Origin of the sequence: Nocardiopsis tropica, assembly GCF_042660575.1 — a bacterium.
Classification (GTDB): domain Bacteria; phylum Actinomycetota; class Actinomycetes; order Streptosporangiales; family Streptosporangiaceae; genus Nocardiopsis; species Nocardiopsis tropica.
In genome coordinates, this window is the sequence record NZ_JBHSUF010000003.1 from 1 (window position 1) to 54,904 (window position 54,904).

Annotated in this window: 57 protein-coding genes, 1 pseudogene and 1 riboswitch (1 of these 59 cut by a window edge); of the genes and pseudogenes, 18 read left to right on the forward strand and 40 right to left on the reverse strand. The window is 73.4% G+C overall.

Translation table 11 applies throughout. From position 1 onward, the window contains the following. Together ACFQBR_RS05530 and ACFQBR_RS05535 are read right to left on the reverse strand one after the other, a co-directional pair. A partial coding sequence (locus ACFQBR_RS05530; protein ID WP_378552274.1) for a DUF6297 family protein occupies positions 1–967 on the reverse strand: 967 nt, incomplete at its 3' end. Further along, the gene (locus ACFQBR_RS05535) at positions 964–1,581 is read right to left on the reverse strand and encodes an ABC transporter ATP-binding protein (RefSeq protein WP_344178297.1); all 618 of its coding nucleotides are present in this window, start codon (positions 1,579–1,581) and stop codon (positions 964–966) included. The genes ACFQBR_RS05530 and ACFQBR_RS05535, both read right to left, overlap by 4 nt. A 196-nt stretch (positions 1,582–1,777) precedes the next feature. Here ACFQBR_RS05535 and ACFQBR_RS05540 point away from each other — a divergent pair, with 196 nt between their 5' ends. Beyond that, on the forward strand, positions 1,778–2,836 hold the full coding sequence (locus tag ACFQBR_RS05540) for a hypothetical protein (protein ID WP_344178299.1): 1,059 nt from the start codon (positions 1,778–1,780) through the stop codon (positions 2,834–2,836). Positions 2,837–2,949: 113 nt separating this feature from the next. Here the strand turns inward: ACFQBR_RS05540 and ACFQBR_RS05545 are convergent, their stop codons facing one another. After that, positions 2,950–3,921: an NAD(P)-dependent alcohol dehydrogenase gene (locus tag ACFQBR_RS05545; protein WP_344178499.1), complete on the reverse strand. Its 972-nt coding sequence runs from the start codon at positions 3,919–3,921 to the stop codon at positions 2,950–2,952. Positions 3,922–4,084: 163 nt separating this feature from the next. Here ACFQBR_RS05545 and ACFQBR_RS05550 point away from each other — a divergent pair, with 163 nt between their 5' ends. Then, the gene (locus ACFQBR_RS05550) at positions 4,085–4,684 is read left to right on the forward strand and encodes a TetR/AcrR family transcriptional regulator (RefSeq protein ID WP_344178301.1); all 600 of its coding nucleotides are present in this window, start codon (positions 4,085–4,087) and stop codon (positions 4,682–4,684) included. Positions 4,685–4,857: 173 nt separating this feature from the next. Here the strand turns inward: ACFQBR_RS05550 and ACFQBR_RS05555 are convergent, their stop codons facing one another. Beyond that, entirely contained in the window at positions 4,858–5,196 is a 339-nt protein-coding gene (locus ACFQBR_RS05555) for a DMT family transporter (RefSeq protein ID WP_344178303.1), read from the reverse strand. Between the two features lies 1 nt (position 5,197). Beyond that, positions 5,198–5,512: a DMT family transporter gene (locus tag ACFQBR_RS05560; RefSeq protein ID WP_344178307.1), complete on the reverse strand. Its 315-nt coding sequence runs from the start codon at positions 5,510–5,512 to the stop codon at positions 5,198–5,200. A gap of 12 nt (positions 5,513–5,524) precedes the next feature. After that, a riboswitch (guanidine-III (ykkC-III) riboswitch) is annotated at positions 5,525–5,591 on the reverse strand. Between the two features lie 290 nt (positions 5,592–5,881). On the opposite strand from ACFQBR_RS05560, the gene ACFQBR_RS05565 reads away from it, so the two are divergent. Next, entirely contained in the window at positions 5,882–6,097 is a 216-nt protein-coding gene (locus tag ACFQBR_RS05565) for a hypothetical protein (protein WP_344178309.1), read from the forward strand. A gap of 151 nt (positions 6,098–6,248) precedes the next feature. Here the strand turns inward: ACFQBR_RS05565 and ACFQBR_RS05570 are convergent, their stop codons facing one another. From ACFQBR_RS05570 to ACFQBR_RS05585, 4 genes are all read right to left on the reverse strand, one after another. After that, positions 6,249–6,728: a hypothetical protein gene (locus ACFQBR_RS05570; RefSeq protein ID WP_344178311.1), complete on the reverse strand. Its 480-nt coding sequence runs from the start codon at positions 6,726–6,728 to the stop codon at positions 6,249–6,251. Positions 6,729–7,448: 720 nt separating this feature from the next. Then, the gene (locus tag ACFQBR_RS05575) at positions 7,449–8,855 is read right to left on the reverse strand and encodes an MFS transporter (protein WP_378552557.1); all 1,407 of its coding nucleotides are present in this window, start codon (positions 8,853–8,855) and stop codon (positions 7,449–7,451) included. Positions 8,856–9,161: 306 nt separating this feature from the next. Further along, positions 9,162–10,361 carry an FAD-dependent monooxygenase gene (locus tag ACFQBR_RS05580; protein WP_344178315.1) on the reverse strand — a complete coding sequence of 400 codons (1,200 nt, stop codon included), beginning with the start codon at positions 10,359–10,361 and terminating at the stop codon, positions 9,162–9,164. Positions 10,362–10,428: 67 nt separating this feature from the next. Further along, on the reverse strand, positions 10,429–11,388 hold the full coding sequence (locus ACFQBR_RS05585; protein ID WP_344178317.1) for a zinc-binding dehydrogenase: 960 nt from the start codon (positions 11,386–11,388) through the stop codon (positions 10,429–10,431). 98 nt (positions 11,389–11,486) lie between these two features. Between ACFQBR_RS05585 and ACFQBR_RS05590 the strand changes: the two genes are divergently transcribed. Further along, complete coding sequence (locus ACFQBR_RS05590; RefSeq protein WP_378552281.1) at positions 11,487–12,095, forward strand: TetR/AcrR family transcriptional regulator C-terminal domain-containing protein; 609 nt, start codon at positions 11,487–11,489, stop codon at positions 12,093–12,095. A 652-nt stretch (positions 12,096–12,747) separates the two neighbouring features. On the opposite strand, the gene ACFQBR_RS05595 is transcribed toward ACFQBR_RS05590, so the two are convergent. From ACFQBR_RS05595 to ACFQBR_RS05620, 6 genes are all read right to left on the reverse strand, one after another. Continuing rightward, on the reverse strand, positions 12,748–13,128 hold the full coding sequence (locus ACFQBR_RS05595) for a VOC family protein (protein ID WP_267949628.1): 381 nt from the start codon (positions 13,126–13,128) through the stop codon (positions 12,748–12,750). Positions 13,129–13,329: 201 nt separating this feature from the next. Then, the gene (locus tag ACFQBR_RS05600; protein WP_344178319.1) at positions 13,330–14,028 is read right to left on the reverse strand and encodes a nitroreductase; all 699 of its coding nucleotides are present in this window, start codon (positions 14,026–14,028) and stop codon (positions 13,330–13,332) included. 75 nt (positions 14,029–14,103) lie between these two features. Beyond that, a complete protein-coding gene (locus tag ACFQBR_RS05605) occupies positions 14,104–15,069 on the reverse strand; it encodes an NADPH-dependent F420 reductase (protein ID WP_344178501.1) in 966 nt (321 codons plus the stop codon). Next, positions 14,973–15,569: a TetR/AcrR family transcriptional regulator gene (locus ACFQBR_RS05610; RefSeq protein WP_344178320.1), complete on the reverse strand. Its 597-nt coding sequence runs from the start codon at positions 15,567–15,569 to the stop codon at positions 14,973–14,975. The genes ACFQBR_RS05605 and ACFQBR_RS05610 overlap by 97 nt, the downstream gene beginning before the upstream one ends. 313 nt (positions 15,570–15,882) lie before the next feature. Beyond that, positions 15,883–16,689, reverse strand: a complete 807-nt coding sequence (locus ACFQBR_RS05615) for a hypothetical protein (protein ID WP_344178323.1) — start codon at positions 16,687–16,689, stop codon at positions 15,883–15,885. Positions 16,690–16,825: 136 nt separating this feature from the next. Then, positions 16,826–17,188 carry a MerR family transcriptional regulator gene (locus tag ACFQBR_RS05620; protein ID WP_344178325.1) on the reverse strand — a complete coding sequence of 121 codons (363 nt, stop codon included), beginning with the start codon at positions 17,186–17,188 and terminating at the stop codon, positions 16,826–16,828. 124 nt (positions 17,189–17,312) lie between these two features. On the opposite strand from ACFQBR_RS05620, the gene ACFQBR_RS05625 reads away from it, so the two are divergent. Next, positions 17,313–17,648 (forward strand): EthD domain-containing protein, encoded by a 336-nt coding sequence (locus ACFQBR_RS05625; RefSeq protein WP_267949623.1) that lies wholly within the window; start codon positions 17,313–17,315, stop codon positions 17,646–17,648. 214 nt (positions 17,649–17,862) lie between these two features. On the opposite strand, the gene ACFQBR_RS05630 is transcribed toward ACFQBR_RS05625, so the two are convergent. Further along, positions 17,863–18,939: a protein kinase family protein gene (locus tag ACFQBR_RS05630; protein WP_378552286.1), complete on the reverse strand. Its 1,077-nt coding sequence runs from the start codon at positions 18,937–18,939 to the stop codon at positions 17,863–17,865. A 236-nt stretch (positions 18,940–19,175) separates the two neighbouring features. Here ACFQBR_RS05630 and ACFQBR_RS05635 point away from each other — a divergent pair, with 236 nt between their 5' ends. Next, the gene (locus tag ACFQBR_RS05635; RefSeq protein WP_267949621.1) at positions 19,176–19,475 is read left to right on the forward strand and encodes a hypothetical protein; all 300 of its coding nucleotides are present in this window, start codon (positions 19,176–19,178) and stop codon (positions 19,473–19,475) included. A 210-nt stretch (positions 19,476–19,685) separates the two neighbouring features. Here ACFQBR_RS05635 and ACFQBR_RS05640 read toward each other — a convergent pair whose 3' ends face one another. After that, entirely contained in the window at positions 19,686–21,200 is a 1,515-nt protein-coding gene (locus ACFQBR_RS05640) for an MFS transporter (protein ID WP_344178332.1), read from the reverse strand. A 101-nt stretch (positions 21,201–21,301) separates the two neighbouring features. Here ACFQBR_RS05640 and ACFQBR_RS05645 point away from each other — a divergent pair, with 101 nt between their 5' ends. Then, positions 21,302–22,159, forward strand: a complete 858-nt coding sequence (locus tag ACFQBR_RS05645; RefSeq protein WP_344178334.1) for a helix-turn-helix transcriptional regulator — start codon at positions 21,302–21,304, stop codon at positions 22,157–22,159. Between the two features lie 98 nt (positions 22,160–22,257). Here the strand turns inward: ACFQBR_RS05645 and ACFQBR_RS05650 are convergent, their stop codons facing one another. The 3 genes from ACFQBR_RS05650 to ACFQBR_RS05660 all read right to left on the reverse strand — a co-directional run bounded on the left by ACFQBR_RS05650 (position 22,258) and on the right by ACFQBR_RS05660 (position 23,680). Then, a complete protein-coding gene (locus tag ACFQBR_RS05650) occupies positions 22,258–22,437 on the reverse strand; it encodes a DUF397 domain-containing protein (RefSeq protein ID WP_267949618.1) in 180 nt (59 codons plus the stop codon). A 254-nt stretch (positions 22,438–22,691) separates the two neighbouring features. Further along, on the reverse strand, positions 22,692–22,868 hold the full coding sequence (locus ACFQBR_RS05655) for a DUF397 domain-containing protein (RefSeq protein ID WP_267949617.1): 177 nt from the start codon (positions 22,866–22,868) through the stop codon (positions 22,692–22,694). Then, entirely contained in the window at positions 22,865–23,680 is an 816-nt protein-coding gene (locus ACFQBR_RS05660) for a Scr1 family TA system antitoxin-like transcriptional regulator (RefSeq protein WP_344178336.1), read from the reverse strand. Before ACFQBR_RS05660 ends, ACFQBR_RS05655 begins: the two co-directional genes overlap by 4 nt. Before the next feature lie 225 nt (positions 23,681–23,905). On the opposite strand from ACFQBR_RS05660, the gene ACFQBR_RS05665 reads away from it, so the two are divergent. The 4 genes and pseudogenes from ACFQBR_RS05665 (at position 23,906) to ACFQBR_RS05680 (ending at position 26,679) form a co-directional block, all read left to right on the forward strand. Further along, positions 23,906–24,337 (forward strand): ATP-binding protein, encoded by a 432-nt coding sequence (locus ACFQBR_RS05665; protein ID WP_267949615.1) that lies wholly within the window; start codon positions 23,906–23,908, stop codon positions 24,335–24,337. 250 nt (positions 24,338–24,587) lie between these two features. Further along, positions 24,588–24,761: pseudogene (locus ACFQBR_RS05670) on the forward strand (BldC family transcriptional regulator); the annotation flags it as partial. A gap of 181 nt (positions 24,762–24,942) precedes the next feature. Further along, on the forward strand, positions 24,943–25,224 hold the full coding sequence (locus ACFQBR_RS05675; RefSeq protein WP_344178340.1) for a hypothetical protein: 282 nt from the start codon (positions 24,943–24,945) through the stop codon (positions 25,222–25,224). A 243-nt stretch (positions 25,225–25,467) separates the two neighbouring features. Next, positions 25,468–26,679 (forward strand): AI-2E family transporter, encoded by a 1,212-nt coding sequence (locus ACFQBR_RS05680; RefSeq protein WP_344178503.1) that lies wholly within the window; start codon positions 25,468–25,470, stop codon positions 26,677–26,679. 130 nt (positions 26,680–26,809) lie between these two features. On the opposite strand, the gene ACFQBR_RS05685 is transcribed toward ACFQBR_RS05680, so the two are convergent. The 4 genes from ACFQBR_RS05685 to ACFQBR_RS05700 are packed head-to-tail and all read right to left on the reverse strand — an operon-like array spanning position 26,810 to position 30,757. Further along, entirely contained in the window at positions 26,810–27,637 is an 828-nt protein-coding gene (locus ACFQBR_RS05685; RefSeq protein WP_267949613.1) for an ABC transporter ATP-binding protein, read from the reverse strand. Beyond that, positions 27,634–28,686 carry a FecCD family ABC transporter permease gene (locus ACFQBR_RS05690; RefSeq protein WP_344178344.1) on the reverse strand — a complete coding sequence of 351 codons (1,053 nt, stop codon included), beginning with the start codon at positions 28,684–28,686 and terminating at the stop codon, positions 27,634–27,636. Before ACFQBR_RS05690 ends, ACFQBR_RS05685 begins: the two co-directional genes overlap by 4 nt. Next, a complete protein-coding gene (locus ACFQBR_RS05695; protein ID WP_344178346.1) occupies positions 28,683–29,720 on the reverse strand; it encodes a FecCD family ABC transporter permease in 1,038 nt (345 codons plus the stop codon). Before ACFQBR_RS05695 ends, ACFQBR_RS05690 begins: the two co-directional genes overlap by 4 nt. A 2-nt stretch (positions 29,721–29,722) precedes the next feature. After that, positions 29,723–30,757: an iron-siderophore ABC transporter substrate-binding protein gene (locus ACFQBR_RS05700; RefSeq protein WP_378552292.1), complete on the reverse strand. Its 1,035-nt coding sequence runs from the start codon at positions 30,755–30,757 to the stop codon at positions 29,723–29,725. 351 nt (positions 30,758–31,108) lie between these two features. Here ACFQBR_RS05700 and ACFQBR_RS05705 point away from each other — a divergent pair, with 351 nt between their 5' ends. Further along, entirely contained in the window at positions 31,109–31,537 is a 429-nt protein-coding gene (locus ACFQBR_RS05705; RefSeq protein WP_344178351.1) for a fluoride efflux transporter FluC, read from the forward strand. Continuing rightward, entirely contained in the window at positions 31,534–31,902 is a 369-nt protein-coding gene (locus ACFQBR_RS05710; RefSeq protein WP_344178354.1) for a fluoride efflux transporter FluC, read from the forward strand. Before ACFQBR_RS05705 ends, ACFQBR_RS05710 begins: the two co-directional genes overlap by 4 nt. Positions 31,903–31,981: 79 nt before the next feature. Here the strand turns inward: ACFQBR_RS05710 and ACFQBR_RS05715 are convergent, their stop codons facing one another. The 3 genes from ACFQBR_RS05715 to ACFQBR_RS05725 all read right to left on the reverse strand — a co-directional run bounded on the left by ACFQBR_RS05715 (position 31,982) and on the right by ACFQBR_RS05725 (position 35,168). Next, positions 31,982–33,673, reverse strand: a complete 1,692-nt coding sequence (locus tag ACFQBR_RS05715; RefSeq protein WP_344178356.1) for an ABC-F family ATP-binding cassette domain-containing protein — start codon at positions 33,671–33,673, stop codon at positions 31,982–31,984. A gap of 437 nt (positions 33,674–34,110) precedes the next feature. Then, positions 34,111–34,833, reverse strand: coding sequence for a cation diffusion facilitator family transporter (locus ACFQBR_RS05720; RefSeq protein WP_344178358.1), 723 nt, complete (start codon positions 34,831–34,833; stop codon positions 34,111–34,113). Then, positions 34,833–35,168 carry an ArsR/SmtB family transcription factor gene (locus ACFQBR_RS05725; RefSeq protein WP_344178360.1) on the reverse strand — a complete coding sequence of 112 codons (336 nt, stop codon included), beginning with the start codon at positions 35,166–35,168 and terminating at the stop codon, positions 34,833–34,835. Before ACFQBR_RS05725 ends, ACFQBR_RS05720 begins: the two co-directional genes overlap by 1 nt. Positions 35,169–35,989: 821 nt before the next feature. On the opposite strand from ACFQBR_RS05725, the gene ACFQBR_RS05730 reads away from it, so the two are divergent. Further along, entirely contained in the window at positions 35,990–37,546 is a 1,557-nt protein-coding gene (locus ACFQBR_RS05730) for a BCCT family transporter (protein WP_344178362.1), read from the forward strand. Between the two features lie 149 nt (positions 37,547–37,695). On the opposite strand, the gene ACFQBR_RS05735 is transcribed toward ACFQBR_RS05730, so the two are convergent. The 7 genes from ACFQBR_RS05735 to ACFQBR_RS05765 all read right to left on the reverse strand — a co-directional run bounded on the left by ACFQBR_RS05735 (position 37,696) and on the right by ACFQBR_RS05765 (position 47,403). Next, complete coding sequence (locus tag ACFQBR_RS05735; RefSeq protein ID WP_378552297.1) at positions 37,696–39,012, reverse strand: MFS transporter; 1,317 nt, start codon at positions 39,010–39,012, stop codon at positions 37,696–37,698. Beyond that, on the reverse strand, positions 39,009–39,833 hold the full coding sequence (locus tag ACFQBR_RS05740; RefSeq protein WP_344178366.1) for an ABC transporter ATP-binding protein: 825 nt from the start codon (positions 39,831–39,833) through the stop codon (positions 39,009–39,011). The genes ACFQBR_RS05735 and ACFQBR_RS05740 overlap by 4 nt, the downstream gene beginning before the upstream one ends. Positions 39,834–39,883: 50 nt before the next feature. Next, a complete protein-coding gene (locus tag ACFQBR_RS05745; protein WP_378552300.1) occupies positions 39,884–41,044 on the reverse strand; it encodes an ABC transporter ATP-binding protein in 1,161 nt (386 codons plus the stop codon). Beyond that, positions 41,041–42,888: an ABC transporter permease subunit gene (locus tag ACFQBR_RS05750; protein WP_378552303.1), complete on the reverse strand. Its 1,848-nt coding sequence runs from the start codon at positions 42,886–42,888 to the stop codon at positions 41,041–41,043. Before ACFQBR_RS05750 ends, ACFQBR_RS05745 begins: the two co-directional genes overlap by 4 nt. Further along, positions 42,888–44,372 carry an ABC transporter substrate-binding protein gene (locus ACFQBR_RS05755; protein WP_344178372.1) on the reverse strand — a complete coding sequence of 495 codons (1,485 nt, stop codon included), beginning with the start codon at positions 44,370–44,372 and terminating at the stop codon, positions 42,888–42,890. The genes ACFQBR_RS05750 and ACFQBR_RS05755 overlap by 1 nt, the downstream gene beginning before the upstream one ends. Positions 44,373–44,585: 213 nt before the next feature. Continuing rightward, on the reverse strand, positions 44,586–45,908 hold the full coding sequence (locus ACFQBR_RS05760; RefSeq protein WP_330162338.1) for an ABC transporter substrate-binding protein: 1,323 nt from the start codon (positions 45,906–45,908) through the stop codon (positions 44,586–44,588). A 664-nt stretch (positions 45,909–46,572) separates the two neighbouring features. After that, positions 46,573–47,403: an SDR family NAD(P)-dependent oxidoreductase gene (locus tag ACFQBR_RS05765; RefSeq protein WP_344178374.1), complete on the reverse strand. Its 831-nt coding sequence runs from the start codon at positions 47,401–47,403 to the stop codon at positions 46,573–46,575. Between the two features lie 74 nt (positions 47,404–47,477). Here ACFQBR_RS05765 and ACFQBR_RS05770 point away from each other — a divergent pair, with 74 nt between their 5' ends. Further along, positions 47,478–48,086 (forward strand): TetR family transcriptional regulator, encoded by a 609-nt coding sequence (locus tag ACFQBR_RS05770; protein ID WP_344178376.1) that lies wholly within the window; start codon positions 47,478–47,480, stop codon positions 48,084–48,086. Positions 48,087–48,143: 57 nt separating this feature from the next. On the opposite strand, the gene ACFQBR_RS05775 is transcribed toward ACFQBR_RS05770, so the two are convergent. Further along, positions 48,144–48,779: a TetR/AcrR family transcriptional regulator gene (locus tag ACFQBR_RS05775; RefSeq protein ID WP_344178379.1), complete on the reverse strand. Its 636-nt coding sequence runs from the start codon at positions 48,777–48,779 to the stop codon at positions 48,144–48,146. 137 nt (positions 48,780–48,916) lie between these two features. Between ACFQBR_RS05775 and ACFQBR_RS05780 the strand changes: the two genes are divergently transcribed. Together ACFQBR_RS05780 and ACFQBR_RS05785 are read left to right on the forward strand one after the other, a co-directional pair. Continuing rightward, on the forward strand, positions 48,917–50,122 hold the full coding sequence (locus ACFQBR_RS05780) for a cytochrome P450 (protein ID WP_344178381.1): 1,206 nt from the start codon (positions 48,917–48,919) through the stop codon (positions 50,120–50,122). 44 nt (positions 50,123–50,166) lie between these two features. After that, positions 50,167–50,364, forward strand: a complete 198-nt coding sequence (locus ACFQBR_RS05785) for a ferredoxin (RefSeq protein ID WP_344178384.1) — start codon at positions 50,167–50,169, stop codon at positions 50,362–50,364. Between the two features lie 39 nt (positions 50,365–50,403). Here ACFQBR_RS05785 and ACFQBR_RS05790 read toward each other — a convergent pair whose 3' ends face one another. The 3 genes from ACFQBR_RS05790 to ACFQBR_RS05800 form a co-directional block, all read right to left on the reverse strand. Then, positions 50,404–50,781, reverse strand: coding sequence for a VOC family protein (locus ACFQBR_RS05790; protein ID WP_344178387.1), 378 nt, complete (start codon positions 50,779–50,781; stop codon positions 50,404–50,406). Between the two features lie 150 nt (positions 50,782–50,931). Beyond that, positions 50,932–51,513 (reverse strand): sugar O-acetyltransferase, encoded by a 582-nt coding sequence (locus ACFQBR_RS05795; RefSeq protein ID WP_267949587.1) that lies wholly within the window; start codon positions 51,511–51,513, stop codon positions 50,932–50,934. A 105-nt stretch (positions 51,514–51,618) separates the two neighbouring features. Then, positions 51,619–52,320 (reverse strand): GntR family transcriptional regulator, encoded by a 702-nt coding sequence (locus tag ACFQBR_RS05800; RefSeq protein WP_344178390.1) that lies wholly within the window; start codon positions 52,318–52,320, stop codon positions 51,619–51,621. A gap of 93 nt (positions 52,321–52,413) precedes the next feature. Here ACFQBR_RS05800 and ACFQBR_RS05805 point away from each other — a divergent pair, with 93 nt between their 5' ends. After that, entirely contained in the window at positions 52,414–52,845 is a 432-nt protein-coding gene (locus ACFQBR_RS05805; protein WP_344178392.1) for a VOC family protein, read from the forward strand. A gap of 132 nt (positions 52,846–52,977) precedes the next feature. On the opposite strand, the gene ACFQBR_RS05810 is transcribed toward ACFQBR_RS05805, so the two are convergent. Then, entirely contained in the window at positions 52,978–53,760 is a 783-nt protein-coding gene (locus ACFQBR_RS05810; protein WP_344178395.1) for a GntR family transcriptional regulator, read from the reverse strand. A 59-nt stretch (positions 53,761–53,819) separates the two neighbouring features. Next, positions 53,820–54,904: the final stretch of an FAD-binding and (Fe-S)-binding domain-containing protein gene (locus tag ACFQBR_RS05815; RefSeq protein ID WP_344178397.1), read on the reverse strand. It continues 1,885 nt past the right edge of the window; 1,085 of the gene's 2,970 nt are visible here — the last part of the coding sequence; the start codon falls outside the window, past its right edge; the stop codon is at positions 53,820–53,822.

Consider the following 54,904-nt stretch of genomic DNA (forward strand, 5'->3'; position numbering starts at 1 on the left):
CGCCGCCGCCCGCACGCTCCGCCAGCACGGGCAGTGCGGCCGCGGCGGCCAGCAGCGCGAGCCGTCCCGGCCGCCGCGCCAGCCGCCGCCAGTCCAGCCAGGCCACCGCCGCCGCGCCGCGCAGCCGCGACGGCCACGGGCGCGACCTCAGGACCCTCGACCGCCAGTGGGCGTCCTCGGCGACCAGGGTCAGCGAACCCGGGTCCATGACGACGAACGCGCCCGCCGCGAACCCCACCCGCCGCGAGGCCTCCAGCACCGCGCGGGCCGGGATGCGCGCGAGGGCCGCCCAGGCCCGTGCCGCGAGGCCGGCGGCCACGGCGGCGGACGCGGTGGCCGCCGCCGTCCACGCCGCCGGGGGCGCCGACGCGATGCCGGTGAGCACGCTCTGTCCGGGTCCTGCGCTCATGACCACCGCGGCGGCCCCCGCGGCCACGAGGACGGCCACCGTCGCGACCAGCCGGCCGTCCCAGGGCTGGAACGCCTGGGCCAGGACGGCCGCCGCCGTCCCGCCCAGCGTCCACGAGACGCCCGTGACCAGGGACGCGAACAGCCGCAGCGTCAGCTCGTCGGAGGCCCCGAGGGCGCTCAGCAACACCAGGCCGAGGACCGCGCCGAACGCGGTGCACAGCGCGGCCAGGACCACCGCCGTGCGGGTCAGCACGCTCCGGCGCGGCAGCGGCGAGAGCAGCAGCCACGCCGCGTCCGCGGCCGACACCGCCACGGGCCCGAGCCCGCGCGCGAGGACCAGCGCGCCGGCCAGCAGCAGCGCGACCAGGGCCAGGCCCGCGCCCGCCCGCGCCGGGTCGACGCCGGCGGGCACCCCCGACACCGCCCGGCCGACCGCCGGGGCCGCGAGGACCACCAGCAGTCCCAGGGCGAACAGGGTGATGTACCGGTCGGACCAGGTGCGGCGGCCGCGGTCCCCGGCCCGTACGAACGCCCGGACCTGTGCCACCCCGTTCACGCCGCGGCCTCCAGGGCGATGTGCCGGGCGTCCTCGGCGAACCGCGGGTCGTGCGTCACCATGACCACCGTCCCGCCGTCGTCGGCGTAGACGGCGAGCAGTCCCGCGAGCCGTTCCCGGAAGGCCGCGTCGAGCCCGCGCTCCGGCTCGTCCAGCAGCAGCAGCCGGCTGGGGCGCAGCAGCGCCATGGCCAGGGACAGCCGCTGGCGCTGGCCGGTCGACAGCGACGACGGGGCCCGGTCGGCGCAGCCGCCCAGCTCGAACAGGTCCAGGGCCGCCCCCACCTCCAGCCGCCCCGGGCCGTGCACGCCGCGCATCAGCTCCAGGTGCTCCCGCACGGTCAGTCCGGGGTACCAGGTGGGCTCGTCGCCGACCAGGGCGACCTCGCGCCAGAAGCCGGGCTCGTCCACGGGCGGCCGGCCCAGCACGCTCACGCTGCCGGAGGCGCTCTGCAGCCCGGCGAGGCAGCGCAGCAGGGTGGTCTTCCCGACGCCGTTGGCGCCGAGCACCGCCACCACCTCCCCGGGCTCGACCGTGAGGTCGACCCCGCTCAGGACCGGGACTCCGCCCAGTTCCACGTCCACACCACGGGCCACGATGATCGGTTCGCTCACCGCCCCAGCCTAGGGCGCGGGGCCGACGCGCCCGGCCGGTGCCCCCGTCCGCGGTCCGCCCCCGCGACAGCGGCCCTCCGGGAGGCGTTCCGCCCCCTGTACCCCGCCGCTCGGCGCTGCTAGCCTCGGGGCAACGACCTACCTGGTCCACAGGGGAGTCCGCGCCGTTCGGCGTGTTCGATTCCCGGAGGTAGACGTGTTCTCCATCGATGGACCAGGTCGTGCGACGGCGCTGTGGGACATGGTCGACGGGCCGATGCCGCGCGGACTGCTCGGCGTCGGCGACCCGGACCTCCACGTGGTCGACGGTGTCGCGACGATGTTCCTGGGCGGCTTCTCCACGACGTTCCGCAACCGCATCTACCTGGCCCGTCCGGCCCCCGGCGGGGGCATGGACTCCGAGCGGTGGCTGATCGACGCCGACGCGCGCGGCCGGGCGAGGCCGATCGTCGCGGACCCTCCCCGCGACGGGTGGGACCGCGCGGGGATGCACACGCCCTCGTACGTGCCCGCCGTCGACGGCCGGCCTGCGCGCATCTACTACACCGGGCGCGCGACGGCCAGGCACTACGGCCCCCGGAGCGGCTACGCGATCGGGGTCCTGGAGCAGCGCGGGGGACGGTGGGAGCGCCGCGACGAGCCCGTCCTGCGCGGCAGCGCGCCGCGGACGAGCGTGCTCGAACCGCTCGTGGTCCACCACCGGGGCCGCTACGTGATGTGGTTCCAGGCCGACCCGAACGAGATCGGACCGGGCGAGCTGCCCGACTACGAGCTCCGGGTCGCCGAGAGCGCCGACGGGATCGCGTGGTCCGCCCCGCGGGTCTTCGCCGGTCCCGACGAGGGCTTCTTCGACAACGCCGTCCACCGTGTGGGCGACCGCTGGGTCATGGTGCTGGCGAGGGGGGCGAACCTGCACAACACTCCGCGCTTCCCCGACCAGGGCCTCTGGGTCGTCACTGCCCCCGAACCGAGCCCCGTCCGTGCCGACTGGACGACGCCGGTCCGGGTGCTGGACACGGACCGGCCCGGCGTTCCCGCGTGGATGGCGCGCGGCGTCTACGGTCCGGCGCTGCACGCCTCGGAGGGAGCGGACGGCGCCGTGCTGATGTACACGGCCGTCAGGGCCGCTCCGAAGTGGCCCGCCTTCAACCTGCGCCGCCTCCTGCGCGGACGGGCCCCGGTCGCGCCCTCCCCCTTCTACCTCGCGGTGGGGCGGTCGCGGTTGTCCGGCCCCCCGGGTGCGGTCGGGAGCTGACGCCGCCGTCGACCCGCCCGCCCCGGAACGGGTCCGGGGCGGGGCGTCGCCCCGGGAGGCGCGGCGCGGGACGGTCCCGGGCGGACGGGCCCCGCCCGCCCGGGACCCCCCGGTCAGCCCTGCGGGCCGGGGTCCTCGCCCATCGCCACCACGACCTTGCCGCGCAGCCCGCCCTTCTCCACCCTCCGGTGGGCCTCGCGCACCCTCTCCACCGGGAACACCTCGTCCACCACGGGCACGAGCCGACCCGACTCGACGTACCGGACGAGTTCGGTCAGGTCCTCGCGCGAGGGGTTGTTGCTGAAGGGCAGGACCCTGCGGCGGTCCACCGCGGCGGACCAGAGGGTGTCGGCGGTCGACCTCAGGGGGCGCCGGGGGTCGATGGCCAGCGGGAGGTAGCGGCCCCCCGGGGCGCGCAGCCTCCGGTAGGCGCCCGGCTCGGAGCCCACCACGTCGAGGACGACGTCGAACCGGCCCAGGTCCGCGGGCCCGGTCTCACGGTGGTCGAACACCTCGTGGGCGCCCAGGTCGCGGACCCAGTCGAGGTTGCGCCGCCCGGCCAGACCGGTGACGTGCGCCCCCAGGGCCCGGCCGACCTGCACCGCCGTGCTGCCGACCCCGCCGGAGGCACCGCGCACCAGCAGCCGCTCCCCCTCGCGCAGGCGCGCCTTCGCCACCAGGGCGGTCAGGACCGTGGTCCCCGAGGCCGGGAGCGCCGCCGCCCCGGCCGGGTCGAGGCCGGCCGGGGCCGCCACGACCCTCTCCTGCGGGACCGCGACGAAGTCGGCCGTGCTCCCGAACCCCATGTGCGGCAGGATTCCCAGCACCTCCTCCCCCACCCGCGCGGGGTCGACCCCGGGTCCCACGCCCGACACCCTCCCCGAGAAGTCGACGCCGAGGCCGCGGGGCATGCGCGAACCCATGACCCGGCGGAGGCTGCCCGCGCGGATCTCGGTCTCCCCTCCGCCCACGCTCGCGGCGTGGACCCGCACGAGCACCTCCCCCGGCCCCGGGTCGGGGACGGGCACCCGGTCGATCGTCAGGACGTCGGGCGGACCGAACCGCTCGTAGCGGACAGCGCGCATGGTGTTCACGGTGAACCTCTCCTCGTTGACGGGAATGGCCGGCCGCGCACCGCGGTTCCCCGCTACGAACGCCGGGGGCGGTGCGCGGCCTGTGCCGACTCCCCGACCAACGCACCGGGGCCGCGCCGTGATGGCCCCGGGGACACAAGTGAGAGACGGGGACATGGGGATTTCTCGGATCGGTGCGCCGGCGCCGGCCACGGAGCCGGACCGCCCGGCGCTCGCGCCGATGCGGCGCGATGCCGAGGACAACCGCCGGCGCATCCTGCGGGCCGCCCACGAGTGCTTCCGCGAGCGGGGCCTGGACCTGCCGATGGCGGTCGTCGCCCGGCGCTCCGGGGTGGGCACGGCCACGCTCTACCGGCGTTTTCCGACCAAGGACGCCCTGGTCATGGAACTCTTCGCGGACTCGGCCGCGCAGTACGAGAAGGTGTTCGACGCGGCCCTGGCCCATGCCGACCCCTGGGGCGGCATGGAGTACGCGCTGCGGCGCTGCTGCATCCTCCAGGTGGAGGGCCGCGTGTGCTCGCCGGAATTCACGGCCCGGTTCCCCTCCCACGCCGAACGGCACGCCCGCGAGGGCCGGGAGAAGCTGGCGGCGGTCCTGGACCGCGCCCGGGGGGCCGGGGCCGTGCGGGCCGGGATCACCACCGACGACGTGGAGATGCTGTTCGAGGCGGTCGGCGGTCTGGCCGCGTCCGCCGAACCCCACCGCCGCGCGCAGCGGCTGGTCAGCCACCTCCTGGCCTCCTTCGCCGCCTGAGGCGCCCTGGGGGCCGCCGGGCCGGGTCCCGGCCGGCGCGGGGCGCGGCCCCCTCGACCGGCGCGGGGCGGCGACCGGGGCCGGGCCGCGACGGGCCTTCCGAACGCGACGAGGCCCCCGGCGCGACGTCGTGTCGCGCCGGGGGCCTCCGACGTGTCCCGCGGCCCCGGAGGCTACTCGGGGGCCGGTGCGGACTTCTCCGGCACCAGCTTCAGGCCGACGACCGCGGCGATGATCCCGGCGAGGAAGACGATCTTGAGCGCCGAGACGCTCTCGCCGCCGGTGAACATCGCGTAGAACACGGTCAGCGCGGCGCCGAGGCCGACCCAGACCGCGTAGGCGGTGCCGATGGGGATGTGCTTGGCCGCCCAGCCCAGGCCGGCCATGCTGATCGCCAGTGCCACGAGGAACACGACGGTCGGGCCGGGTTCGCTGAACCCGTTGGACATTCCCAGTGCGGTGGCCCACACGGCCTCGAACACCGCGCTGATGAGCAGGATGATCCACGGCATGTCAGCTCACCGCCTTGAGACCGATGATCGAACCGATGAGCAGCACCAGGAGCAGGGACTTGCCCCAGGTGGCGCGGTCCTTGCCGGTGAGGAACCCCCACAGGACGGTGAGCGTGGCGCCGATGCCCACCCAGACGGCGTAGGCGGTGCCGGTCGGCAGCGAGGTCATGGCCCAGGCCAGACCCGCCATGCTCGCGACCAGGGCGACGGCGAACAGGAGTGTGGGGCGCCATCGGGAGAAACCCTTCGACGCGCCCCGGGCGGTGGCCCAGACGGCCTCCAGGACCCCGGAGACGACGAGAACGAACCATGCCATGGACAAGCCCCTTTCGAGGCCGTCTTGTCGTGGCGCGGGTACGGCTCCCTCGTCCGCTGACCCGAGGAGCGGGTCTCGACCCCAACGTACAACATCGTCCCAGGCCGGTGCCGTGAGGGTCGTCACGACACGTCCCCCCGGGAACGGGTGGGGAGGTCCCGTGCACCGGGTCCGGTTCGGGGCCCTCCGCCCCGTCGGGCGCTCGACGCCCGCCGCCGACCTGGCCCCCAGGTCGGGGGCGACTCGTGGCCCTTGGTGGCGATATGCCGCGCCCGTCTTCGCGTCTCAGCAGCTCACAGGGTTTTCAGGCCCGAGAGCGGGGGATCCCTGTGGCGTAGGCACCCCGCTCGACACGCTCAGAGGAAACCGATGCGCATCCTCTTCGCCGCCCTCGCCCTGACCGCCGCCGCCGCCCTCACAGCGTCGGCCGCCCCCGCGGCGGCCGCACCGCCACCGCCCCCCGGGGCCGAGTACATCACGGAGGAGATGTGCAGGAAGGGCGGAGGCGCCGTCAAGGAGAGCGAGGACTCCCCCAGCGGCCTGATCTGCGAGGGAGGCCGTTTCGACGGCTTCTTCGTCCACTGACCGGACCCCCGCGCCCCCCTCGGGGCCCCGCGCACCCCCGCGCGGGGCCCCACCCCTGTGCGCCGGGCCCCGTACCGGGCCGGGCACGTCCCCCGGAGATGCGGCCCGGTCGGTTCCCCGATGCGCGGGGAGCGAGGTTCCGGTCAGAGCACTAGAACGGCCATGCCCTCATCAGGAGAAGCGGGAAAGGGGCCCCCAGTGCGAGAAGGGGGAAGAAGGCCGCACGCGACGATCCCTCGAAGCTGAGCCGCAGGAACATCCTGTGCAGGAGGAAGCCGACGGCGAATCCCATCACGGACACCGCCGTGTTGAGGGCGGTGAACCCCTCGGTGAAAACGAGGGAGAACGGCAGGGCGAAGTAGAAGAGACCGGCCACGGAGGCGGAGGTCGCCTTGGTCGCCCCGAATTCCCGCGAGCCACCCCTGGGCACTCTCCTCCTGACCTCGACAGCGAACGCGACAAGACTCGGGAGAGTCGTTATCAGGAGCAGCGCCCCATAGGCCGCCGATAAAACGGCGAACGCCGTCGGGGGGTGCACGTCGGAGGATATGCTCCAAGGAAACAGGAGAAGCAGGCAGGCGTGAAGGCCGCCCCCGCCCAGGACCCTGCCTCCTATGCCGACGACGGTCATGCCTTCCCCCTGAACCAGGAACCCGCAGTTGGACGCGGCCCCGTTCGCGCATGCGACCGCCCGAGCACCGCACCTCCGAACATCGGCCGAAAATCGACACCGGCCGGAACGAAAGCAAAATGCACCACCGGAAGAGCGACACAGAGAGGGCTTTTCTTTTCCGCCGAACCGGGCGAAGCTTCTCGTAAAATTACTACCCCTTGCGAAACGCGTCAAGAGGACAGGAAACCCCGACCCACGGCGCAGCCACCCGAAGAGAAGCGCTGACTTCGAGAAACCACAGGCCAGGGTGTAGGCAGTTTTTCGAGAAACCCCCTCCTCCCGCAAAGGAGTATTGGACCTCACATAAATGATCTTCGCAGGCCCGGAGAGAAACCGCATGCGCACAGGCCAGCGGGTTTCCGCCTCCGGTGGAGGACAAAGCCACCGCTGTTTCCGCCCCTCGTGAAACGGGGCGACGGCATCCGGGCCGCTGCCGCGCCGGTTCTCGCAGCTCTTCACGCACCGAGGCACGACAGGGTTCCACGGGGTCGAGCCTCTCAGGCGCGGTGACGCTCCCCTTCGGTCCCATGGGACTCCCGAGGCCGCTGAAGACCTCACCGCCCAGGACCCCCGGTGTGGTCGAGGGAACCTGGCTTCGACCACATCCCGGCGAGCCCCGTGAACATAGCGGCACGCCCCGGCACCCGAGACCCTCGCCCGGCGGGGGGCGTCCCGCCGTCATCCGTCATCGGGAGTGCCCCGGGGGACGGGCGAGCCGGAGGCGCGCGCCGCACGGCGCCGTTGTGCCAGCAACAGGCAGGCGGGCACCGTGGCGGCCAGGAAGACCCCTGCGGAGATGGCGATGTAGCCGAACACCCCGGTGGCGGAGTTCACCGTGGTCCCGTCGACGACGACGGTGGTCGAGGACAGCACGGCGGCTCCGACGAAACTCATGCAGACCGAGCCGATCGCGCTGGTGACGGTGACCATGCTGGCGATCACGCCCTGACGCTCCGGTGGCGTGAGCTCGCCGGCCATGTTGAACCCGGAGGCCGTCAGCGCCCCCATGCTGACGTTGAGCAGCACGCCGAAGCAGATCGCGGCGGGGAACGAGGCCGCACCCGCGAACATCCCGATGGCACCCGCGACTCCTAGCAGAACGCCTCCGGTCAGGGCGACGGACGGGTCGAAGCGTGCGGCCACCCAGCCCGAGACCAGGCCACCGATGATGATCCCGACGGCCGGGACACCGAACAGCAGACTCAGCGACCCTGTCGCGTCGAGGCCGTAGCCGAGCTGCTGGTCGGGTGAGACCTGCGCGATGAGACTCAGGAGCTGGTCCATGCTCTGCACCGCACCGCTGCCGAGCACGACGACCAGGAGGGTGAGCAGCAACGGCCGCCCCAGGTTCCTGATGTCGATCACGGGCTCGGGTATCCGGCTGCTCACCAGGAACCACCTGGTCAGCAGCGCCGCTCCGACGCCGAACAGGGCGAGCGCCCCCGCGCTGAACCACCCGATGCCGGAGCCGAGGCTGATGTACCCGAGCACAGCGGTCAGGCCGCCCCCGAGCAGCAGGGCCCCGACCACGTCGACGCGTCCCGGTGTCCTGACCCCGTGATCCGGAACCACGGCGCGGATGCAGACGACTGCGAGGATCGCGAGCAGGGACGAGGCCGCGAAGACCGCCTTGAAGCCGAATTGCCCTGCCATGGCCTCGATCAGGACGCTCAACCCGATTCCCAGAAATCCGGCCCCTGTGGTGACCGCCCCCACGGCGGGCATCGCGACCTTCGGTGCGCACAGGTCGCGGACGATGGCGGCGGTGAGGAAGACCGCCGCCACGGCGGCGCCCTGCATCATCCGGCCCAGGACGAAGATCCAGAGGTTGGGGGCGGCCATGCAGACCAGCGCACCCCCGCAGGCGATGAGCAGTACGACCGTGAGCATCTTGCGTTTGCCGTGGATGTCGGCGCTCTTGCCGAACAACGGCGCCCACATCGCTCCGGCCAACATGGCGCTCGAGCTGATCCAGGCCGCCTGGGTGGTGTCGAAGTGGTCGAGCATCTGGGGCAGGACGAGCAGCGGGGCCACGATGACCGTGTCCGCCACGATGTTCGCCAGAAGCAGGGCCACGATCTGCACGCCCAACCGCGGACTCCAGTGCGTATGCGGCGCTCTGCGTGATGGTGCGGGGGTGCTCATGCTGTTCTCCACAGAACTCCTTCGATGGGGAAGGGGCGTCGGCTCGGACCATGCGGTGGAGCGCTGCCGCACGAAGGCCGGCCCGGGACCCACCGGGTGCGCCCCGGGCCCCGTGCACGAAGACGACGGTCATGGTCACCCCCTGCTCGATCCGGTGACCAGGCCTTGACGCCAGATCTGATCGCCCGGCCCGCACGGGAGCAGGCCGGTTCGGTCCGCTGTGCCGTCTCCGTCGTGGACCGCGGTCTACACCGGTGCACCGCTGCCGACCGGGGCGGCGGCACGGTCCTTCTCGAGCTTTCGTCGACGCCATGCGCCGCCGAGCCGCAGGATGAACGAGCGAAGCACCTCGGCGACCCGGCCGGAGGGGACGAACATCTGCTGCTTGATCCGTGCGGTGCGCTGGTGGCTCCGGATCGAGGGACGCAACCCCGCCTCCCAGGCGGTCAGTGCGGCACGCAGGTCGGCCGGGTTCTCCCGCAGGGCCCTGCCGAGCGCGTCGCCGCCGCGCAGGGCGCTGGTCGCGCCCATGCCCGAGTACAGGTTCAGGCACCAGGCCGCGTCGCCCACCAACACGGTCCGGCCCTCGCTCCATCGGGGCATCCTGACCTGGTGCACCGAGTCGAAGACGAACTCCGGAGCCCGTTCGAGCCCGTCCAGGACGTGCCGCACGACCGGGTCGTCCATTCCGGAGAAGACCGATCGCAGCCGCTCGACCCGGTCCCCGGTGAACTGCTCGGCGATGTCAGCGGTGCGGTAGGTCAGCAGCGCGGTGGGGGCCCGGTCGGCCAACCCGAACACCCAGGCCGCACGCCCCGCGCGGGCACTGATGACGCTGTCCTGCGCACCATAGGACGGCACCTGCTCGTCGAGCTGGAAGGCGCAGATCATCGCGTCCCAGTTCGTCATGTACTCCTCGTGCGGACCGAAGACCATGCGCCGCACGCTGGAGCGCATCCCGTCGGCGCCCACCACCAGGTCGAAGCGCTCACGGTACTCGTGGCCGGCTCCGATGTCCTCGAGCACCACCTCGACGTCGTCGGCGCCGTCGTGGATCTCGGCGGGCGCCGTGGCGAATCGCACCTCGACAGGTTCACCGCCGGCCCCGGCGATGCTCTGCCAGAGCGCGGCCTCGATGTCGCCGCGTACCACCGCGGCGGGCCGGCCGGGCTGGTGCAGGAATCCCAGCCCCGGCGACGACCTCCCGTCACGGTCCAGCTCCCACGCCTTGCCGGCGTCGGGAGGGTTGCGGACGTGCAGGTCCTCGCTGATGCCCAGGTCGACGGCCGCCTGCCTGCCGTCGGGCAGCAGTCCGATGAAGTACCCGCCCCTCCGTCGTTCGGGCGCCCGTTCGACGATCACCGGGGCCCATCCGGCCGCACGCAACCCGATCGCCGCGGACATGCCCGCGATCCCGAGTCCCACGACCAGTGCTCGCTTCTGCATGGTGCTCTCCTTCGCCTTGCCGATTCGGGATTGCCCGGAGCCATCGGATGCGCGGCTCCGGGGTCGGTCAGTCCGGGACGACGACGGCGCGGGTCCGCCCCTGGTGTGCCCAGGCTTCGCCGACCCGGTCGAGCGGGTAGGCGGTGTAGGGGGCCTGGAAGGTTCCGTTGGCGAAGTGCGCCATGACCGCGGGGGCCTCTGCGAGCAGCTCGGCCTTGGAGACCGAACCGATGCCGCTGCCCGTGACCCGGATACGGCGGCTGCGCAGCAGCGCGGCGGGTACGGCGGCCCGCGCCCCGGCGAGCGAGCCGATCTGCACGTACGCCACCTCGGGGGCGTCCTCGCTCATGCCGCCCCGGGCCAGGGCGGCGAAGGCTGCTTCGGCGACCGTGCCCCAGAGGAAGTCGAGCACGAGCGTGGGCGGGGCCTGGTCGACGGCCGTGGCCAGAGCGGTGGCGAGGGCGTCGGGGCCGTCGTGGTCGAGCGAGACCGGCAGAGCGCCCAGCTCCCGCAGTCGCTCCAGCGCCTCCGGGTCCCGACCGGCGGCCACCACCCGGTCTGCGCCGAGTGCCAGCGCGGCCCGCACCGCCAGGGCGCCTGACATGCCGGTCGCCCCCAGCACCAGCACGGTGCCGAGCCGGCCCACTTCCTTGCGCCTGGCGGTCAGAACCATCCAGCCGGACAGGCCCGGGTTCATCCCGGCAGCCACGGCGAGGGGGTCGGCCCCGGCCGGCAGCTCCAGCTCGAACGGCGTGACCAGCCGCTCGGCCATCGTGCCCCACGGCGCACGGGCGAAGCCCGTGTAGACCAGGCTCCCGCCGGCGGTACGGGCCACCGCGTCCACACCGGGCACCAGCGGGTAGGCGTGGCCGCTGCCGTAGTGCTGACCGGACGCCAGCCCGCGCACGACATGGTGCAGACCCGCTCCGACCAGGTGGAGCGGCTCCTGTCCCGGCTTCGGCTCGGGGTCGGGGAACTCGGCGCAGACGGGCGTTGCCCCGGGGCCGTTGACGATTGCAGCGCGCATCAGAATTTCCTTAACTAAGTTAAGTTCTTGGTGCGATCAGACTGCCTGAACTTTGTTAAGCTGTCAACATGGCCAAGGGGATCACTCGGGAACAGATCGTGACAGCGGCACTGAGCCTGCTCGACGACAAAGGCTTGGACGGCCTCACTGTCCGCGCGCTCGCCGCCCGGCTCGAGGTGCGCCCGCCTGCCCTGTACTGGCACATGCGCAACAAGCAGGAACTCCTCGACGAGATGAGCACCGCCGTCATGCGGCGCGTCACCACCGCGGTGTCGGCCCTCCCGCCGGCCGACGGCTGGCGAGAGGACCTCGCCGCCTACGCGCGGATCCTGCGCTCGGAGTTCCTGCTCCACCGGGACGGGGCCCGTATCTTCAGCGGTACGCGCATCGCCGACCCCGACGTGGTCCGGATGAAGGAACCGTGGCTCGCGCGCTGGACCGCGCAAGGAGTCGGCCTTGCCGATGCCGACGACGCCATCGACCTGGCCGTCGCCTTCGTCGTCGGTTTCGTCATCGAGGAACAGGAACAGCAGCAGTCGGCCGGGACCGACCCGTCGCGCTACTCGATCGACCAGCGCGACGCGTGGCTGGGGCCGGACGTCCCGCTGGTCAAAGAGGCCGGTCACCTGCGCGACCACGGCGACCAGCGGTTCGAGCGACACTTGGGTATCGTCCTGGACGGTCTCGCAGCCCGCTTCGACAGCTGACCCGCCCCTTGGAGCGCTCGTGTCCAGCCCGGCGACCTCCACCAGGTGCTCGACGCCGGGATGACAGCCGACTGCACGGAGTGGTCCACGACGAGAACGCGGCCGTCCTCGGCGGCGTCGCCGGGCACGCCGGAGTGTTCGCCCAGGGGCCGGCCGAGCCGGCACACCACTTCCTGAGCGCGCGGCAGGGCCGGGGGCCGTTGACTGCCGTCGGCGCCTACGTCGGGGAGTCCTGGAAACCGGCTGTCCGGGCGGACGCGACCACCGGTCGCGGGCACGTCCTCCCCCGGGGACGCGACCCCACCGACTCCCCGAGTCGCAGAGGGCAGGAATTACGGAAGGATGCGCCGAGCCGTTTCGGTGCCTCGGGCACATCCCCGCTTGTGCGTGGGGAGCAGATCGCGAACCCGGCGCGGCAGTCCTGGCAGCTGGGTCCATCCCCGCGTGCGCGGGGAGCAGCCTTGCGCTCATTCAGTAGTGCACGAACACCAGGGGCCATCCCCGCGTGCGCGGGGAGCAGCGCCGACGGGCTGACCGGAACGGCTGCCGGTGTGACGCGAGGGGTTCTGACCCCGGACGATCTTGTACTTATAGCCGGTCTCGGCGCCCAACCTCGCTATAAGTACAAGATCATCGCGAGAGGGGACGGGCGTCAGAGTGGGTTGAGGCGGGCCTTGAGCAGGCAGAACTCGTTGCCCTCGGGGTCGGCCAGGACGTGCCACTGCTCCTCCCCCGTCTGGCCGATGTCGGCCGGGCGGGCGCCGAGCGCGAGGAGCCGTTCGAGTTCGGCGTCCTGGTCGCGGTCGGTGGCGTTGACGTCGATGTGCAGCCGGGGCTTCCCCTTCTCCGGCTCGTCCCTGCGGCTGAGGATGATCGTCGGCTGCGGACCGCCGAACCCCTCGCGCGGACCGATCTCCAACGTGCCGTCGTCCTCGCGGTCGAGCACCACGAAGTCCAGGACCTCGCACCAGAACCGCGCCAGCACCTCGGGATCGCGGCAACCGAGCACGAGCTCACTGATACGACATGCCATGAACGCAACCCACTCTCATCCGGAGAACCGCCGGGGAGGCCGCACGCGAACTTCGTGGGCGCCCCTCGGCGTGACGACCCGGCGACTGTACCGAACGGGACGGGCGGGGGCCAGATGTTTTCGGAGCCGTCCGGGACCCGGCGCCACCTGCGCTTTTCAGAACTGCCGCCGACGCCGGCGCGGTGGTCCCGCCCCGGGGCGCTACTGCCCGTCGAGGACCCCGGGGGTGTCGTGCAGGACGACGCTCTGGTGGAGCGGGACCCGGCCCCGGCGGAATTCGTTCACCGGCGCGGTCCGGTCGGCCGTGCCGAAGGAGATGCCGAAGAGCAGTTTGAGGTCCTCGGGGACGCCCAGGAACTCGCGGACGGTGTCGGCGTAGAACCCGAGGATGGTCTGCGGGATGCCCCCGAGCCCGCGGGACGCCAGCGAGAGCAGGAAGTTCTGCGCGTACATGCCGATGTCCCCGGCCGTGCGCACCCCGTCGCCGATGACCGGCATGAAGAGGAAGGCGGCGTGCGGGGCGCCGTAGAACTCCAGGTTCTCCCGGACCGCGAGTCTCCTGCCCTCCCGGTCCGCGCGTTCGATGCCCCGGGCCCGGTAGTGGCCCGCGGCCTGGGCCTGCGCCCGCTCCTGGTAGACGCCCTCCCCGTAGTCGGCGGTGAAGTCGGGGGAGGACCGCCCCTCCTCCTCGGCCCGGAGCAGTTCCTTGCTGAGGGCGTCCCGGGCCGCGCCCGAGACGACGTGCACCGTCCACTGCTGGGTGTTGCTGTTGGAGGGGGCCGTCTGGGCGTCCTCCAGCACGCCGCGGATGTCCGACGGGGACACGGGGTCGGGCAGGAACTGGCGGGGCGAGCGCCGGGCGAGCGCGATGTCGGTGAAGGGTGAGGCGGTGGTGGGCACGGCATTTCCTCTTGACGGTGCTTGTCCCCGTGGGCACGGCGGTGCCCACCGGGTCGGCGCAGGTCGGGTCGTGTGTCAGCGGTGGAGCGAGCGGTTGAGCTCGACCGTCTCGTCCAGCGTGGGCGCGGAGGTGAGCGCGGCGAAGCGCTCCATCATGCGGACGCGGTTGAGCGGGGCCTCCTCCCGGTCGGCCGCCTCCAGGGCCGGTCCCAGGTCTTCGAGGACCAGCTCGGTGCAGTAGGCGGGCGTCATCGGCTGCTGGCGCCAGGAATCGGCGAGCGTCCCGGCGTCATAGGGGTCGAAGCCGCTCTCGTCCACCAGGCGCATGGCCACGCGTCGCGCCTCCGGGGAGTCGGCCGCGACGGGAAGCGCGATGCGGCCCGGGGTCCCCGCCGGTACGCCCTTGGTCTGCAGGGTGCCGGCCAGGACGGCGTTCCACGCCTTGACGACGGGCCGTCCCAGCTGCTCGGCGACCCACAGGCTCTCCACCTGGCCCTTCTCCACCGCCTCGACGGGGCCGCCGAGGTGGGGGAAGTAGTTGGAGGTGTCGATGACCACGGTCTCGTCGGGCACGGTGGCCAGGAGGGCCGCCAGCGACGGGATCCGTGTGAAGGGGACGGACAGGATGACCACGTCCTTGCCCTGGACGGCCTCGGCCGCGGTCACCGCCTCGGCCCCGTGCTCCAGCGCGGAGGCGTCGATCGTCTCGGGGCCCCGGGAGTTGGCGACCTGGACGTCGTGTCCGCCCGCGCTGAACGCGCGCGTCAGCGTCCGTCCGATCTCCCCCGCGCCGATGATGCCGATTCTCATGGTGTGTCCCTCTCGAAGGCGCGCCGTCCCGAGGTGGGTGCGGCGCGGTGTGATGGGTGGCCGGGCAGGCGGGAGCGCACGGCTGCCGGGACGGCCGACGGCGCCGGGATCCGGCGGGGAGGGAGGCCGGCGGCCTACTCCTCGCCGTCCTGTTCCCGGTATCCGCTCTCGATGAGTGCGCGCAGCCGGTCGAGCGACTCCTCGTCGGTGGCGCCGGAGCCCTTGATCCAGGCGACGGAGACGGCCGCGAGGTAGAGGTCGTACCCCTTCACCGAGGGGCGGGCGTGCCCCGCGAGCTGTGCGGCCCGCACGTACTCGTCGGTGGTGGCGATGAGTTCGTCGCAGGGGAGGGTGAGCGGGTTGTCCGGTTCCCTCTCCCGGACCGCGGCCATGAGCGGTTCCGGCAGCCCGCTGAAGGCGCTGAAGTACTCCTCCAGAGCCCGCAGCCACTGCCGCAGCGCCTCGGAGGCGTCGCCGAGCAGGGCGATGTCCTCCTGGCGGGCCACGAGTTCCTCGGACCGCGTCTGCAGCACGGCCGCCAGCAGCGCTTCCCGGGTGGGGAAGTGCCGGTACAGCGTGGCCGGTCCGACGCCCGCCTCCTTGGCCACCGCCTCCAGGGAGGCGCCGACCCCGGCTCTGAGGAAGTGGCGCTGCGCCGCTTCGAGGAGGGCGGCGCGGTTGCGCTGGACGTCCGCCCGGGGCTTGCGCCCCTGCTGCCCCTTGGCGCTCATACGCCCCCCTGACCTCGGTGTTTCCGGCTCCTCGAAAAAACGGAGGCTGCCTCCGCACAGGAACGAGCTTAAAACGGAGGCTGCCTCCGGTCAAGTCGCCGCCCTCGGTCCGCCACCGTCCGGACGTCCTGAACGGTCGACGCGCGCAGGCGCATGCCACCCGTGGGTGCCGTGTCGACCAGGGCTGTGGCGACCGGGGCTGTGGCGGAACGGGCCCGGCCCGCGCCGGAGGCGGCGAACAGGCCTCCGGCCCGCCTCCGCGTGCGCGGAGGCGGGCCGGAGTGTTCGCGTGTGCGGCGGCTGCGGAGCGCGGTCACTCCATGCCGGAGACGGCGTCGCAGAGCAGGTCCACGGCCGCCTGGGTACGGCCCGCCTCGTCGAGCGTCTCCTCGGCCTCGGCGCCCGCGGGCAGTACCTCGACCTCGACGACGAGGTTGTCCATGCGGTACAGGGCGTGCCCGGAACCGTTCGCGGTGCCGCTGAGCGGGAGCCTGCCGTCCGGGCAGGTCGCGGACTCGGAGCCGTCCGACTCCGGACGGCTGTCGTAGAAGTAGCTCGTGGCGGCCTCGATGCCGTTGTCCTTGCGGATCCCGTTCACCTGGCTGGTGAAGACGGTGGTGCGCAGGTCCACCTCGTGTCCGGAAGCGGCCTCGATGCCGGGGGTGACGACGCACTCCAGGCCCTCGGCTCCGTACGCGTAGGAGTGGTCGGCCTCATAGACCTCCAGGTTCTCGCCGTTTCCGGCGATCTCGCTCGCGGCGTCGGTGTCCAGGAGATCGCACGGACCCGGCGGGGAGGTGTGGACGTCCTCCGGGCCGAACCAGCCGAAGTAGTACGCGCCGCCGAAGCCGACGGCCGCCATGACGAGGAGGAGGACGGTGGCGCAGCCGCAGCCGACCCAGGCGAGGGTCCTGCCGACGGAGCCCTTCTTGGGCGGGGCCTGCTGTGCGGGCGGCTGCCCGGGGCCGGGACGGCCCTGGCCCTGCGGCTGTCCGGGAGGAGGCCGGTGGCCGGGCGGAGTCTGTGGTCCGGAGTGCGGTTGGGGGCCGGGGGGCGGCTGGTGACCGGGCTGTCGGGGAGGGTGGGGACCCTGGGGAGGCGGGGGGCCGGGTTCGTGCATGGTGGGTACTTTAGTCACGCCCGACGACGGGGTCGGGGGACGTGTCCGGCCTGCTTCGGCCTCAGAGGCCCCCACGTCCCCGGGGTGAGAACACTGTGGCCTGCGAGAACACCCCGCCCACGACACGCACCAGGACCTAGGAGTGTTCAGCGAGGTAACGCCTGTTCGTCTCCATGAGCTCCTCGAGCGAGTTCATGGACACGCGGAGGGACTCGACCGTCGAGGTGAGTCGCGCGCGTTCCCTGGCCATCGTCCTCGCCGCGCGTCGCGCCTCGTCGACGGAGGGCCGCTTCATGCACGGGATCATGTCCGCTATCGCGGTGCTCGATACGCCCGCCGCCAGGAACGCCCGGATCAGTCCCACGCGCTCCACATGCTCCTCGCTGTAGTGCCGCTGACCGCTGGCCGAGCGTGTGCTCTCGAGGAGGCCCTGCTCCTCGTAGTAGCGCAGGGAACGTCTGCTCGCACCCGTGCGACGCGACAGCTCGCCGATCCGCATCCTGTTTCACCGTCCTCCGCTTGACACTCACATCGATGTGAGCATTTACCGTAGCGCTGGCCGCTTCCCGTATCCACGGAATGCGCCGCCACCGGCACATCGCGACATCGACAGGAGCACCCTCGTGATCAAGTTCGTCTATCTGGTCAACCGCGTCGAAGGCATGGAGATCGACGAGTTCGTCGACCATCACCGCAACCGGCACGCCCCTCTGTTCACCTCCATCCCCGAGGCGCTGCGCTACGTGAAGAAGTACGCCGTCTCCCACCCGGTTTCGGCCGAGGGCTACCCGGAACCCGCCTACGACGGCCTCACGGAGATCTGGTTCGAGAACTGGGCCGATCACGACGCGTTCTTCGCGTCCGAGAACTACCGGTCGAAGGTGAACCCGGACGAGGCCGTGTTCATCGACCAGAAGTCGATCGGCGTCATGGTCACGGAAGAACGCGAGGTGATCTGATCGCCCGGCGGGACGCCGCGCGCGGGCTCCCATGACCCGCCGGTGCGGCGCGCCCTGCCGCCACGGTCCTGTCCGGCAGGGGAAGAGGGGGAAGGCCCCGCCGAACCCGTGATGGGCCGGAAGCGAACGCGATGAGCCGCGACGGACCACTGGTGCCACAAGTCGTCCTCGGCCTGGTGGCCCGGTACGGAGCGGCGTCTGTCCTATGGGTTCGTCAGCCGACGGACGGGCTGTACGTGCGGCCGACCCGGCGGATCTCCTCCAGCGGATACGGGGTCCGCCTGCTCCGGCTCCGGAACTCGCGGTTGAAGTCCGACATCACGGCGGCGACGGGCGCGTGCCGGGCGATGACCGCTGCGGCCCCCTCCGGGATTCCGGTGGGGCGTCCACCCTCCGCGTAGGAGCGCACCAGCTCCTGGCGGCCGTCCCGGTCCTCCACCTGGAATCCGTACAAGGCGGTGACCAGCCAGTTCACCAGATACGTGGCGGTGTAACAGCGGTCGTAGGACTGATGCCGGTCGAAGGAGTCGGCCTCCTCCCGCGACAGCTCGAACCGGGAGGAGAGCGCGAGGCCGTAGTCCGCGAAGTAGAGGCGCCGGCCGTCGGTGAGGATGTTCTCGAAGTGCGCGTCGAAGTGCAGGAGCCCCCGCGCGTTCATGAACGAGGTGGTGGCTTCCAGTTCCCGCTCCACCATGGCGCAGGCCCGGTCCACGGCCTCGTCGCCTGCTCCGACCTGGGTGCCCAGCCACTGGTGCAGGTTCTGCGGGATGTACTCCAGGAACAGCGCGACGCTCGCGTGGGACCGCTGGAGCGCCTCGATCCGGCGGCGCACCTGCGTTCCGCCGCCCCAGTAGGCGACAGCCCGCTCGATGTCGGCGAGTTCTTCGGGCAGGGGCGTCGCATCCGGCAGCACCCGCCAGTGGTACATCAGGGGGAAGCCCTCGTGCTCCGCCGTGAGCGCCCAGTTCGTCGTCATGGTGTGCACGGCGAGCTCTCTCCAGGCCCCGAAGCCCGGACTGCCGATGGCGCCGGTGCCGTACTGGCAGAAGGCGGGCAGCTCGAACAGGTTCGCCGTGGATCGGACGTGTTCGGGCTGTCTCTCCAGGTCGGTGAGGGGCACCCGCTTCACGAAGACCGGGGTTCCGGCGATTTCCAGCAGGGCCGACGTCCCGCCGATGCCGGATCCGATCGGCACGGCCGTGTCCACGAGCTCGCGCAGGGCGCGATCGCTGTACAGGGCCAGGGACGTGGAGACCGCGCCGTGGGCGGCGATACGCGCACCGTGCGACATGTCGGGGTCTTTCACTGTTACCTCCGCCTGGGCGCGGGTCGCCGTCCTTGGCCGGCTGCACGGCTGAGCCGGGCCGCACCCGAGTGTGGCACGCAGCCCTTCGGTCCGGCCTCCGTATCGGGGCGGAGACCGGGTGTGGTTGCCCGGTCAGGCCCGGATCGCGGAACCGCAGGTGCGGCGCGCTTTTCACTGGCATGCTGACCACGCAAGGTAACCAACGGGCTCGGAGAGTCACCATGAAGCGCATGTACACCGCTGCGGCACTGTCCGCCGTCCTGCTCGCCGCCCTCGCCGTCCCGGCGCACGCCCAGGGTCGTGCCGAGTACGACTGCACGCACATCTTCCCCCGGGGCGGCGACGTCCGGGCGACGGGCTGCATCGGCAACGGGGAGGGGGCCGGCTCCATCATGTCCCTGGCCAACACCGACGTGTTCGAGTGCCGGAACGTGGAACTCGTCGACGCCAGCATCGTCGGCACCGGATGCGAGAAGACTGCCTGGATCGACGCCGCGCACGGTCACGACACCATGGCGTGAGACGAACCCCGTGGCGCACCGTCGCGGAGGCCGACCCTCGGCTCCGGGGCCCGGCCTGCCCCGGCGTGACGCCCCCTGTGCATGCTCGGCCTCCGACCGGGCTCGTGCGACCCGTGCGTCCCCGGCCCGGACTGCCACCGACCCCAGGACAGGGAGCCGACGCCCCCGTGGGCGTCGGCTCACAGTGCCGCCGGGCCGCCTGTTCCCGGCTCAGCGCCTGGGCAGGGCGAAGGCGAGGAGGGCGAAGGCGATGGCGAACGCGGCCTGGACGAGCATGCAGACCGCGAGTGCCGTCACGTAGGCCTGCTCGACCGGGACGGTGGAGTCGGCCGTCGCAGCCCCCAGAAGCCCTCCGGCGACCGCGACCCCGAGCCCCATAGCGGCTTGCTGCGTGGTCTGGACGACCCCGGAAGCCGCTCCGGCCGAGGAGGGCGGAACGTCGGCGATCATCGCCCCGACCAGCGGCCCGAACATGAGCGCCTGACCGAACCCGACGCCGACCAGCAGAGCGCCCAGCGTCCACCCGCTCATCCCCGGGCTCTGCACGAGCACCGATGTCGCGGTCACCACCAGCATCGCCGCCTGCGCGAACCCGCCGATCGTCAGCAGGCGGCGGAACCCGAAGCGGGGCGCCAGCTTTCCCGACCAGATCGACACGACCAGGAAGCACAGCGCGAACGGCAGCAGCACGACGGCCGCGCCCATCGGGGACCAGCCCAGGCCGGTCTGCGTGGAGAGCGCGTAGAGGAACGTGAACGCGCCGAACGCCGACTGGAGCAGGAGGGCCATGAGGAGGCCGAGCCGGTACGACCTCAGGTGCAGGAGCGGCGGAGGGATGAGCGGGACCAGGCCGCGGCGGTGCAGCCGGAGCTGCCGCGTCCAGAACGCCGCGAACGCCACCGGGCTGGCCGCCAGCAGAGCCCAGCACCACCCGGGCCAACCGAGCGCACCGCCCTGGGAAAAGGGGATCATCAGCGCGAGCAGTGCCGCCCCCAGCAGGGCGGTGCCGATCAGGTCCAGTGAACGGTCGCCCGGCGCGCCGGTGCTCGGCATCCAGCGCAGAGCGGCGAGGAACGCGACGGCGCCCATGAGGACGCTCATCGCGAAGACCGTGCGCCAGGGGGAGCCGAGCAGGGGGACCGACAGCAGGACGCCCCCGAGGACCTGGCCCACCGCCGTCGCGCCGCCGGCGGTCGCCCCGAACAGGGCCACCGCCCGGGCGCGTTCGCGTCCGTGCGTGGAGGCCGTGATCGTCGCGAGCACCTGGGGCACCATCGCCGCCGCCGACACCCCGGTGAGCGCGCGGGCGACGATCAGCACGGCGATGGTCGGCGCGAGGGTCGCCATCAGCGAGAACGCGGTGAATCCGGCCATGCCGAACAGGAAGAGCCGCCGCCTGCCGTACAGGTCGCCCAGACGTCCGCCGACGACCATCGGCGCGGCGAACCCCAGGGAGTAGACCGACACCACCAGCGACTGCTCGGACGCCGAAGCCTGTAGCGAGGCGCCGATGCTCGGTACGGCGATGCCCGCCGCGGCGAAGCTCACCACCGACAGCAGCAGGGCGGACAGCGCGGTCAGGAGGCCGGCCGTGCCCAGCGTCGCGGGCGGAGCCTTTTCCGCGGTCGCGGACGGGGGCGGGGGCGGGGTCGGCGTGGCGCTGCGGGTCTCGTGGTCACCCTCGACCTGCGGGGAGGGTTTCTGCGTTCTCGGTTCTCTGGTCACGCCCCGACCCTGGCAGCGGCGTCATCCTGGTACCAGGAGCCTGTTTATGGGGGTACTGACCGAACCTGGATACCGGTCCGCAGGTGAGGCATGGTGGAGGCATGACAAGTCCCCGGCCCCCGGCGATCAGGCGCGAGCTCGGCGCCTTCCTGCGCACCCGACGCGAGCGGCTCACCCCGGACCAGGTGGGGCTTCCCGCCACCGGACGCCGCCGCACGCCCGGCCTGCGACGTGAGGAAGTCGCGGTGCTCGCCGGAGTGGGCGTCACCTGGTACACCTGGCTTGAGCAGGGGCGGCCGATCAACGTCAGCACGCAGGTCCTGACCGCGGTCGGCAGAGCCCTTCACCTGGACGCCACCGAGAAGCGGCACCTGGAACGCCTCGCCGGTGTGCACTCCCGGTCGACCCCGCCGTCGGCGCTCGACGCGTCGCTGTTGGCGGCGTACCAGCCGGTGCTGGACAAACTCGATCCCTTTCCCGCGTGCTTGCAGACGAGCGTGTTCGACGTGGTGGCCTACAACCTCTCCTACCGCTTCCTGTTCACGGACATGGACCGGATACCGCCCGCCGAGCGGAATTGCGCGCTGCAGTTCTTCACCAACGCGGACTGGCGCAGCCGCTACGTCGACGACGACATCGTCGCCGCCCGGATGGTCGCACAGCTGCGCGCGGTCGCCGGCACCGACGCAGGCCGCACCGCGAGCACGACGGTCGAAGAGCTGCAGCAGCGGTCGGAGGAGTTCTCACAGCTGTGGGACCGGCACGACGTCATGCTCCAGCACCTGGAGACCAAGCGGCTGAACAGTCCGCTTGTCGGTTTGCTGCAGCTCAATTTCGTCTCGACCAACGTCGCGGAGACCGGTCACCGGCTGACCGTGATGACGCCTGCCGACGAGACCACCTCACAGCGACTTCTCCAGCTGTCGGAAGTGAACATCGACGCCCCTGCACGCGGGTGACGGCGGCGACCGCGTCCTGCGATGAAGCGGACTGGACCCGCTGAACAGAACCGGTCCCGCCCATGACGCCCGGGCGGGACCGGTTCCGTTCTCGGTTACTACCGGCTGCGCACCGCCGCCAGCAGGGCGGTCCACTCGGGGGCCGGGGCCGACAGGTGGCCGAGCGGTCGATTCTGGGTGTCGCGGACCAGGACCGTGGCCTGGTCACTGCGGGCCTCCACGCAGTGCCCCCCTTCGGCGTTGCTGTAGGTGGACTTGTTCCAGTCCTCAGTCATCATGTGATGCTGCCTCGAAGAACGTGCGACCATCGCGTGCCACCACTCTCAGCTTGCGTCAGCGATAACGCCCGGTTCCTACCCCATGACGGGACCAAGGATCGCGAATCGTCGCAGTTCGGGTGACCTGGTTCGGCCACCGCGCCGTGTGAGGTCTTCGGTCCTGGTGAAGCACCCTGCCCCCGGGTAGCCTGAACCCGCTGAACAGAACCGGTCCCGCCCATTACGCCTGGGCGGGACCGGTTCTTTTTCGGTGACTACAGGCCGCGAACCGCGCTCACCAGAGCGGCCCACTCCGGAGCAGGCACCGCAAGATGGCCCAACTCTCGGTTCTGGGTGTCACGGACGCCGGTCACCGGCCCCTCCGCGACCTCCACACAGTTCGCACCGTTGGCGCTGTAGCTGGACTTATGCCATTCGATGGTGGTGCTCAAGTCATCTTCCTAAGTTCGTCCAGCGAGAGGCCAACTGGCAGGGAAGCAGCAAGAGCGGCCGTAACCTCACCGGAAAGTCTGTCGTGCGAGGTGTCCTCGTGGATCACGTTACCGTCGGCGTGGTCACTGACGACCGCTAGATCCCCCGTCCCCAGCCGGAACAGCATGAGCGGGCTTGCAGGCACGAGGAGCGTCGCCCCCTGCGGTACGAGATGCAGGCTCACCCGCCCCGTCGCGGCCCACTCTAGGAGATACACGGCCTGCGCCTGGCGAAGGTCGGCGGGAAGCCCGGCTACTGCCGCTGCCGGGAACACAGCCGTCACATCCATATCAGGCAGCTCTTTCAGTCGCTCCGTCCGCAGCGCGACCAAACGCGCAAGATCTCCCGGTGACGCCCCAGGGAGTCCGGCTCGGAACACAGCGCGGGCGACCGCAGGACATTGGAGCAAGCCCGGCACCATCGCGGGAGTGATCGCAGTCAGGTGCCTCGCCGTGCGCTCGATGGATTCCAGATCCCTCGCCCAGTCAGGTAGTCCGGTACCTTCCGTGGTCCTCCGCCACGCAGCTAGAAGGACACCCTGGGCCCCAAGAGCGCTATCCAAAAGTGCAACATTGTCCCTTTTTGGTGTCCCTGTCCCGCGCTCCCAACGGTTCACGCTCGAATGCGATGTCTGACTCCGATCAGCTAGTTGTCGCTGAGTGAGCCCTGCTAGCTCTCGAAACTTGATGAGAGCTTCCTGAAAGGGAGTAAGGATCATGCGTGCCAGATTAGCAAGAGTGGCCCATTCAGGATCACGGAATCCCGAGATCATTCCGGAAGCTATGAGACAGCTAATTCTGGCCGCATTCTGGACCAAGGCCAAGCCATCGCAGGCATGCGGTGGGGCGGCTAAGTCGGGCACAAAAGAGCCTCGGCGGCCGAAGTAGAGAGCGGCCGCCGAGGCAAATGCCCCACCTGTCCGCAAAGACACGAGGTGAGACGAATGAAGCCTACCGCCACCCCGGCACCGAAACCAGATCCCGCGTCCGGGCCCGCTGTGCCCTACCCGCACCGGATCGGGTTTTCCGAGCCCCACCGGCACGGCATCCTCCTGGGCCACGAGCGCGACTACAGCGCCCTGTCCAACTGGGTGCACACCGTGGTCCCCCGCCGTCCCAGGCGCAACGTCCTCCAGGTCGCGCGAGCCCTGGTGTCGAACGCGCACCGGCACACCCGCTCGGGGGACCCCGGCGGGACCGTGCGGGTGGTCATCGACGTCAACCCGTTCCTGGTCACCGTCGCCGTGACCGACGGCGGCCCCCTGGGCGGCACCGCCGTCCCCTGTCCGCGCCTGGGCGACGCCCACCGCTCCCCGCTTCCCGGCCTCCACCTGGTGGACCACCTCGCCGTGTACTGGGACTGGGAATGGGAGTGGAAGGGCACCGCCCTGGGCCCCCTGACCGTACGCGCGGTGATCGAGAACCCCTGACCTACGGGACACCGTCCCCCTCGCACCACACGCCCTCAGGCCGTACACCCGGGGGTTCCCCGCCCGGTGGAACACCACCGGGCCGCGGGGCCGCCGCCATAAGGGGGGCCGGCGGCCCCGCCCCACCCACTCGGGTCCGGTCGAACTTCCCCGGACCGGACCCGACCCCCACCCACCATCGACCACCCACCCGCACACGCCCGACAACCGACGACACACGCTGACGGAGAACACCGTGCCCACCGCACCCCTGCCCGACCTGGTCGAAAACGCCGACGCCCTGCTCACCCCCGCAGAAGTCGCCCGCCTCTTCCGCGTCGACCCCAAGACCGTCACCCGCTGGGAAAAAGACGGCCGCCTCGCCTCGGTCAAAACCCTCGGCGGACACCGCCGCTACCCCCAGACCCAGATCAACACCCTGCTCAACACCCCCGGCCCCGGCCCCGGCCCCGGCACCGGCACCGGCGGCGGAGCCGTCCTGCTGGCCCTGGAAGAGGTCCGCGACCTGGCCACCGCCCACGGCGACCCCACCGCCGCCCGCATCAGCGACCTCATCACCACCCTGCGCACCCAGCCGCACCAGCCCTGAGAAGGGAGGGACCAGGGTGAACGCGCCCTCCAGCGACGGGACCCCGCTCCTGCGCCCCTACACCGAGCACGCCGAACACCGCGCCCACACGGCGATGCGTGAGCGGGAGCGGGCGGCGGCCGACGCCGCCGCGGGGCTGGCGCGCCTGGCCCAGATCGCCGCCCAGCAACAGGTCACCGCGGCCCAGGCCCGCCTGGACGCCGCCCGCCAACAGGTGGACGCCGCCGACACCGCCTGCCTGGGCGCCGCGATCCGCCACTGGCACCACCACCGCACCACGACGCCCCCGGACGGGTGAAGCGCGCGCCGCGCCCACGCGTCATCGGTCCTCACCCACGACGGGAGGAAGACCGGTGACGAGGTCACTCGATCTCACGCGGGCCGTGCCGAAGGGGCGAAACACCCTGCGAGGACCGCTATCGTCCGGGGAGACACCCCCGCACCGCCGCGCGCTTCGTCGTGCGCGGCACACAGAAGGAAGACCGGCTTGCACACGAGCACCATGCCTCCCAGGGCCCCGCGCCCCGACCGCGGTGGCGGCATGCCGCCCTGGCTCCCCCGGGCCATGATGCTGGCCATGTGGATCGTCACGGCGTTCGGCATCGCCCTGTGGCTGTTCCTGCGGTTGCAGAACCTCATCGTGCTGCTGCTGATCTCGCTGTTCCTGGCGCTCGCGCTGGAACCCGCCGTCAACTGGCTCCACCGGCACCGCTGGCCGCGCGGTCCCGCGACCGGGGCCGTGATGCTCCTGGTCATGGCGCTGGCCGTGGCGTTCTTCAGCCTGCTCGGGTCCATGCTCGTCGGTCAGGTCCTGGCCTTCGCCGCCGAGGTGCCGGCGATGATCCGCGCCGCGCTGCACTGGGTCAACACCACGTTCGACACCACCTACTCGCCCACGACCCTGCTCAACGAGATCTCCAGCGCCAGCGGGGTCGTCGAGCAGTACGCCTCCGCGATCGCCGACAACGTCTGGGGGGCCGGGACGACCGTCATGGCCCTGCTCTTCAACGGCCTGGCGATCGCGCTCTTCACCTTCTACCTGTGCGCCGACGGGCCGCGCTTCCGCCGCGTGATCTGCTCGGTGCTGCCGCCCCGCACGCAGCGCGAGACGCTGCGCGCCTGGGAGATCGCCATCGAGAAGACCGGCGGCTACCTGTACTCGCGGGCGCTCCTGGCACTGGTCTGCGCCGGCGCGCACTACGCCGTGCTGGTCGTGCTGGACATCCCCTTCGCGTTCGCGCTGGCGCTGTGGGTGGGCGTGCTGTCGCAGTTCATCCCCACGGTCGGCACCTACATCGGCGGGGCCGTCCCGGTGCTCGTGGCCCTGCTGGTCGGGGTCTGGCCTGCGGTGTGGGTGCTGGTGTTCGTGATCGTCTACCAGCAGTTCGAGAACTACCTGCTCCAGCCGCGCATCACCGCCAAGACCCTGGACATGCACCCGGCGGTGGCCTTCGGCTCGGTCCTGGCGGGCGTGGCCATCCTGGGAGCGCCCGGCGCGCTGCTCGCGCTGCCGATGGGCGCGAGCCTCCAGGCCTTCCTGAGCACCTACATCCGCCGGTACGAGGTGGAGGAGCACCACCTGCTCTCGGCGGCCAGGGCCGGAGAGGGGCCCGCGGCGGAGACCGGGGAGGGCGGCGCGGCACCCGGGGACGACAGCGGACCCGGCGAGGACGGCGGTACCCGCGAGGGCGGTGGCGGGACCGCGACCGGGACCGGCGGGCGCACCGGGTCCACCCCGCCTCCCCAGGACTGACCAGCGGGACGCGGGCGGGGCCGGGGCTGCGGCCCTCCCCGGCGGGGAGCCGGTCCGGCGCCGCCCCGCGCGGGAGACCTCGGGCCGGGATGTCCGGCGGGACCGGGACACCCCGCCCCCGCCGGGCCCGTCAGTTCTCCGCGGCCAGGCCCGAGGGCTCCAGCACGTGGTGGCGTCCGAGGGGGAGCATGAGGGGCCTGCCCGTGGTCGGGTCGGGGATGACCCGGCTCTCCAGGCCGAACACCGCGCGCACGCTGTCCTCGGTGAGCACCTGTGCGGGCTCTCCCATGGCGTGCAGCCGCCCGTCGGCGAGCGCGATCAGCTGGTCGGCGTAGCGGGCGGCGAGGTTGAGGTCGTGCAGGACCATGACGATGGTCGTGCCGCGTTCCCGGTTGAGGTCGGTGAGCAGGTCGAGCACCTCGACCTGGTGGCTCACGTCGAGGAACGTCGTGGGTTCGTCCAGCAGCAGCAGGTCGGTCTGCTGGGCGAGCGCCATGGCGATCCACACCCGCTGGCGCTGGCCGCCGGAGAGCTCGTCGACCGACCTCTCGGCCAGGTCGGAGGTGTGCGTCGCCTCCAGCGCCGCCGCCACCGCGGCGTCGTCCTCCCGGCTCCAGCGGGTGAACATCCCCTGGTGGGGGTGGCGTCCTCGGCCCACGAGGTCCGCGACGGTGATCCCCTCGGGGGCGATCGGCGACTGGGGCAGCAGGCCCATGGTGCGCGCCAGCTCCTTGGCGGGCGTGCGGTGCACCTCCTTGCCGTCGAGGACCACCCGCCCCTTCCTGGGGGCGAGGAGGCGCGACATCGACCGCAGGAGCGTGGACTTCCCGCAGGCGTTCGCCCCGACGATCACCGTGATGCCGCCCGGCCGCACGGCGAGGTCGAGGGATTCGATGACCACCCGGTCTCCGTAGCCGAGCGCGAGGTCCTGGACCTCCAGGGAGTGGTTGGCGGTCACAGGGAGCCTCCGGCGCGGTTGGTGCGGACGATCAGGTAGACGAGGTAGGGCGCGCCGAGCACGCCGGTGACGACGCCGACCGGGAAGCGCGTCCCGAAGGCGTACTGGCCGGCGAGGTCCGCGACCAGGACCAGGAGCGCGCCCACGAGGGCCGACGGCACCAGGAGCGAGCCGCCGGGCCCCACGATGCGGGCGGCGATGGGCCCGGACAGGAACGCGACGAACGCGATCGGCCCGGCCGCGGCGGTCGCGAAGGCGATGAGTCCCACGGCGGCGACGATGACGATGATGCGGGTGCGTTCGACGCGCACCCCGAGCGCGGAGGCGGTGTCGTCCCCCAGCTGCATCGCCGAGAGGTTGCGGGACTGGCTCAGCAGGAGAGGCGCCAGGACCGCCAGGGCCAGCAGGACCGGCACCGTCTCGGTCCAGGTGGAGCCGTTGAGGCTGCCGGTCAGCCAGCGCATGGCCTCCTGGAGGTCCCACTCGGCCGCCTGGGACAGGACGTAGCTGGTGAGGCTGTCGAGCATCGCGGCGATGCCGATGCCGATGAGGATCAGGCGGGTTCCGGCGACCCCGCCGCGGAACGCGAGGGCGTAGACGAGCAGGGCGACGGCGAGCCCGGCGGTGATCGCGACGACGGACACCCCGGTCCGGCCCAGGGAGAGCACCACGATGGCGAAGGCCGCCGCCGCACTCGCCCCGGAGCTGATCCCGATGATGTCGGGGCTGGCCAGGGGGTTGCGCAGCATCGTCTGGAAGGTGACGCCGCCGATGCCGAAGCAGAGCCCGGCCGCGACCGCCAGCACCGCCCGGGGCAGGCGCAGCGTGCCGACGGTGAAGGAGGCCCCGGGCACCTGCTCGCCCAGGATCACGGCGACGACGTCGGCGGGCGGGTAGAACGTCCGGCCCACCATGAGGCTGGTGGCGAACACGGCGATGATGAGGACCGCGAGCACCGCGACGACGGCGCCGCGCCTGGCGGTGCGCCGGACCCGGCCGCGGGTGACGGCCTCGACGCCGAGGGGTCGGATGGCGGTTTCCGCGCTCACAGGGCACGCACTTTCTGCCGACGGACGATGTAGATGAAGACCGGTGCGCCGATCAGCGCCGTCACGATGCCCACCTCGACCTCGGCCGGACGGGCCACGACGCGGCCGACGACGTCGGCGGCGGTGAGCAGGGCCGCGCCGAGCAGGGCGGAGAACGGCAGCAGCCACCGGTGGTCCACACCGATCAGCAGACGGCACATGTGCGGCACGACGAGGCCCACGAACATGATGGGGCCGGCGACCGCGGTGGCCGCGCCGCACAGCAGCACGGCGCCGAGCGCGGCGGTCGCGCGCACGAGGGCGACGCGCTCGCCGAGGCCGGCCGCCAGGTCGTCGCCCAGGGCGAGGGAGTTGAGGGCACGCGCCGACATCAGGCTGAGGACGAGCCCCACGGCGAGGAAGGGCAGGACGCGGAGGACGCCGTCGAAGGACGCGCCGCCGACACCGCCGATCTGCCACATCCGGAAGCTCCCGGCCATGTCGTTGCGCGGCATCACCACGGCGGTGACGAGCGAGGAGAACGCCGCCGAGGTGGCGGCGCCCGCGAGCGCGAGCTTCAGGGGCGTGGCCCCGCCCCGGCCGAGCGAGCCCACGGTGTACACGAAGACGGCCGCGGCGGCGGCCCCGCCGATCGCCGCCCAGATGTAGCCGCTCGGGGACGTCAGGCCGAAGAAGACCATGCCGCAGACCACGGCGAGGGAGGCGCCCATGTTCACGCCCAGGATGCCCGGGTCGGCGAGGGGGTTGCGGGTCACGCCCTGCATGACCGCCCCGGACAGGCCGAGGGCGGCGCCGACGAGCACTGCGAGGAGGGTGCGCGGCACCCGCTTGGTGACGGCGGCCTGCTCGATGGTCTCGTCCGCGCCGCCCAGGGCGGCGACGACGTCGGCGAGGCCGACGATGCGGGAGCCCCAGGCGACGGAGGCCAGCATGGCCGCCGCGAGCACGGCGAGGGCGAGGAGCAGCCAGAGCGAACGCGCCCGCACCGGGCGCCGCTCGGTGCCGGCGTCCGGTGCGGGACGGGTGACGGCCATCGTCACTGGACCTTGTCGGCGGCCTCGGCGAGCGCGGCGACGTAGTCCTCGAGCACCCACGAGATCGACAGCGGGGTCGGGTTCGCGGCGGTGGCCAGGGGGGAGCTGCCGGGCAGGAGGTAGACCGAGTCGCGCTCCACGGCGGGCATCTTGGAGAGCAGCGGGTCGCTCTGGAGGAGCTCCAGCAGCTCGCCGGTGTCGTCGCCGTAGCCGGTGATGATGTCGACGTCGTCGAAGGCGTCGATCTGCTCGGTGCTCTGGGAGAGGGAGAACTGGTCGGTGCCGGCGGAGAGTTCCGCGATGCTCCCGGGGGTCTCCAGGCCCAGGTCCTCGAAGAAGAGGGTCCGGGTGTCGTGGGTGGTGTAGAAGCCGATCTGGCTGACGTCCGTCGGGTCGACGTGGGTCATGAACATGGCCGACTTGCCCTCGAGCTGCGGGTACTCGGCGACGACGTCGGCGATCTCCTGCTCCAGGTCGGCGATGAGCTGGTCGCCCTCCTCGGCCAGGCCGATGGCCTGGCTGTTGAGCCGGATGATGTCGCGCCAGGACGTGGCCCAGGGACCCTCGGGGTAGGCGACGACGGGGGCGATGTCGCTCAGCGTGTCGTAGTCCTCCTGGGTGAGCCCGGAGTAGGAGGCGAGGATGACGTCGGGCTGGGTGTCGGCGACGGCCTCGAAGTCGATGCCGTCGTTCTCGTCGAAGAGCACCGGCGTCTCGGCGCCGAGCTCGTCGAGCTTCTCGTCGACCCAGGGGAGGACGCCGTCATCGTCGTCGTCGCCGAAGTTGGCCTCGGCCATGCCGACGGGGACGACGCCGAGCGCCAGCGGGACCTCGTGGTTGGCCCAGTTCACGGAGGCGACCCGCTCGGGCTGCTCCTCGATGGTGGTGGTGCCGAGGGCGTGCTCGATGACGACGGGGTACTCGCCGGACCCGCCTTCGGCGGCGGCCTCCTCTTCTTCCGGCTGGGCGCCGCATGCGGCGAGGGTGAGGACGGTGACTGCGGCAGCGGTCAGTGCCGTGAACCGGTGGGAGCGCATCAGGGTACATCCACTCTTGGAGGAATGAGGGTAGGCTCGCCTAAATTAGCAGAACCTCAATCCTCCCAAAACGGAGGTAGGCGGATAAACCTCCTGCCCACGGGACGCAGGCCCGCCGGTCCGCCCCCGGTGGCGGATCGGGGCCGCCCCGCTCCGGGCACGGAGGCGCGGGTAAAGTCTCCGCCAGGTCCCCGAGCGCCGTTTTCCCTCCGGTCCCGGTCCGCAGAAGCATGTCCCGGGGCCGGGAGCGCCCGGACGGCCGCCGCGCAACGGTTCCCGGAGCGACCCGGCGGGGGACGGCATACGGGACGGGCGCGGCGGACCCGGGCACGGTCCGGAGGAAGGGGTTCGATGGGTCACCGGCATGCGCTGCCCCTGGTCTTCGCCGGGGGCGTGCTCGGCACGGGCCTGCGCTACCTGGCGGGGGTCGCCGGGGAGGCGTTCGGCGCGGGGGTCCTGGCCACACTGGCGGTCAACGTCGCCGGGGCCTTCCTGCTCGGCCTGCTGCTCCAGACCCTGTCCTCGCGCGGGCCGGAGACGCCGGCCGTCGCACGGGTGCGGCTGTTCCTCGGCACCGGCGCGCTCGGATCGTTCACCACCTACAGCGCCCTGGCCGTCGAGACCGTCTCCCTCTCGGCGCAGCCGGGACCGGCCGCCGCCGCGGCGTACACGGCGGCGAGCATCGTCCTGGGGCTGCTCGCCGCGCTGGCCGGGATCCTGGCGGCCGGCGGCGGCCGGGCCCCCGCGATGTGCTCCCGCCCCGACAGGGCGCCGCGGTGACGGGGGTCCTGATCGCCCTGTGCGGGGGGCTGGGCGCGGCGGCCCGCTTCCTGGTGGACGGCGCCGTCCGCAACCGGTGGACCACCACGCTGCCCTGGGCCACCCTGTTCATCAACACCAGCGGCTCGCTCCTCCTGGGTGCCCTCACCGGGGCGGTGGTGTTCCACGGGGCCGCGCCCGTGTGGGCGGGCCCGGCCGGGATGGGCTTCTGCGGCGGCTACACCACCTTCAGCACCGCCATGGTGGAGACGGTCCACCTGGCGCAGCACCGGGGCCGGCCGCACGCGCTCGCCAACATCGCCCTGACGGCCGTCGTGCCCGTGCTCGCGGCGGCGGCCGGGTTCGGGGCCGCCGCGCTGGTGTGAGGACCGGCCCGCGCCACCGCCCGGCCGCGCCCGTGCGTCCGGGGCCGCGGCGGCGTTCCCGCCGCGGCCCCGGGCCCGCTCACCCCGGTCGGCCCCCGGCGGCCGACCGCTCCGCGATCCGGGCCGCGGAGGTCCCGGGCCGCAGGTCCAGCTGCTCCCAGGAGGCCGTGTCCCGCCGGAGCTGCCGGTCGTGGGTGGCGATCACCACGGCCGCCCCGGTGGAGCCGAGCCCCTCGGTGAGCTCCTCCACCAAGGCGATCGAGAGGTGGTTCGTCGGCTCGTCCAGCAGCAGCACGTCGGGGCGCGACGCCAGCGCCACCGCCAGGTCGAGCCGCCGCTGCTGGCCCATGGACAGCTCGCGCAGCGGTCTCGCGGCGTCCCGGGCCGGGAGCAGACCGAGGGCGGAGAGGGGGACCGCCTCCCCCTCCGCCAGGGTGCCCGAGCCGACGAGCCGTGCCACGTGGGCGGAGTACACCTCGTGGGCACGGCGCGCGCCCGCGCGCGGCGACTCCTGCGCCAGCAGGCGCACCCGGGCCGTGCGCGCGGTCCGCACGCCGCCCCCGGTCGGCTCGACGAGCCCCGCCAGCACCGACAGGAGCGTCGACTTTCCCGCCCCGTTGGCCCCGGTGACCACGACCCGGTCGCCGGAACGGAGCGTGAGCGAGACCGGCCGGTCCAGGCGCCCCGCCACGGTGACCCCCTCGGCCGCGACCAGGTCCGTCCCGGGCCGTGCCCGCAGCTCCGGCATGCGGAACCGCAGCGGGGGCGGGGGCACGGTGAGCGCGTGCTCCTCCAGGTTCTCGCGCCGCCGGTGGACGGCGCGCACCAGGGCGGGCGCCCGGGTGGCCCGCTGGTGCTTGCCGGTCCCCTTCTCCGGGCGCCATCCGCTGACGAGCCGGTTCTGCGCCGCCGACAGGTCCTGGGTCAGGCGGGCGTGCTCGGCCTGCTGCTGCTCGTACTCGGCCGCCCAGCGCTCCCGCTCCGCGCGCCGGCCCTCCTGGTACCCGGCGAAGCCCCCGCCGTAGACGCGGGGTTCGCCGTCGCGGCTCGGGTCGAGGTCGAGCATCGTCGTGGCCACGTCCGAGAGCAGGGCGCGGTCGTGGCTGACGAGCGCCACCCCGTTGTGGTGGCCGCGCAGCCGCTCGGTCAGGAAGTCCAGGCCGGCGGCGTCGAGGTGGTTCGTGGGCTCGTCGAGCAGCAGGAAGTCGTGCGAGGCGCCCAGCAGGCACGCCAGCCGCACGCGGTAGCGCTGTCCGACCGACAATCGCTCCAGGGGGCGCGACCGGTCGGTGACGGCCCCCAGGTTCTCCAGGGCCAGGTCGACGCGCCGGTCGGCGTCCCAGGCGTCCAGCGCCTCCGCGGCGTCCAGGGCCGCCGCGTACTCCTCGGCGGCGCCGGGGAGTCCGTCGGCCAGCGCCGCGGCGCTCGCGTCGAGCGCGGCCAGGGCGGTCCGCGCGGCGGCGAGTTCGACGTCGACCAGGTCGCCGACGGTCCGGCCGCCGTCCGCCTCCATCTCCTGTTCGGCGACGCCGACCGTGCCCACGCGCCGGACGGTTCCGGCGTCGGGCGCGAGCGTCCCGGCGAGGACGTGCAGCAGCGTGGACTTGCCGCGTCCGTTCTCGCCGACGATCCCCCACCGCGATCGCGGAGTGAGGGCCATGTCGACGCCGGACAGGACCGTGCGCCCGCCGCGGTCGACGCGTACTCCGGACAGGGTGATCTGCGCCCGTTCGCCTGCGGGCAGGCCGGACACGGGGTTGACGGTGGTCATTCTCTCCTCCGAACAGAGCTCCGCCCCGGCGGTGGACGCGAGGGGTGCGGGAGCTCTCCGAGCTGACGGGACGACCCCTTCGGGGGTCATGGCAGACGTCGCGGGCCCGCGGCCACAGCGGCTGTGGGGCGGGCGCTCGGAATGCGCTCAGAGGTAGAGAGGTAGATGCACGTTGCCCATGGTAGTCACCGTGCGAATCTGTGGCCAGGGGTTTTCCGGCGGTCCCGGCCGGTCGGCCGCTCGCCCCTCCGGGCGGGGGACGCCTCCGGGGTCGCACGGCGCCGCCGCGGAGGCGCCGTCCCCCGTGGACCGCTCCCGGCGGCGGGGCATCTCCTCCGCCCCGTGGGCCCGTCCGGGGCGGAGGCGGCCGTGCGCGTCCCTCCGTCAGGCAGGGGCGCGGCCCCGGCCGGGAGCCGGGGCCGCGGGAGGGGGCGGTGTCAGGGGCAGCAGGAGCATCCGGGGGCGCATCCGCACCCGTCGGTCCCGGCGTCGGCTGCGGCGGGCGCGGTGAGGGCGATCCCGGCCGGGGCGCAGCAGGCGTCCCCGCGCCAGGCCTCCCGCCCCTCCTTGACCGCCAGCACGGCGATGAGCAGCGCCACCACCGGGTCGGCCCAGGCCCACCCGAACAGGGCGTTGACCCCCAGCCCGACCAGGAGGGCGGCCGACAGGTAGGTGCACAGCAGCGTCTGCTTGGAGTCGGCCACCGCCGTGGCCGAGCCCAGCTCCTGGCCCGCGCGGCGCTGGGCCAGGGACAGGAACGGCATGATCGCCACCGACAGGGCGGCCAGCACGATCCCCACGGTGGAGGGGGCCGCCTCGGTCCCGCCGAGCAGGGAGCGCAGGGCCTCGACGGTGACGTAGGCGGCCAGGGCGAAGAAGGCCACCGCGATGACGCGCAGCGCCCGCTTCTCCCGCGCCTGGCGCACGCCGGGGTCGCGGGCGGAGAACTGCCAGGCGACCGCCAGGGCGGAGGAGACCTCGATGAGCGAGTCCAGGCCGAAGCCGATCAGGGCGGCGGAGGAGGCGAGGTTGCCCGCGGTGATGGCCACGACGGCCTCGACGAGGTTGTAGGCGATGGTCACGGCGACCAGCAGGCGCACCCGCCGGGTCAGGACGGCGCGGCGGTCCTCGCCCGGAGGCGCGGTGAGGGGGTGCGCCATCAGCAGCAGCCCTTCTCGTCGGCGTCCACGCAGGCGGCGTCGGTCTGCACGGCCAGCACGGCCTGGCGCAGGTCGTCCAGGGCGTGTCCGAGGCGGGCGTCGGCCAGTTCGTAGCGCACCCGCCGCCCCACGGGCACGGCCACGACCAGGCCGCAGTCGCGCAGGCAGGCCAGGTGGTTGGACAGGCGGGTGCGGCTGATGCCGAGGGTCTCGGCCAGGTCGGCGGGGTGGGCGGGGCTCTCGCGCAGGGCCAGCAGGACCCGGCAGCGGAGGGGGTCGGCCAGGGCCCGGCCGAACCGGGCCAGGGCGTCGATGTCGGTGGCGAGGGAGATCATACCCTGACGATACACAAAATCCTGGATTCAGGAAACCATGAATACTCGCGTGCGCGCACAGGCCGCCCTCCGGCCGGGGCGGGCGGGTGGCCACCCCGGCCGGAGGGCGGCGTGTCCGAGGGCCGCCGGACGCCGACAACGGCTGGGGCACAGGGGATCCGGGCCCACACCCCGGTCGCGGCCGCGCTCCTCCGCGCCCCGGCCCCGGCGGGAGGGCCGGGGGCCCGTGGACCCCGGGGCCGGAGCGGCCCGCGGCATACCGGGAGGTCGGACCTGGCGAGCGCGCCCCCGCGTGCGAGTAACCTCGCTCCGGGACTCTCCGGCATCGCCTTGATCTGGAACGACTCGACCGCCCAGCGCCGCAGGAACCGTGCGCGAGGGCGCCGACGCCGGACCGGATCTCGACCGGCCCTTCGGCCCGGACCCGTCGGAGAGCCCCACGGACCGGTGTGCGGCCTGAGCCGCAGACCTCGGCGTGCGCCGCCTCCCACAGGGGCTCCCCTGCTGGTGAACGCCGCCGGTGATCGCGTTGCGGATTCTTCCGCGAAGCGGATCCGGGTGGCACGGGCGCGGGGACGCATCCCCGCGCCGACACCTCGTCCTCGCATCCTCCCGCACGGCCCTGAAGCGATCCAGCGGCCGTGCACGTGTCAGGAGACTCCGGCAGTCCTTGCCGCTCCCACCCACCGACAGGAAGTTCACCGCTGTGAAACCCGCTCTTGGCACCAGAACAGACGAGGACCGCGGTCCGCTGCGGCACAGGGCCCTGTGCTCTGCGGCACCACCGCGCGTGGTGGCCGTCTCCAGAGAGGAGTCCACCCATGAATGACTCCACCACCGTCCGCGGCACCGTCGGAACGGTCTTCTGGGCCTCCCTCGCCCTCTCCTCGCTGTTCGTGGTCTGGGGCGTGGCCGCCCCTGACCACCAGATGGCCGTGATGAACTCCGCCCTGAACCGGATCACCTCCGGGTTCGGATGGGCCTACCTCCTGCTCCCCCTGCTGCTGCTGGCGCTCCTGGTCGGACTGGCCTTCAGCCGCTACGGACGCATCCGGCTGGGCGACGACGGGGACCGGCCCGAGTTCGCCACCCACACCTGGATCGCCATGATCCTGTGCGCGGTGATGGGCATCGGCCTGGTGTCCTACGGCATCGCCGAGCCGATCTCGCACTTCGCCGTCCCTCCCCACGGCCTCGCCGAGCCCGGGACCCCCCAGGCGGCGGTCCTCGCGCTCCAGTACTCCTTCTACGACTGGGGACTGCACGCCTGGGCGATCTTCGCGGTCTTCGGACTGGCCCTGGGCTACTCGATGTACCGCAAGAAGCGCCCCGGTCTGGTCAGCGCCCTCTTCCGGCCGCTGCTGGGACGACACGCCGACGGCCCCGCGGGCAAGGCCATCGACGTCTTCACGGTCTTCGCCACCCTGTTCGGGACCACGACCTCGCTCGGCCTGGGGGCCCTGCAGATCGACAACGGCCTGAACCGGCTCCTGGGAACGCCCACCGGCACCACCACCCAGGTGGTGATCGTGGTCGTCGTGACGGTCCTCTTCAGCCTCTCGGCCGCCTCCGGGGTCCAGCGCGGCATCCGCTACATCAGCGAGGTCAACCTGTCGGTCGCCGCGCTGCTGTTCGTGTTCGTGCTGTTCCTCGGCCCGACGGCGTTCCTGGTCTCCCTCTTCCTGGAGTCCCTCGGCCAGTACGGCGACGAGTTCCTCCTGATGAGCCTGCGGGGACCGGCGTTCGGCGACACCGCGTGGATGCAGGGCTGGACGTACTTCATGATGGCCTGGTGGGTGTCCTGGGGCGCCTTCGTCGGGGTGTTCCTGGCGCGCATCTCGCGCGGGCGCACCATCCGCCAGTTCGTCCTGGTCGTCCTCGGCATGCCCAGCCTGGCCTTCTTCGCCTGGTTCTCCGTCTTCGGCGGCTCGGCCATCGACCTGGACCTGAACCACGGGACCGACATCGCGGGCTCCACCGCGGCCGACCTCAACAGCGCCTTCTTCACCACGCTGGCCGAGTTCCCGCTGCCCGCCGTCACGGCGGCGATGGTGGTGGTCCTGGCGGTGCTCTTCTTCGTCTCGGGCGCCGACGCCAACACCTACGTGCTGGGCATGCTCACCACCCGCGGCTCCCTGCGCCCACCCGTGCCGATCCTGCTGCTGTGGGGCGCGATGACCGGGGCCCTGGCGATCATCCTCCTGTTCTCGGGAGGTCTCGCCGCGCTGCAGCAGACCGTCATCGTGGCGTCGGCCCCCTTCCTCGTCGTCATCGTGGGCGTGGTCGTGTGCTTCTGGCGCGACCTGCGGTCGGAGGACACGGGGGCGGCCGGCACGCCGCGGCAGCCGGCGCGCTCCGCCCCGGAGGAAACCGTGTGACCCCGCCGGAAGGCGCCCCCGCCACCGCGGCGTCCGCCCGGACCTGCACGGCCACGGGAAGGCGGTGGGAGCGGAGTCCCTGAGGACGGTCCCTCCCCTCCCACCCGCCGACCGGTCCGGGCGGCCCCGTTCGGGGCCGCCCGGACCGGTCAGGAGCGGGGACCGCGCGGGACCAGGGCCGCGCCGGCGAGCGGCACGGCGGCGAGCGCGAGCCAGGGGACCGGGCCGCCCATGTCCAGGAGCGCCCCGGCGGGCACGCTGCCCAGGAGCACCACCAGCCCGGACAGCGAGGACAGCGCGCCCGTGAACAGGCCCAGGCGGGCGTCGTCCACGAGGTCGGGGAGCCAGGCCCGGACCGTCGGCACGATCAGGACCTGGCCCAGGGTCAGCGCGGTGACGAACGCGACGGAGGGCAGCAGCCCGCCCAGGGCCCCGACCGGTGTCAGCGCCGCGGCGGAGGCGAAGCCCAGCGAGACCAGCAGCAGCCCCCACACCAGGGTCGCGCGCCGGGACAGCCGGGCCGCGGCCCAGGACAGCACCGGGAACTGCGCGGCGATGTAGAGCACCGAGGACCACGCGAGCAGCCAGCCCAGCGCGGCCTGGGAACCGGTCGCCCGCTCCACCTCCCCAGGCAGCGCCAGGTAGAGCTGGTTGTAGGCCAGCAGGTAGCCGCTGTAGGCCAGGCACAGCCCCAGGAAGCGTCGGTCGCCCAGCAGGAGCCGCACCCCCTCGCGCAGGCGGGGCCGCCCCTCCCCGGCCCGCGGGCCGGAGTCGCCACGCGACTCCGGCCCGGGCATGAGCCTCAGGTGCCCGGCGAGCACGAGCGCGAAGACCGCCGCCCCGACCAGGCACGCGGCCCGGAACCCGCCGAGCAGGAGCAGGGAGCCCAGCAGCGGGCCGACGAGCGTCCCCGCCTGCCCGGAGACGGAGAACAGCGCGAGGACGCGCGTGCGGGGCGTGCCCGAGGCCCGCTCGTGCCGCACCGCCTGGCGCACGATCTCCGTCTCGACCGCCGGGGAGAACAGCGCGGCGGCGAACCCGATGAGCAGCACCGACGCGATCACCGACGCCGTGCCCTCCGCGAAGCCGAGCCAGCAGAAACCGGCGATCCGCAGCACGCAGCCCGCCAGGACCACCGGCCGCGCGCCGAACCGGTCGGTGAGCGTGCCGCCCACGACGAACAGGCCCTGCTGGCTGAAGGTGCGCAGGCCCAGCACGAGGCCGACCAGCCACCCGGCCAGGCCCAGCCCGCCGCCGAGGTGGTCGGCGAGGTAGGGCAGGACCGCGAAGAAGCCGACGTTGAACGCGAACTGGGAGCCGACCAGCAGCAGCGCCAGCGGGGGCAGAGCGCGCGCGTCGCGCAGCACCGCGGCCGCCCGCCCCGTCCCCGGGCGTCCCCCGCGCCGGGGCCCGGCGGCATCCTCGGCGTGCTCCGCCCTCCCCCGGGCGTCACCGGCGGGGCTCACGACGCGGTCGGGATCGTGCGTGCGCGGGCCTCCCCGACGGCCGCCGGGGAGGCCTCCACCAGCTCGCGCGTGTACGGGTCGGAGGGCTGGGAGAGCACCCGGCGGGCGGGCCCGGTCTCCACGACGCGCCCCTCCCTCATGACCGCGACGCGGTGGGCGACGTGTCCGACGAGCGCGAGGTCGTGGCAGATGAACAGGTAGCCCAGGCCCAGGGTGTCCTGGAGGCCGGTGAGCAGGTTGAGCACCCCGGCGCGCACCGAGGGGTCCAGGGCCGACACCGGCTCGTCCAGGACCAGCAGCCGCGGCTCGCAGGCCAGCGCGCGGGCGATCCCGACGCGCTGGCACTGCCCCCCGGACAGCTCGTGCGGCAGCCGGTCGCCGTGGGAGGCGTCCAGGCCGACCGTGTCCAGCAGGGCGGCCACGCGGTCCGGGCCGGTCTCCCGGTCCCAGCGCCCGTGGATGCGCAGGGGCTCGGCGACGGCGTCGCGCACGCGCAGGCGGGGGCTGAGCGACCCGTACGGGTCCTGGAAGACCGGTTGGAGCGCGGAGCGCAGGGCGCGCAGGCGTGCCGGGTCCATCGTGGTCAGCTCGCTGCCCTCGAAGCGCACCGACCCGGAGTCGGGCCGGCGCAGGCCGACCACGGCGGAGGCCGTGCTGGTCTTCCCGCACCCCGACTCCCCGACCAGGGCGAGCGTCTCCCCCGCGTGGACGTCGAAGGACACCCCGTCGACGGCCGTCACGGGCGCGGAACGCCGCGCGCGTCCGGGGTAGCGCACCACCAGGTCGCGGACCGCCAGCAGCGGCGGGGCGGAGTGGGTCATGTCGTCCTTCCTCGTGGGGTGTGCGGGGTGCGGGCGCCGCCGCGCCGCGGTCACGGCGCGTCCGCGAACAGGGAGCGCGCCGGGTCGGGGAGGTCCTGCCAGCGGTGGCACGAGACCAGTCTCCCCGGCTCGCCCGCGACGACCGGGGAGGGCTCGTGGGCGCGGCAGCGTGTCGCGGCGAGGGGGCACCTCGGCGCGAACGCGCAGCCCTGCGGCAGGGACGTCGGCGAGGGGGGCGATCCCGCGATGGCGGGGAGCCTGCGGTCCCGCGCCTCCCGGGGCGGGAGCGCGGCGAGCAGTCCGGCGGTGTAGGGGGCCCGCGGGTCGGTGAGGACCCGGTCCACCGGGCCCGACTCGACGTGCCGCCCCGCGTAGACGACCACCACCCGGTCCGCGTGGCCGCCGACGACCCCGAGGTCGTGGGTGACCAGGACGACCGAGGTCCCGGTCTGCCCGCTCAGCCCGCACAGGAGTTCCAGGACCCTCGCCTGCATGACGGGGTCCAGCGCGGTGGTGGGCTCGTCGGCGAAGACGACGTCGGGCCGGTTGACCGTGGCCATCGCGATAACGGCGCGCTGGCGCATGCCGCCGGAGAACTCGTGCGGGTAGGCGTGCGCGCGCCGGGCGGCGTCGGGGATGCCGACCCGGTCCAGGGCGGCCACGGCCTCCTCCCACGCCCGGGCCCGGCCGGTCCCGCGCACCGAGCGCACGGCCCGGACGAGCTGGGCGCCCACGGTGTGGACGGGGCTGAGCACGGTGAGGGCGTCCTGCGGGACCAGCGACATCCGCCGCCCCCGCACCGAGCGCAGGACGGACGGGCGCGCGCCGACCAGCTCCTGTCCGTCCAGCAGGACGCTCCCGGCGACCTGTGCGCCGTGGGGCGCCAGGCCCAGGACGGCGCGGGCGGTCAGGGACTTCCCGGCGCCCGACTCCCCTACGAGGGCGACCACCTCGCCGGGGTGCACGTCGAAGGACAGGCCGCGCACGGCCGGGACGGCGGTACCGCCGCGTTCGCGCAGGGTGACCCGCAGGTCGCGGACGCTCAGCAGGGGCGTGCGGCCGGGGGCGGCGTCGCGCGGCGGACCGCCGGGCGCGGCCCCGTCCTCCGGCGCGGCGCCGTGGGAAGCACCGCTGGGCGCGGCGCCGCCGGAGGCCGCGCCGCCGGAAGCTGTGCGGTGGGGAGCGCCGTCGTGGGGAGCGCCGGGGTTCATCGTCCGGCTCCTTCCGGGATTCCGGCCCCGGCGGCGGCCGGGACCCGGCGCCGCCGGGCGGTGCGCCCGCCCGGGGGCAGGGTGGACAGGGAGACCGCGAACGCGGCGAGCAGCATGAGCATGGCGGCCGGGGCGAGCGCGGCCAGGGGCGCGCGCTCCACGTAGGGCAGGGACTCCGACAGGCTCAGCCCCCATTCCGCGGAGGGCGGCTGGGCCCCGAGGCCGAGGAACCCCAGCGAGGCCAGGGCCAGGGCGATGCCGGGGAGCCGGAGCACCGCGTTGCGGCCCACCGGGCCCAGGACCGCGGGCAGGACGTGCCGCACCAGGATCCACCGGGAGTCGGCTCCCAGGGCCCTCTGGGCGTCGAGGTAGGCGGCGGCGCGCGTCTCCTGGACCAGCGAGGCCGCGTGCGCGGCGAGCGGCGGCCAGGACACCAGGGCGACGGCCACCGAGGCTCCGAGGGGGCCGGGGCCCATGACGGCGGCCACGAGGATCCCGGCGATGACCGGCGGCAGGGCGTTGGCCATGTCGGCGGCGCCCGCCGCCAGCGCGGGCCGGAACCCGACCACCAGCGCGACCGCGAGGCTCACCAGACACACCAGCGCCGCGGTGCCCACGGTGGCGACGGCCCCGTGGCCGAGGCGGGCGAGCACGTCGCGGCCCACGGCGTCGGTGCCCAGCGGGTGCGCCCACGAGGGCCCGGCGAGGCGCTCGGCCACGCTCACGGTCATCGCGTCCCGGGTCAGCCCCCACACGCACACGGTGAGGAGCAGCGCCGCGCACACCGCGGGCACCGACCGGCGCAGCGCTCCGGCCGGGGCCGTGGGCGGCGGCGACAGGGTCAGGGCCGCGTCGCGCAGGCCGGGCCCCAGCATCCACCGGCGCGCCGCCTGGGCGAGCAGGCCCGCCGCGGTTCCGAGGAGCACCAGGCCGAGGACCGCGCCCTGGAGCATGGGCAGGTCCTGGGACTGGGCGGCGCCCAGGGCGGTGCGGCCGATCCCGGGGACGGCGAAGACCGTCTCCACGGCGACCGCTCCCCCGGTCAGGCCGATCGCGACCATGCCGAACTGCGGGATGAGGGCCGGGGTCGCCCGGCGCAGCGCGGCCGCGCCGATGACGGCCGGGGAGCACCCCGAGGCGGCCCATAGGCCGACCCAGCGCTCGGCGAACACCGAGGGCAGGGCGTCGTCGACCAGCCGGCCCAGCAGCCCTCCGGCCGGGATGCCCAGCGCCAGGGCCGGCAGGACCAGGTTGACCGGCCCCTGCCAGCCGTAGGGCGGCAGCCAGCCCAGCCACACCGACAGGGAGACCATGAGCAGGACGGCGACCAGGAACTCGGGCAGGGCCGTGCACATGGCGGCGACCGCGCCGCTGCCCGACCCGCCCGGGCGCAGCGTGCCGCGCGCCCCGCGCACCAGGGCGGGCGCGCACAGCAGGGCCGCCAGCAGCAGGGCCACGCCGAGCGCGCACGCCATGACCAGGAGGGACACCCCCGTGGCCGAGACGACCGCGGGCAGGACGGGGGCGTCGGAGACCCAGGAGGAGCCCAGGTCGCCGCGGAGCGCCCCGCCGAACCAGCGGCCGAGCATCACCAGCGGTCCGTCGGAGAGCCCCAGCTCCGCGCGGATCGCGTTGAGGGCCTCCTCGGTCGGCTCCTGCTCGGCCGAGCGGGCCCGCAGCACGGACAGCGCGGGGTCGCGGCCGGACAGCCACGGGAGCAGGCCGACCACGACGGTGATGACGGCCAGTGCCGCCACGCGGGAGAGCAGGGGGCCGAGGAGCCCGGAGCGGCGGGCCGGGCGGGGGCGCCGGGGCGCGGCCCGGCCCGGGTTCGCGGCGCCCATCAGTCCAGCCGGGTGCGCGAGGTGACGAGCAGGCGCTCGCGCGGGTCCTTGGCCGAGTCCACGACGCCGGCCGCGTCGCCCTGGATGACGCGCTCGTGCAGCATGGGGATGGCGGCGTCGGTGGCGAGGACGGCGGCCTCGGCCTCCAGGATCGCGGCGCGCCGCTCCTCGCCCGTCGGCGCCAGCTCGGCCGCCTCCAGGGCGGCGTCCACCCCCTCGTCGCACAGCTGGGCGATGTTGAAGGAGCCGTCGCAGGAGAAGTCGCTGGTCATGTACGCGGCGGGGTCCCCGGAGTCCAGAACGGTCGCGCGGGAGAGGATGAACGCGTCGAACTCGCCGCTGAGGGCGTCCTCCTCGATGTTGGCGTACTCGCGCACGACCTGCTCCACCTCGAACCCGGCGTCCTCCAGCTGCTGTTCGAGGACGGTCGCGACCTCGGGCAGCTCGGCGCGGTCGGTGAAGGTCGCCAGGGTGACGGACGCGCCGTCCGGGTCCTGCGCCTCCGTGGCGCCGGTGCGCGCGGGGCGCTCGGCGGCCCAGGGCAGCGCGGGGCCCAGGAGGCCCTCGGCCACGTCGGCGCGGCCCTCGTAGACGCCCTCGACCAGGGACTCGCGGTCGATCGCCTCACGTGCGGCGGCCCGCAGGCCGGGGTCCGTGAAGGGCCCCTCCTCGGTGTTGAGGTAGAGGGTGTTGGTGCGCGGCATCGGGACCTCGGTGAGGGTGTCCTCCTCCAGGAGCGCGGCCTGGGAGGTGGGCACGGACTCGACGATGTCGGCCTCGCCGGTGCGCAGGGCGGCGGCGCGCGCGGTCCCGTCGGGCACGAAGGCCACGTCGATGCCGGGGGCCAGGGCGGGTTCGCCCCAGTAGCCGTCGAAGCGGTCCAGGCGGGCGGCGGTGGTCCCGGTGACCTCGACCAGCTCGAAGGGCCCGGTCCCGGTGCCGACGGGGCTCACCGAGCCGCCCTCGTAGGCGCTCTCGGCGAGGATCGACAGCTGCGGCGAGGACAGCCGCTGCGGGACGAGGGGGTCCTCCTCGGCGGTGGTGACGGTCAGGGTGTCGCCCCGCGCCTCCACCCCGAGCTCCACGCCGTCGAGGATGCGCGGCTTGGGCGAGGCCTGCGCCGCGTACTCCAGCGCGTGGGCGGCGACGTCGGCGGTCAGCTCCGTGCCGTCGTGGAACTCCACCCCCTCGCGGATGGTGAACGTCCAGGTGGTGGGGTCGGTGCGGGTCCACTCGGTGGCCAGGCCGGGCTGCGGGTCGCCGACCTCGTCGAGAGTGACGAGGGTCTCGGCGGTGCTCCACCGGGAGAGCTTGAAGGCGTCGTCGGTGAGGGGCGACAGGGCCGAGCGCGGTGGCTGCATCATGGCCACCGAGATCCGTCCGTCGTCGGCGGCGGTGTCGTCTCCGGCGGGGAAGCAGCCGGTGGCCGCGAGGGCGGCGGCCACGGCCAGGCAGGCGCCGGGCGGGGTCTTGTGGAGGTGCACGGGGGTTCTTCCAGGGGTCGGGTGTGGACGGGGCCGCCGCGCGACGGTGTCGCGACCGGCCAAAACAGCATATGACAACCGTTTTCATTATTGTCCACCAGTCCGCCCGGAACGTGACGCCTCCGCCCGCATCCGTCAGGAGGGGCGGAAACGACACGGGCCCGGGGCGCGGAGGGAGAACCCCCCGCGCCCCGGGCCCGTGCCCGGCCGGTGTCAGGCGCCGCCGGTGGCCGCCTCGACCTCGGCCATGAACTGCTCGGCCGCCTCGGCCGGGGTGATGTCGCCGAAGGCGAGGCTGTCGGTGACCCGCCCGGTGATCTCCACGACCTGGCCCGCGCCGATCGGCGGCGGCGGGTTGCCGTCCACGATCGTGTCCTCGATGCCGCTCATGAACTCGGCCATCTGCGCGTCGGCGCCGGGCAGGTCGTCGACGATCGCCTCACGCACCTCCACGTTGGCCGGGAGCCCCAGGTCGGCGAGGGTCAGCTCGGCCACCGCCGGGTCGTTGAGCATGTAGTCGACGAAGAGCGCCGCCTCCTCGGGGTGCTCGGATCCCGCGGAGATGGTGTAGAACATGGCCGGCTTGAAGAACCCGCCGGTCCGCTCGAACTCGGTCTCCCCCGGGTAGCGGAGCAGCTGGATGTCGCGGCCGGAGGACTCGGCCACCCCGCCGAGCTGGTTGCTCCAGAAGTGCGCCATCGCGCCCTGGTTGGTGGACACGACCGACTGGTCGACCCCGCCGCCCTGGATCTCCACGCCCTCGGCGGCGCTCGGCTGGCCGCCGTTGTCCTGGAGCTCCTGGGTGATCTCGAACCACGCCGTCAGGGTCTCCTGGGAGAAGCCCAGCGAGCCGTCCTCGGCGTAGAGGTTCTCGCCGTGCTGGCGCGCGAAGACCTGGAACCCGGTCTCGTTGTAGCTCATGCTCTGGGTGCCGACGTACTCGCCGTCACTGCCCTCGGTGATCTGCGCGGAGATCTCGACGTAGTCGTCCCACGTCCAGGTCTCGTCGTCGGGCATCTCCACGCCCGCGGCCTCGAATGCCTCGGGGTCGGCGTGGATGGCGTAGGCGTTGACGCCGGTGGCCGCGCCGAAGGTCTGGCCGTCCAGGTCGCCGCTCTCGGCGATGAGCGGGTCCAGGCCGGACAGGTCCAGGCCGGCGGCCTCGTCGAGGTTCATGAGCGCGCCGCGGTCGGCGTACTCGCGCAGGTACCGCTCCTCCTGCATGGCGATGTCGGGGGCGTCGTTGGCGGCGGTGTTGGTGGCCAGCCGGTCCCAGTAGGAGCTCCAGTCGGTGCTCTCCCCCGCGATGCGGATGCCGGGGTTCTCGGCCTCGAAGTTCTCGATGACCTGGAGCATGGTGGCCTGGCGCTCGTCGGAGCCCCACCAGGAGAAGCGGAGCTCGACGGTGTCGCCGTCGCCTCCGGAGCCTCCGCACGCGGAGGCGGCCATAACGATCGCGGTCGCGGCGGCGGTGGCGGTGAGGGCGGTGCCGCGGCGGCCCGCGCGGGACCGTCCTCGGCCGGGGGGTACGCGCATGGTGGTGTTTCCCTTCGGCTACTGCGTTCCGGGGGCGACTGCGTCCCGGGAGGGGGTACTGCTGTCCGGTCGGGAGGGCGGGGTCGGGCCGGCGGACCGGCCGGGGCCGCCGCGCGCGGCGGAGGGAGGGCTGGGGCGGACGGGGTCGGGACCGCGGTCGCGACCGGGCCGGATCGGCCGGGGCTCCGGCCGGTGGCGCCCCTGGTGGGGGTGCCGGGCCGGGGCGTCACGGACGGAGCGGCATGGCCGCAATCGTGCTGGTAAGCGCTATCCATGTTCTCAAGTGTTCATTTTTTAGCACCGCGTCACGTGAGGTGTCAACGCTCCCTTTCTGAACACGACACCCGCGCGTCACATCTCGAACCCCGCCGGGCCCGCCACCACCAGCGGAACCACGGAAAACAGTCACCCCGGGAGGGCGGAGGGCGACGAAACCGGCCCCGTGCACCGCGGCATGTCGGATCGGCCCCCTCGCGACTCCCCTTCCCCATCTCTTGCCCTCAGGATCGGAAAGCGTTTACCATGCCGAACACGCACGGCGTCCGGCCCGCCGGGACCGGGCCGTCCGCCGGAGCGGGCGCGCGTGCCCGCTCCGGCGGGCGAGGTGCCGATCGGACCACCGACCGCCCCGCCGCCGTCGCGGAAGCGCCCGTGGCCCGGGGCGTCAGGACCGCCGGGACGGGGCGGCGCCGCTCTTGCGCATGAGCTGCGCCGAGCGGGCCGCGCGGGCCGTGACCAGGACGGTGGACCGGCGGCCGAAGAACCGCGACAGGGACGTGGCGAGCACGTTGCCGGCGCGCGAGAGCGCACTCGGAACCGACCTGCGGCGGTCGAGCGCCCGGACCAGCGCCAGGGCGACCTCGTCGGGGGTCTGGAAACCGCCCGTGTACCCCTCGGCGCCGATCGCGTCGAAGAACTCCGTACGGGTCAGCCCCGGCGAGAACGCCATGGTGCGCAGCCCGCTGTCCCGGGTCTCCCACCACAGCGCCTCGGCGAAGGACAGCACGAACGACTTGGTCGCCGCATAGGCGGCCATCCCCGGGATCGGCTGGTAGGCGGCCATGCTGGCGACGTTGACCAGGTAGCCGTCGCCCCTCTCGGCCAGCCGGCCCACGAAGGCCCGGCTGAGGTCGACGACGGCGCCCACGTTGAGGGCGACCATCGCGCCGAGCTCGTCGGGGTCCTGCTCCCGGAACGCACCGTCCATGCCGACCCCGGCGTTGTTGACGAGGCTGGTCACCTCCAGGCCGCGGCGGTCGATCTCGGCGGCCAGCTCCCTCCCCGCCCCGGGGCGGCCGAGGTCGGCGGAGACGGTCTCGACCCCGACGCCGTGGGCGTCGCGGAGTTCGGCCGCCAGCGCCTCCAGCCTCTCGGCGCGCCGGGCGACGAGGACCAGGCTCGTCCCGCGTTCGGCGAGCCTGCGGGCCAGGGCGGCGCCGATGCCGGAACTGGCCCCGGTGATGAGTGTGGTCTGCGAAGCGTGGTCGATGCTCATGCCGACACCTTACGACAATCGTGGCACTAGGTGTCAACTTTGTCGCTTGATGACGCACTGTGTAGAGTGCGGGGGTGCGCAGTGAAGAACCGGTACCGGGCCTGAGGGAACGCACCCGCCGAGCGGTACACCGGGAGATCGCCGAGGCCGGGATGCGCCTCTTCCTCGAACGCGGTTTCGAGGAGACGACCATCGACCAGATCGCGGAGGCCGCGGGGATCTCCCGCCGCTCCTTCTTCCGCTACTTCGGGACCAAGGAGGACGTGGTCCTCGGCGACCTCGTCGACCGGGGCCGCCGGGTCCGTGACGCGCTCGTGCAGCGCCCGCCCGAGGAGGAGCCCTGGGAGGCGGTCCGGGCCTCCCTGCTGTCCCTGCGCACCGTGCGGCCGGTCGACACCGACCGCGAGCTCCGGATCGGGCAGATGCTGCACCGGACCCCCTCCCTGCGCGCCCGCCACATGGAGAAGCAGCTCGCCTGGAAGGAACTCCTCGTCCCCGAGCTCGCCCGTCGCCTGCGCGGCGCGGACGACCCGGACGGAACAACGGCCGAGCACCGCGCCGCCGCGATCGTGGCCACCGCCCTGGCCTGCCTCGACGTGGCCAGTGAGACCTGGCTCCGCCTCGACGGAGCCGTCCCCCTCGAACAGCTGTGGGACGAGGCCGTCTCCGCCGTCCGGGGGTGAGGCCGCCGGGGACGGAGTCCGCGGCGCTTCGTACGTCCGGCGCCTTCCCGCCGGACCTCAGACGCGCGGGTCGAGGTCCTCGGGGGTGAGCGGGCGGCCGGGCAGGGGCGCCGCCGGGCCGGGCCTCAGCCCGTCCAGCGCCAGGGCGAGGACGCGCTCGTACACCTGCGGCCCCAGCGCCCCGGCGGTGGCGCCCATGCCGGTGACCACGAGCGCCACGAGCATCAGCACGTCCCCGGTGCCCACGTCGGGACGGAGTGCCCCCTCTGCTTGAGCGTCCCGGACCAGGCCGTCGATCACGAGCCTGAGCTCCCGGGCCGCGGCGCGGGCGGGCGCGTCGTCGCGGACGAGGGGCCAGGTGTGGGGCGAGAAGAGCGTCAGGCGCAGGGTGAACCACAGCTCCGGCATGTCCTTGAGGCCCACGAGGAAGGACTCCCACCCGCGGCCGCCCTCGTCCGCGGCCTCCCGGGCCCGGGCGAGCAGGACCCCGAAGCTGTCCCTGGCAGCCTCGCGGACCAGCGCGTCGCGGTCGGGGAAGCGCCGGTAGAGGGTCCCCACCCCCACACCGGCCCGGCGGGCGACCTCCTCCATCGGCACGTCGGCGCCGCGCTCGGCGAACACCGCCTTGGCCGCGGCGACGATCAGGTCGCGGTTGCGCCTCGCGTCGGCCCTCAGTGCCTGCGGCTCCGCCATCGCGCCACTCCCCTCGACTCCAGCGCCCCATTGTCCATCACGCGGACCGGTGGACGATCACTCTCCGCCTTGGTACGGTCACTCATGCAAGCGGAAGGAATTCGTCCGCATAAGCATGGCACCGAGGGAGCCGAGTCGTGGCCGCAGAACAGCCGTCCGCCCTTCCCACCGCCCGCACCTGCCCGTACGCCCCCCGCCAGGAGCACGTCCGGCTCCGCGAGGAGGAACCCGTCAGCAGGGTCACACTGCCCACCGGCACGCAGGCGTGGGCCGTGACCCGCCACGAGGACGTCCGCGCGCTGCTGGCGGACCCGCGTTTCAGCTCGGACCGGAGCCGGCCCGGCTTCCCCATGCTGGAGGAGAAACGCAAGGAGTCCGCCTCCGTCCTGCCGAGGATGCTGGTCGGCATGGACCCGCCCGAGCACGGCCCGGCCCGCCGCGCGGTCCTGGGCGAGTTCACGGTCAAGCGGATGAACGCCCTCGGGCCGCGCATCCAGGAGATCGTGGACGAGCACGTGGACGCCATGCTGGCCGGGCCCCGCCCGACGGACCTGGTCCGCGCCCTGTCCCTGCCGGTCCCCTCCCTCGTGATCTGCGAACTCCTCGGGGTGCCCTACGACGACCACGAGTTCTTCCAGAGCAGGTCGGCCTCGATCGTGAGCCACACCGTCCCGCCCGAGGAGCAGAGGGAGGCCCTGGTCGACCTGGCGGTCTATCTGGAGGAGCTGCTCCGGGCCAAGGAGGCCCGGCCCGGCGACGACCTGCTGAGCCGGCAGATCCTGCGCCAACGGAAGGAGAGGGGCTCCGTCGACCGCCGCGACCTGACCGGCCTGGCCTTCCTCCTGCTCAGCGCGGGACACGAGACCACGGCCAACATGATCTCGCTGAGCGTGCTGCAACTGTCCCGGAACCCGGAGGCCAGGGAGGCGCTCCGGCGGGACCCGGGCGGGACGCCGCACGCCGTCGAGGAGCTCCTGCGGTACTTCACCATCGCCGAGCAGGCGGTGGGCCGCGTCGCCGCGGAGGACGTGGAGCTGGGCGGGCGGCGCATCCGGGCCGGGGAGGGCGTCCTGGTCCTTTCCCACACCGCCAACCGCGACCCCCGGGCGTTCCCGGACCCCGACGCCTTCGACGTGGCCCGCGGGGCACGCAACCACCTGGCGTTCGGCTACGGCGCCCACCAGTGCCTCGGGCAGAACCTGGCCCGCATGGAGCTCCGGATCGTCATCGACACGCTGCTGCGCCGGATGCCCGGGCTCGAACCCGCAGTGCCCGCCGACCACCTCCCCTTCAAGGACGACGCCATCGTCTACGGCATCCACGAGTTCCCCGTCACCTGGTAGCGCGGGCACGGCCACGGCCGCCGCGGAGGAGGAAGGACACGAGTATGAGGGTCGGCGTGGAGGAGGACCGCTGCTGCGGTTCGGGCCAGTGCGTGCTGCTGGCGCCGGAGGTCTTCGACCAGCGCGAGGACGACGGGACCGTGGTCCTGCTGGACGCGGCCCCGCCCGAGGCCCTGCACGGGGACGTCCGCGACTCCGCGGCCGTCTGCCCGGGCGCGGCGATCCGCGTCGAGGAGGCGTGAGGCCCGCCCCGGCGCGGTTCCCGCCGCCGGCGGGAACCGTCAGACCGGGTCGACGCGGGGCCTGAGCAGGCAGAACTCGTTGCCCTCCGGATCGGCGAGCACGTACCAGGGCTCCTGCCCGGTCTGGCCGATGTCGACGCGCTCGGCACCCGCGGCCAGGAGGCGTTCGAGCTCGGCGTCCTGGTCGCGGTCGGTGGCGTTGACGTCGATGTGCAACGGGAGCCTCCCGTTCCTCGGCTCGTCGCTGCGCAGGAAGACGAGCTCCGCCTGCGGGCCGTCGGCCCCCTCGCGCGGGCCGATCCCGACGCCCTCGTCCTCCTGGGCGTGCACGACGAAGTCCAGGACCTCGCACCAGAACCGCGCCAGCGCCTCGGGGTCCCGGGACTTGAGCACGAGGCCGGTGATACGGCATGCCATGGTCGGAACCCGCTCTCAGCTCGGGGACTGCCCGGACGGCCGCGCGGGCTCGCACGGCCGGACACCCATGCGACGGTACCCGGCCGAGCCCGCGTGGGCCAGGGGGTTCCGGGCCGGGCGCGCCGCGTGCGCGGAGGCGCGGCGGCGGATCTACCAGCGCCGGCGCACGGTGCCCTTGGGCCCGGCCACCAGGCTCGCCGCCGGCACGTCGTCGGCCACGGTCGTCCCGGCCGCGACGACGGCGTCGCGGCCGATGCTGACGCCGGGCAGGATCGTGGCCCCGGCGCCGATCCACACGTTCTCGGCCACGTCGATGGGAGCGCCGCTGAGGAACCGGCGCCGTTCGCCGGGGTCCACCGGGTGGCCCACGGTGATGAACGTGGCCTTCGGGCCCACCATCACCCCCCGGCCCAGCCGGATGCCGGCGTAGTCGAGGAACGTGCAGCCCTGGTTGACGAAGACGCGCTCCGCCAGGTCCAGGCGCAGGCCGTGGTCGGTGTAGAAGGGCGGGTAGACCGTCACCCCCGCGCGCAGGGGCCGGCCCAGGATCTGCTCGAGCAGCGCGGCCCTTCCGGCCTCGTCGTCGAAGGGGAGGACGTTGAGGCGGGAGGTCAGCTCCGTGGCCCGCAGCACCCTCTCGCTCATCGCCCTGAACTCGGGCCCCAGGACGCGCTCGCCCCTGGCCAGGAGCTCCGGGTCGTGGATCGGCATGAAGCGGTCGTCGGTCGTCATGCGGCGATTGTGGCGCACCCCCCGCAGGAGCGGGATGCCCGTGATCCGTCCGCCGGACGGCACCCGCTCCCACCGGGCGCGCGGGGGCCGCCGCAGACCCCCGCCTCAGTCCTTTCCGACCCGCTCCCCCTCCGCGGGGCCGGCTGCGTCCGGCCCGGACAGCACGTCGAAGGCGCGGCGCCGGTGGGCGGCGAAGAGGGCGAGGGCGGCCCCGGCGTCGCGGGCGCGCAGGGCCCCGGCGAGTTCGCGGTGCTCCCCCGGGACGTGCGCGAGGTAGTCCTCCGTGCTGACGCGGACCCTGGTCAGCAGGAACAGGTGGACCTGGGACCGGATCGCCCGCCAGGCCTCCACCAGCCGCCCGTGGCCGGAGGCGTCGTAGACGGCGTCGTGGAAGGCGATGTCGCAGCGCACGAGCGCGTGTTCGTCCCCGGCCCGCTCCATCCGCTCCGCGAGCCCCGCGACGGCGTCGAGCTCCTCGTCGGAGGCGCGGGCGACCACCTCCCGGACGGCCAGCTCCTCCAGCGCGCCCCGGAGGCTGTCGAGTTCGGCCACGTCACGCGGGGACAGGGTGGTGACCGTGGCCCCGCGGTGCCAGGCGCTGCGGACCAGGCCCTCGCGCTCCAGCCGGAGCAGGGCCTCGCGCACCGGGCCGCGGCTGACCTCCAGCACCCGGGAGAGCTCCACCTCGCGCAGTGGGGCGCCCGGCGCGTAGACCCCGCTGAAGACGGCCTCCCGGACGCGGTCGGCGACCTCCTCGGCCAGCCCCCTGCGGCGTGCGGGCGCCACCGTGCCCCGTTCGTCCGCCACTCCTGCCTCCTTCTTTTGTCGCAATGTTAACATTGCGACATCGCTTCTCGGCGGCACGCCGGGAGCGCTCCTCAAGGAAGGCGGACCGCACACATGACCGTCCTCGACTCCCCGATCCCGCGGTTCCACCTGGCCGTGCCGGTGGACGACCTCGCGGCCGCGCGCCGCTTCTACGGCAAGGTACTCGGCCTGGAACAGGGGCGCAGCTCCGACACCTGGGTGGACTGGAACCTGCACGGCCACCAGTTCGTCACGCACCTGGCGCCCGCCCGGTCCGAGCGCGTGCACAACCCGGTCGACGGCCACGACGTGCCGGTACCGCACTTCGGGCTGATCCTGCCGGTCGCCGCGTTCCACGAACTCGCCGGACGGCTGCGCGAGGCGGGGACGGAGTTCGTCATCGAGCCCTACGTGCGCTTCGAGGGACAGCCCGGCGAGCAGTGGACGATGTTCCTGCTCGACCCCGCCGGCAACGCCCTGGAGTTCAAGGCGTTCGCCGACGACTCGCAGGTCTTCGCCGTCTGAGCGGGCGGCCCGGGGGCGCCCGGGCACCGGCGCCCCGCCCGCGACCCGGCGGGCGGGGGCCGGTCCCCGACCACCGTGCGGAGCCCGTTCCGGCCACGGGTCGGCGGGCAGGGGCGGCCGCGGGCCCCCGGGTCAGACCGCGGTGCCCGCCCCCGCGCCCTGCGCCTGCACGCCCCGGAGCCAGCGCACGGCCTGCTCGCTGCCGGCGTCCAGGTCCCCGGGCAGGTCGTCGAGGAAGGTCTGGTCGCCGTGCCTGGCCATCTCGGCGCGCACGGCGTCGGGGTCGCCCTCCTCGATGACCCGCAGCAGGCGGCGGTGGCGCAGCACGTTCGCGGTGGCCGTCTCGTTGCGGTGCGCCCGGGCGTGCCGGTTGAGCACCATGCACAGCTTCATCTGGAGCTGGAGCGACCGGTAGGTCTCCTCCAGGCGCTGGTGCCCCGACAGGCCGACGACCGCGGTGTGGAACTCGAACTTCTGCTCCGACAGCTCGGCCTCGTCCCGGGCGTCGGCGGCGGCCTCCATGCGGCGCAGCGCCTCCCAGCACCGCTCCAGCCGCCGGGGCTCGACCACGGGGATGCCCAGGTCGATGGCCATGTTCTCCAGCTGGTGGCGCAGGGTCATGATCTCGTAGACGTCGTGCAGCGTGAGCGGGGTGACGACCGCCCCCCGGTGCGGGGACTGGCGCACCAGGCCCTCGTGCTCCAGGCGGCGCAGCGCCTCGCGCAGGGGCGGCCTGCTGATGTTGAGCTGCTGCGTGAGCCGGTTCTCCACCACCCGCTCCCCGGGCAGCAGCTCCCCGGCCAGGATCATCCGCCGGATCGAGCGCGCCGCCAGCTCCACCATGCTCGGCGGCTTGACGATCCGCTGGTCGCCCCGCGCCCCGGCCCCGGTGCCGGCCGCCTCGGACCGGTCCATGGTCCCTCCCTCGTCCTCGTCGTGCGGGGCCCCGGCCGGGGCCCCGCCGTTCCATACTGTCACCGTCGCGCGGGCCGCCCCGGCTCCAGTGCGGCCGCGACCAGCTCCACCGGGTGCCAGGCGCGGCGCTCGGTCCCGTGCCCGATCTGCTGGCGGCACGAGACCCCGGTCGCGGCGACCACCGTGTCCTCCTCTTCGGCCTCGATGGCGGGGAAGAGCCGGTCCGAGCCGACCTTCATGGACATCTCGTAGTGCTCGGCCTCGAACCCGAACGACCCGGCCATCCCGCAGCACCCCGCGTCGAGCTCGACGACCTCCGCCCCGGGGATGCGGCGCAGGAGCGCCATGGTCGCACCCGTGCCCACCTCGGCCTTCTGGTGGCAGTGGCCGTGGAAGAGGATCCGCCGCCCCGCGGGCCAGGAGTCCGCGGACAGGGTCAGCCGCCCCTCGTCCAGGGCCTCGGTCAGCAGCTCCTCGACCTGGCGCACCCGCCCGGCGACGTCGGCGACGCGGGGGTCGCCCGGCAGCATCGACGCGGCCTCGTCCTTGAGGGTGAGCACGCAGGAGGGCTCGCAGCCGACGATCGGCGTGCCGGCGGCGGCGCCCTCGCTGAGGAGCCCGACCAGCCCGCCGACCTTGGCCTTGGCGTCGTCGACGAGCCCCTTGGACAGGCTGGACCGCCCGCAGCACCCCCGGCTCTCCAGGCGGACCCGCCATCCCGCCCGTTCGAGGAGGCCGATGGCGGCCCGGCCGATCCCCGGCTCGGTGAAGGTCGAGAAGGAGTCCGCGAGGAAGGTCAGCTCGCCCAGGGGCGCCTCCCCCGCGGGCGCCCCCCTGCGGCGGAACCAGCGCACCAGGTTCTGGCGCTCGAAGCTCGGCAGGGGGCGCCGCGCGGTGATCCCGGTGGCCCTCTCCATCAGGCGCCGCAGCACCGGCCACCGGTTGGGCAGCCCGCTCAGCGGCGCGGTGGCCGATCCCAGCCGGTACAGGGTGCGCACCGCCCCGAAGATCCGCGTGCGCAGCGGGACACCGTGGGCGTCGTGGTAGTGCGACTGGGTCTCGCTCTTGAGCTTGGCCATGTCCACGCCCAGGGGGCACTCGCTCTTGCACGCCTTGCACATGAGGCACAGGTCGAGGACCTCGT

Coding starts and splice junctions, on each gene's coding strand:
- ACFQBR_RS05545 (WP_344178499.1), bottom strand. CDS start 3,921: ATGCGCGCTGTCCGCTACGAGCGGTTCGGTCCGCCCGACGTCCTGACG.
- ACFQBR_RS05550 (WP_344178301.1), top strand. CDS start 4,085: ATGGGGATTTCTCGGATCGGTGCGCCGGCGCCGGCCACGGAGCCGGAC.
- ACFQBR_RS05555 (WP_344178303.1), bottom strand. CDS start 5,196: ATGCCGTGGATCATCCTGCTCATCAGCGCGGTGTTCGAGGCCGTGTGG.
- ACFQBR_RS05560 (WP_344178307.1), bottom strand. CDS start 5,512: ATGGCATGGTTCGTTCTCGTCGTCTCCGGGGTCCTGGAGGCCGTCTGG.
- ACFQBR_RS05565 (WP_344178309.1), top strand. CDS start 5,882: ATGCGCATCCTCTTCGCCGCCCTCGCCCTGACCGCCGCCGCCGCCCTC.
- ACFQBR_RS05570 (WP_344178311.1), bottom strand. CDS start 6,728: ATGACCGTCGTCGGCATAGGAGGCAGGGTCCTGGGCGGGGGCGGCCTT.
- ACFQBR_RS05580 (WP_344178315.1), bottom strand. CDS start 10,361: ATGCAGAAGCGAGCACTGGTCGTGGGACTCGGGATCGCGGGCATGTCC.
- ACFQBR_RS05585 (WP_344178317.1), bottom strand. CDS start 11,388: ATGCGCGCTGCAATCGTCAACGGCCCCGGGGCAACGCCCGTCTGCGCC.
- ACFQBR_RS05595 (WP_267949628.1), bottom strand. CDS start 13,128: ATGGCATGTCGTATCAGTGAGCTCGTGCTCGGTTGCCGCGATCCCGAG.
- ACFQBR_RS05610 (WP_344178320.1), bottom strand. CDS start 15,569: ATGAGCGCCAAGGGGCAGCAGGGGCGCAAGCCCCGGGCGGACGTCCAG.
- ACFQBR_RS05615 (WP_344178323.1), bottom strand. CDS start 16,689: ATGCACGAACCCGGCCCCCCGCCTCCCCAGGGTCCCCACCCTCCCCGA.
- ACFQBR_RS05620 (WP_344178325.1), bottom strand. CDS start 17,188: ATGCGGATCGGCGAGCTGTCGCGTCGCACGGGTGCGAGCAGACGTTCC.
- ACFQBR_RS05630 (WP_378552286.1), bottom strand. CDS start 18,939: ATGTCGCACGGTGCGCGTATCGCCGCCCACGGCGCGGTCTCCACGTCC.
- ACFQBR_RS05635 (WP_267949621.1), top strand. CDS start 19,176: ATGAAGCGCATGTACACCGCTGCGGCACTGTCCGCCGTCCTGCTCGCC.
- ACFQBR_RS05645 (WP_344178334.1), top strand. CDS start 21,302: ATGACAAGTCCCCGGCCCCCGGCGATCAGGCGCGAGCTCGGCGCCTTC.
- ACFQBR_RS05650 (WP_267949618.1), bottom strand. CDS start 22,437: ATGATGACTGAGGACTGGAACAAGTCCACCTACAGCAACGCCGAAGGG.
- ACFQBR_RS05660 (WP_344178336.1), bottom strand. CDS start 23,680: ATGATCTCGGGATTCCGTGATCCTGAATGGGCCACTCTTGCTAATCTG.
- ACFQBR_RS05680 (WP_344178503.1), top strand. CDS start 25,468: ATGCCGCCCTGGCTCCCCCGGGCCATGATGCTGGCCATGTGGATCGTC.
- ACFQBR_RS05695 (WP_344178346.1), bottom strand. CDS start 29,720: ATGGCCGTCACCCGTCCCGCACCGGACGCCGGCACCGAGCGGCGCCCG.
- ACFQBR_RS05700 (WP_378552292.1), bottom strand. CDS start 30,757: ATGCGCTCCCACCGGTTCACGGCACTGACCGCTGCCGCAGTCACCGTC.
- ACFQBR_RS05705 (WP_344178351.1), top strand. CDS start 31,109: ATGGGTCACCGGCATGCGCTGCCCCTGGTCTTCGCCGGGGGCGTGCTC.
- ACFQBR_RS05715 (WP_344178356.1), bottom strand. CDS start 33,673: ATGACCACCGTCAACCCCGTGTCCGGCCTGCCCGCAGGCGAACGGGCG.
- ACFQBR_RS05720 (WP_344178358.1), bottom strand. CDS start 34,833: ATGGCGCACCCCCTCACCGCGCCTCCGGGCGAGGACCGCCGCGCCGTC.
- ACFQBR_RS05725 (WP_344178360.1), bottom strand. CDS start 35,168: ATGATCTCCCTCGCCACCGACATCGACGCCCTGGCCCGGTTCGGCCGG.
- ACFQBR_RS05730 (WP_344178362.1), top strand. CDS start 35,990: ATGAATGACTCCACCACCGTCCGCGGCACCGTCGGAACGGTCTTCTGG.
- ACFQBR_RS05740 (WP_344178366.1), bottom strand. CDS start 39,833: ATGACCCACTCCGCCCCGCCGCTGCTGGCGGTCCGCGACCTGGTGGTG.
- ACFQBR_RS05745 (WP_378552300.1), bottom strand. CDS start 41,044: ATGAACCCCGGCGCTCCCCACGACGGCGCTCCCCACCGCACAGCTTCC.
- ACFQBR_RS05750 (WP_378552303.1), bottom strand. CDS start 42,888: ATGGGCGCCGCGAACCCGGGCCGGGCCGCGCCCCGGCGCCCCCGCCCG.
- ACFQBR_RS05760 (WP_330162338.1), bottom strand. CDS start 45,908: ATGCGCGTACCCCCCGGCCGAGGACGGTCCCGCGCGGGCCGCCGCGGC.
- ACFQBR_RS05765 (WP_344178374.1), bottom strand. CDS start 47,403: ATGAGCATCGACCACGCTTCGCAGACCACACTCATCACCGGGGCCAGT.
- ACFQBR_RS05775 (WP_344178379.1), bottom strand. CDS start 48,779: ATGGCGGAGCCGCAGGCACTGAGGGCCGACGCGAGGCGCAACCGCGAC.
- ACFQBR_RS05785 (WP_344178384.1), top strand. CDS start 50,167: ATGAGGGTCGGCGTGGAGGAGGACCGCTGCTGCGGTTCGGGCCAGTGC.
- ACFQBR_RS05790 (WP_344178387.1), bottom strand. CDS start 50,781: ATGGCATGCCGTATCACCGGCCTCGTGCTCAAGTCCCGGGACCCCGAG.
- ACFQBR_RS05795 (WP_267949587.1), bottom strand. CDS start 51,513: ATGACGACCGACGACCGCTTCATGCCGATCCACGACCCGGAGCTCCTG.
- ACFQBR_RS05805 (WP_344178392.1), top strand. CDS start 52,414: ATGACCGTCCTCGACTCCCCGATCCCGCGGTTCCACCTGGCCGTGCCG.
- ACFQBR_RS05810 (WP_344178395.1), bottom strand. CDS start 53,760: ATGGACCGGTCCGAGGCGGCCGGCACCGGGGCCGGGGCGCGGGGCGAC.